Genomic DNA, 56,549 nt, shown 5'->3' on the forward strand with positions numbered 1-56,549 from the left:
TGGCAATGACGTCTTCGAGGCCCCAGAAGAAATGGTAGGTGTAGTCAAAGGATTCCCATGTGGACGGATCGCCCGGATTGGCCTGGCGCTCGATGAACCACGGCTGCCACGGCGCGGCGGTGGAAATGCAGGGGATGCCTTCGATTTCGCACTGGGCCGAAACCGGATTGGTGGTTTCGGGCGTGGAGGCCACCACGATCAGCTGCACTTCGTCGTCGACGATCAGCTGGCGGGCCACTTCGGCGGCGCGATTGGGATTGGACTGGCTGTCGCGAACGATGATCTCGACATTGACCGGGCCATTGGCGGTCTCGATGCTGCCACCAAGAATGTCATAGACCTGCTTGATGACGAAATCGTCGGCTTCGGCAAAGGCGGCGAGCGGGCCGGTCTGGGGCGTCACATAACCGATCTTGATGGTTTCGCCTTGCGCCATGACGGCCGGAGACATGGCGAGTACGGCCAGCGCCGAGGTCGCCCCCAAGAAGATGCGCCGGCTGACCGGCATAAACTTGGTGGATTTGGACATTACTTCTCCCTCCGATGAACCTTGCGATGGCCTGCCCCGTAAAGGGACAGGCCGGGTTATTTTTATTCGCGAAAGTCAGACTAGGGATGCGGAAGCGGTTATTCCTGCAAGCGGCAGCGCCGATCTTGCACGAAACGATCAGTTCCGCTTCGAGCGCCGGTAGGCTGCAGGCGTGGTTCCGCAGTGACGGCGGAACAGACGGGTCAGATGCTCCTGATGGGCGAAGCCGCATTCATAAGCGATCTCGGCAATCGACATGCTGGTCTTTTCCAGCAGGCGGCGGGCCTTGTCGACGCGCAGATTGATGAGATAGCGATGCGGCGGCATGCCCAGTTCGGTGCGGAAGATGCGCGCGATATGGCTGGGGCTGCGATTGGTCGCCTGGGCGATATCGGCAAGGTTGATGGCCTCGTCGATATTGGCGGTCATGTAGTCCACCGCGTCCGAGAGCGTCGGCGACAGGCTTGCGGCTCCCGACACCCGGCCGCCGCCCTTGAGCTTGGCCTTGGAATAGCCGCGGATCAGTTGGGCCGCGATGGTGCGCGATAGGTAGTCGGTGAACATGGAGGAGCCGATGCTCTCATCTTCCACCGCATAGGCGGAAGCATCGATCAGGGCATGCAGGGCCTTGTCGGTCTCCACGATGCTGCTGGGGATTTCGAGCTTGGCGGGGTCGCCATCGACCATTTCGAGGGCGACTTCCTCGATGATGGCGCGGCGCACATAGACATGCACCGTTTCGATGGAGCCGGTGAGGTTGATGCCGAAATCGACACCCGGCGAGATGATGTGGATGCCACCGGCAGGCACCACACGCTTGCCGATGCGGCGGTCGCATAGGCTTTCCACCTGCACGGGGCCGTCGCGATGCAGGACCAGAAGATGGTCCCGCGAGGATTGGAACACACCCTGGAAGGGGGTCTCCCGTTGCACGGACGCGAACATGGATGTCCAGTCGCGTCCGTCACTATTGGCTTTGATCCTGGCGCTTGGTTGCGCCAGCATGCCATGCGTTTCGTCTATGCCGAAGGGGCGTCGAGCATACATTTCTTCTCTCCCACTTGCGCTTTCCGGCTCTTTATCGGCCGCTTGAAAGCGCGTGCCTCGGTGATCGAGGACTTTGTTGTGGCGGTTATCCCCGCCGATGAACTCTCCTAAACTCGCTCCAGACCGACAGCGATGCCCTGGCCGACACCGATGCACATGGTGGCCAAGCCATAGCGCTCGCCCGTGATCGACAGTTCCAGCGCCGCTGTCCCGGTAATGCGCGCGCCGCTCATGCCAAGCGGATGGCCGAGGGCAATGGCGCCGCCATTGCGGTTGACCTGCGGCGCATCCTCGGCCAGCCCGAGATCGCGCAATACCGCAATGCCCTGGCTCGCAAAGGCCTCGTTGAGTTCGATGACACCGAACGCACTGGGGGTGAGGCCGAGACGGGCGCAGAGTTTCTTGGTGGCGGGGGCCGGCCCCATGCCCATGATGCGGGGCGGGACACCGGCGGTGGCGCCGCCGAGAATGCGGGCGATTGGGGTCAGCCCGTATTTTCTGGCAGCGGCTTCCGACGCGATGATCAGCGCGGCGGCGCCGTCATTGACGCCGGAAGCATTGCCGGCTGTGACCGTTCCATTGGGGAAGAGCGGGCGCAGCTTGGCAAGGGTTTCAACCGTGGTGCCGGCGCGCGGATGCTCGTCCTTGTCGACGATAACGGCATCGCCCTTTTTCTGGGGGATGGTGACCGGCACGATTTCGCGGGCCAGGCGACCGCTGGCCTGGGCGGCGACGGCCTTGTCCTGGCTGCGCACGGCGAATTCGTCCTGGGCCTGGCGCGAAACGCCGAACTCCTGGGCGACGTTCTCGCCGGTCTCGGGCATGGAATCGACGCCGTATTGCGCCTTCATCTGCGGATTGACGAAGCGCCAGCCAATGGTGGTGTCGTAAATCTCGGCATTGCGCGAAAAGGCGCTGTCGGCCTTGGGCAGGACGAAGGGCGCCCGCGACATGGATTCAGTGCCGCCGGCAATCATCAGCTCGGCCTCGCCGGCCTTGATGGCGCGCGCGGCAGCGATGACCGCATCCATGCCGGAGCCGCAGAGACGATTGATGGTGGTACCGGTGACGCCCACCGGCAGGCCGGCCAGCAACAGGCTCATGCGGGCGACATTGCGATTGTCCTCGCCGGCCTGATTGGCATTGCCGAAGATGACGTCGTCGACGGCATCCCAGTCCACACCGGCGGCTTCGGCCATCAGGGCCTTGAGCGGAATGGCGCCGAGATCGTCGGGGCGGACAGCCGAGAGGCTGCCGCCGAACCGGCCGATGGGTGTCCGCTTATAGGCGCAGATAAAGGCTTCAGCCATTTATGCGGCCCTCTTGGTGCCATTGTGGGCGGCAGTGGTGCGCGCCTGCAGATCGCGCAGCGTACCAAGCTCTTCGGCGGTCGGCACGGGGGTTTCTTCGAGATCGTCGGCGAAGCGCACTTTCCAGCCGCAGGTTTCCTGCACCATGTCGCGGGTGACGCCGCGATGCAGCGAGCGCACGACGAATTCCTTGGTCTCGTGGTCGGGGCGCCAGATGGCCAGATCGGTGATCAGCAGCGTCGGCCCCTTGGTCTTGAGACCCAGGCGCTGGCGGTGGTCACCGCCTTCGCCATGGCCGAACGAGGTATAGAAATCGATCTTGTCGACCATCGAGCGGGTCGCCTGCTTGAGGGTGATGTAGATCTCGCCGCAGGAGGTGGCGATCTCCGGCGCACCGCCGCCGCCAGGCAGACGCACCTTGGGCTGGTTGTAATCGCCGATGACGGTGGTGTTGATATTGCCGAAACGGTCGAGCTGCGCCGCGCCGAGGAAGCCGATGGAAATGCGGCCACCCATCAGCCAGTAGCGGAACATCTCGGGCACGGCGACGGTGCAGAGCGCGGTCTCGCACAATTCGCCATCGCCGATGGAGAGCGGCAGGACATCGGGCGCGGTGCCGATAGTGCCGCTTTCATAGATGAGGGTGATGTCGGGCGCGTGGGTGAGACGGGCGACATTGCAGGCAGCAGAGGGCGCACCGATGCCGACAAAGCAGACATCGTCATTGCTCAGCTGGCGCGCTGCCGCAATGGTCATCATCTCGTTGGGCGTGAAGTCGGTCATACGCGCAAATCCCTTACTCGGTCGGCAAATGCCTCGGGGGTGGCCTCGAGCACGTTCTGCTTGATCCAGCCGGCGAACAGCTCACGATCGGAGGAAATCTTGTCCCATTCGAGATAGGTGGCGTTGTCGCGCTGGTAATAGCCATGGGTATAGGAGGGATGCGCCCCACCCGGCACCACGGCGATGGCATCGACCGTCCAATGCGGCAGGATGCAGAGATTGGGATGCAGGCCCTTGAAGCTGGGCACCACTTCCTCGACCGTGACCACGACGCGCTTGGCGGCGAGGGCGGCTTCCTTCTGCACGCCGATAATGCCTTCGATCAGGATATCGCCCTTCTCGCTGGCCTTCTGGGCATGGATGAAGGTGACATCGGGATGATGGGCCGGCACCGCTGCCAGCTGCTCGCCGGTAAAGGGGCAGGTCATCATCTTGATGTTGGGATTGACCTTGGGCAGATCGGCACCCTTGTATCCACGGAACAGGGCCAGCGGCAGGCCGGAGGCGCCGGCCTCATAGGCCTGGGCCATGGCCGAATGGGAATGCTCCACCGTCTCGATGCCGCGCGGAAAGGCGTTCTCGATGGCATCGCGCATGCGACGCAACAGCCCCACACCGGGATTGCCGGCATAGGAGAAGATCACCTTCTTGGCCATACCCATGCCGATCATCTGGTCATAGATGATGTCGGGGGTCATGCGGATCAGGGTGAGATCCTTGAAGCCTTGGCGGATCGCCTCATGGGCCGCCGCATGGGGGATGAGATGGGTGAAGCCTTCAAAGGCCACCGCATCGCCATTGTTCAGATTTTCTCCCACCGCCTGGCTGAGCGGCACAAATTTGCTCATCGTCTTGTTTCTTTTGCCATAACTAATAGCTGTATATTGCCCATTGAAACTGGGCAGTAAAATGATAATTTTGCCCTGATATATAACTCTGGATGATATGATGGCGACCAGCCTCCTCGACCCGCGTATCAAGTTGCGGCACATCAGCTGCTTTTTGGAAGTCAACCGGCAGCGCGGCGTGGTGCCGGCGAGCCAGGCGCTGGGGCTCAGCCAGCCGGCGGTGTCCAAATCCATCGCCGAGCTCGAGGACCTGCTGCAGACCGCCCTGTTCGACCGCTCCGGGCGAAAGCTGGTGCTGACCCGGCAGGGCGAGATTTTCGCCCGCCATGCCATGGCGGCGGCTGCGGCGATCCGCGAGGGGATCGAGAGCATGGACCTCAACCGGTCCAGCCACACCGTGGTGCGTCTGGGCGCGTTGCCGACCGTGGAAGTGGAGGTGGTGCCGCGCGCCGTGGAGCGCTTCATGCACACCCCCTTTGCCTGCCGGGTGCATGTGGAAAGCGGCCCCAGCGGCCACATGCTGGCCATGCTGCGCGATGGCAATCTCGACTTCATCGTCGGGCGCCTGGCCAGTCCCGAGGTGATGAACGGATTGATCTTCGAGCATCTTTATTCCGAACAACTCACCTTTGCGGTGCGCCCGAGCCATCCTTTGGCAAGCAAGCCGACGCTGAGCTATCGCGAGCTTGAGCCTTATCCGATGCTGTTGCCACCGGCCAATGCCATCATCCGGCCGATCGTGGATTCGCTGTTCATCGCTGGAGGCGCCGGCCGGTTCCGCTATGAGATCGAGACGGTGTCAAACGGCTTTGCCCGCGCCTATGCGCTTGAGAACGACGCCATCTGGACGATTTCGCGCAGCGTCGTCGCCCATGACCTGGAGATCGGGCAATTGGTGGCGCTGGCGCTCGACACCAGCGCCAGTCATGGGCCGGTGGGCATCACCATGCGCAGCAATGAACAGTTGAGCGTGGTCACCAGCGCTTTGCTCGACGCCGTGCGCGAAGCGGCGGCGGAGGTGGCAGCGCGGGGCTGACGCGCAGGGGCACGGAAGAGCCCCCCTCTCCGGCCTTCGCTGCGCTGCGGCCATCTCTCCCCGAGAGGGAGAGGAAAGAGGGAAGAGAGCTAGACGCGTTTCCAGTCTTCAGGGGCGGTGTTGGCGGGTTCGCGGCCGAAGACGCGTTGGTAATATTCGCCGTAGAGCGGGCGCTCGGCCTCGTCGCAGCGGTTGAGGAAGGCGGTGTTGAAGGCGAAGTCGAGATCGCCGAAGACGCGATAATTCTGTGCCCAGGAAATGACGGTGCGCGGCGACATCACCACCGAAACATCGCCAGCGGCGAAGCCGGCGCGGGTCAGGTTGGCCATGCGCACCATCTGCAACAGCATCTCGCCGCGTTCAGCCTCGCCCATGAACGGCACCTTGCTCAGCACCACCTCGACCTCGGCGCCCTCATCGAGATAATCGAGGCGTGCGATGATGTTCCAGCGGTCGAGCTGGGCCTGATTGAGCTGCTGGGTGCCGTGATAGAGCCCGGTGACGTCGCCCAGGCCCACCGTATTGGCAGTGGCGAACAGGCGGAAGAACGGATTGGGCGGAATGACCTTGTTCTGATCGAGAATGGTCAGCTTGCCCTCGGCCTCGAGCACACGCTGGATGACGAACATCACATCGGGCCGGCCGGCATCATATTCATCGAGCACCAGCGCCACCGGGCGCTGATAGCACCAGGGCAAGAGGCCCTCGCGATATTCGGTGACCTGCTTGCCGTCGCGCAACACGATGGCGTCCTTGCCGATGAGATCGATGCGGCTGACATGGCTGTCGAGGTTGAGGCGCAGGCAGGGCCAGTTGAGGCGGGCGGCCACCTGCTCGATATGGCTGGACTTGCCGGTGCCGTGGCGGCCCTGCAGCAGCACGCGCAGATTGCCGTTGAAGCCGGCAAGGATGGCCATGGTGGTGGCCGGATCGAAGCGATAGCTGGGATCGAGCGCCGGAACATGTTCGTCGCGGGTGGAAAAGGCCGGGACCGTGCCCTCGACATCGAGGCCGAAGGTGTCGCGAATGGAGAGCTCGATATCCGGACGGGCGCCGGGCGACAATTCCTGGATCACGCTTGGTCTCCGGGGCGGGAAATCACGATATTGCCGTCCTCGACATGCACCGGAACGGGGTCGAGCCAGCAGTTCTGCGCCGCGCCGGCCACGCCAAAACCGTCTTCGATGCGGAATTCGGCGAAATGCATGGTGCAGCGGATGCGGCTGCCATCCTCGTTGAGGAAATGGCCGGCGCGATGGTTGAGGGGCGAGGAATAATGCGGGCAGATATTGAGATAGCCGAACACCTGCGCGCCACGGCGTACCACGAACATGGAAAACACCGTGGTGCCGCGGCCGAAGACAAATTCCTTCGCGGCGCCATCGGCCAGCTCTTCGAGCGGGGCCAGCACCGTGCCGGGCATGGGCGCGCGCGGGCGAGTACGCCAGAGGATGGGATCGGGCTGGGAAAGTGCGTCAGCCATGGGCGGGCTCCGGCTGGCCCAGGCCCCAGTTAAAGCCGGTGATGGTGACGGTCTCAAAGAGGTTTTCCAGCATATAGGGGTCTCCGGCCAGATAGGTCTCGACCGCCGCGCGGTTGTCGGCCTCGATGACCAGCATGGTGCCGATCATGGCGGCGGCACCGTCGAGCAGCGGGCCGCCTATGCGGACGCTGACCGGATGATCATGCTGCCGGAGGCGGGCCCGATGGCTTTCACGCAGGCGCTGGCGGTCTTCGAGCCGGCCGGGGCGATCCAGGGCATGGACACAGAAATATGCCATGCCGACCTCAGGGCGCCCTGCCCTCGAAGGCGGCCTGCAGCATGTGGCGCACGCCTTCGCGGGTAACCGGGCGCGGATTGTAATAGGGGTTCTGCAGGGCGATATCGGCGGCCGTGTCGAGATCGGCTTCGGTGAGGCCCATTTCGGCCAGCGAGCGCTTGCTGGCGGCGCGCTGGGTCAATTGGTAGATGCCGGTGGGTCCATCAACCGTGCCAAGGGCGCGGGCAATGCTGGCCATGGCCTCGGGCGCGGCGTCGCGGTTATAGGCGGAGGTGTAGGGGATCATCAGCGCGTGGATGTCGGCATGGTTCAGGTTGAACGTGCCGCCCAGCGTGTGACAGATCTTGTGATGGATGGCCATGCCGACGGCGCCGAGGCAGACCCCGGCCAGCCAGGCGCCGTAAAGCGCTTCGGAATGGGCGTGCAGATTGCTCGGATCGTCCATCAGCGTCGGCAGGGCGCCGCCCAGGGCGCGGATCGAGGCTTCGGCCATCATCGAGATGACGGGGTTGCGATCCTTGGCATAGAGCGCTTCCACCGAATGGGCGATGGCATTCATGCCCGAGGGCCCGGAGATGAAGCTGGGCATGGTGACCGTCAGCTCCGGATCGTAGATGACGGTCTCGGGCAGGATTTTGGGGTCGGAGACGGTGGTCTTGCGACCGGCCTCGGTCTGGCCGAGGATCGGGGTCATTTCCGAGCCAGCAAAGGTGGTGGGGATCACCAGCTGCGGCAGGTCGGTGCGGTAGGCGATGGCCTTGGAGAGGCCGGTGGTGGAGCCGCCGCCAATGGCGAGGCACCCGTCGGCGCGCACGGAACTGACGGCCATCAGTGCGGATTCGGTGACCTCGACCGGGGTGTGTTGTACCGCGCCGGGATACATGATGCCGGCGCGGCCGCCTATGGCCTTGGCGATTTCGGCGGCGAGCCCCGACTGATCCGGGGTCGAGATGACGATGGCCCGCTCGATGCCGAGACGATCGAGTTCCTCGGCAACCTTAGCGCGGCTGCCCGCACCGAAGATCACGCGGGAAGGATTGGCATTATAGACGAAGTCCATGGTCCACCACTGGTTCTATCTGGTGATTAGCGGTCGTAGTGCGGCGGCATCTTGGAGTCAAAGTTGATCCAGACAGATTTGGGCTGGGTATATTCGCGCATGACCTCGAAGCCCATTTCCCGGCCATAGCCGCTTTCGCCGACGCCGCCGAAGGGCGAGCCCGGATGGACCACCTTGTAGCAATTGACCCAGACCATGCCGGCGCGGATATCGCGGGCAAATTTGTGGGCGCGGGTGAGATTGGCGGTCCACAGGCCCGAACCCAGACCGTATTGCACGCCATTGGCGATGGCGAGGGCTTCCTCGTCATCCTCGAAGGTGGTGACGGTGACGAAGGGGCCGAACACCTCTTCCTGGCTGACGCGGTCGGTGGGCTTGGCGCGCACGATGGTGGGCTCGACGAAATAGCCCTTGGCGAGATCGTCGCGGTCGGGCTGCTTGCCGCCGGTGAGGATTTCCCCGCCCTGGTCCTTGGCGACCTGGGAGAAGTGCAAGACGCGCTCCTGATGCTGCTTGGAGGTCAGCGGACCCATCTCGGTCGTGGGATCGAGCGGGTCGCCCAGCTTGATCGAGCGGGCGAACTTGGTAAAGCCATCGAGGAATTCGTCGGCAATGGATTTGTGCAGGATGAGGCGCGAGCCGGCAATGCAGGCCTGGCCTTGATTGTGGAAGATGGCGAAGGCGGAGCCGCCGATGGCGGCGCGCACATTGGCATCGCCGAAGACGATATTGGGGCCCTTGCCGCCCAGCTCGAGCTGCACCTTCTTGAGATTGCCCGCCGAGGCCTGAACGATCCGGCGGCCGGTGGCGGTCGAGCCGGTAAAGGCCACCTTGGAAATTTCGGGATGCTCGGCGATGCGGGCGCCGGCAGTGTGGCCATAGCCGGGCACGACATTGACGACGCCGGCGGGGAAGCCGACATCGCGCATCAATTCGGCGATGCGCAGGGTGGAGAGCGGGGTCAGCTCGCTCGGCTTAATGACGATTGCATTGCCGGCCGCAAGGGCAGGGGCCATTTTCCAGCTGGTGAACATCAGCGGGAAATTCCACGGCACGATCTGGCCGACCACGCCGACCGGCTCGCGCTGCACATAATTGAGGAAGCCGGGATAGACCGGGGGCACAAAGCCCTCGAACTTGTCGGCCATGCCGCCGAAATAGCGGAAGCAGCGCGAGGTGCGCGGCACGTCGAGCTTGCGCGCATCGCGCACCGGATGGCCGGTATCGAGCGCTTCGAGTTCGATCAGTTCGTCGGCATGGGCATCGATGGCATCGGCGAGCTTGAGCAGCAGATTGCCCCGGTCAGCGGCATCGGCGCGACCCCAGGCGAACTGCGCGGCCTTAGCAGCGGTGACGGCGCGATCGACGTCTTCGGCCCGCGCCTCGGCGATTTCGCAGATGATCTCACCGGAATAGGGATTGAACACGGGGATGGTGCCCCCGGCGAGGCCATCGACGAACTCACCGCCAATAAAGAGCTTGGTCTGCACAGCTGATACCGATGCTTTTGTAAGGGATTGAAGTGCCTAAGCAGCCGGCCTCCACGCAAGGTGGAGACCGGCCGCAGGGCGGAAGTGGGAGCGACCGCCCGTTCCTAGAACTCGACCGCGACGTCGGGCGCGAGGCCCTGGCGGATCAGTTCGGGGATTTTCGGCGAGCCGTTTTCCCAGACCAGCAGCATGGAGCGCTTGGCCGAAAAACCCTGGTGCCGGATGTCGGCGGGCATGCAGCAGCAATCGCCAGCCTTCATGTTGATCACGGCACGCGGGCGGCCGGTGGCGCCGTCCTTGACGTTCCAGGTGATTTCGTCGGTCAGCTGGATGAACCACTCGCAGCGGTCATTGCCGTGCTCGACGGGGAGAATGTATTCCTCCGAAGTCGGGCAGAAGAGGCTATCCTTGACCACCGAACACACCGACGGGTTCCAGGTCACGTCGGAACGCGACAGGTAGCCGAAGAGGTTATAGGCGGAAACTTCATGCTCGAAGCCCGGCTCGGCATGCACTTCCGGCTGGTCCTGCGGCACGTCGTCGAACATGCGGTTGACCGGATAGCCATTGGCATCGGTGCGCACCGGGGTATCGCCCGGCAGGCCGACCATGCGGCGGGCGGTGACGCGTTCGCGGCTCACGGCCTCGTCATTGTCGCCATTCTTTATGCCCCACGGCACGCCGGTTTCCATCGGCGCGGCGAAGGGGTCGTAGCCCTCATTGGTCCAGTCCGAGACCATCTTCTTGAACACGTCCATGAGCTTGTCGGCCTTGAAGCGCTCGACGAAGTCACGGCCGGCAGAGGTATAGGCCTCGTTGGTGGCGCCCATGAACATGTCGACTTCACCATAGTAATTGGTGGTGCCGAAGACCTGGTCAAAGTTCACGGTGCCGTAGAAGAAGCCCCAGGCGACGTCGCGCATCAGGGCGCGCAGGAACGCGTCGGCCGGCATGGTATGCACGGCGGTCGGGGTGGTGACGTAGCAGAAATACTCGTCGCGGTGGAACTTGAACGAGCCGGCCTGGAACGACTTGTAGCCGGTGATGTTGTCGGCCGGATTGACGGCATAGGTGCTGTTGATCGGCAGGCCGCGGGGATTGCTGATCTCTTCTTCGGTGCCGGCGAAAGCGGATTCTTTCATAGCCATGGCGGTGTCTCCTTGCTCGGAATTACTTCTGGCAGAACTGCGCCCATTTGTGCTGGGTCACGGCGCCGTCGATGGACTGGATGAGGATGGTGCAGGTCTCGGCCGCGCTGAACTTGTAGGCGGAGCCGACCGGCAGCATGGCCATATGGCCGCGACCGAGCACGACATAGCCCATATTGGCGCCCTCGGGCTTGCCATCGATCTGGACGGCACCTTCGCTCTCGGGGTCGACCAGGGCATCGGGATCGGGGAGCTTGATGAAGTCGACGCGTACCTTGCCGTCCATGGAGATGACGAACTCGTCATGGGCGGCGGTGTACCAGGGGGAATCGCCCTCGGCCTTGGCGCTCTCGATCACATATTCGAAGTTCTTGGCGACGGCGACGCGCTCATAGGGCGCGGACTTGGCGGCGACTTCGAACATGTTAGAGAAGACATAGCGCTTCGGATCATCGTCGATGGCGGTGACGCCACCCTTCTTATAGGCATGAATGGAGCCGAAATCTGTGGTGTACTGACCCACGGCGAACCTCCTCTGGAACTGTGTCGGTGCTGGACCTTCGGCCGAAACACTAGGCAATCGAAGCGCTTGGGGGCCTGCACAAAGCGGGCATCCTTCTGCGCATTCCGCGCCCGTAAACTGCCCGCTGCAGTCTCTTTTGCGTTATTTTCGAAGCGCAGCAGGGAACGAGAAAATGGCAGACGAAGATATCCGGTCGACCATTCTGAAGCGGGACGAAAAGGGCCAGGTGCGCAACGGTGCCGAATGGCTGGCGCTGTGGTCGGACCCCGATTCCATGCGCTCGCGCGCCGAGATGCGCGAGAAGCAGAGTACGGAACGCCACCAGCTCGAACTGGCCGGCCAGCTGTCGGCGGCGGCGCGCTCGCTGTCCGGCCGGGAGGATATCGACGTGCAGATCGGGGAGGCCGATCCCTCCGGCGGATTGCGAGCAGCGCTCGACGAATTGCGGCCCGACAATATGCCGGCGCTGCGCGGCCGCATCGACTCCGCCGCGCTGTTCCTGCGCTATCACGACGCCGATATCCATGCCGGTGTGACGCCCGACCGCCTGGGAGATGCGAGGCTCTTCAACCTGCTCGAGCTCTTGCGCTGCGAGGCGGCGGGCGCCGCGCGGCTCAAGGGCATCGGCGACAACCTCGCCGCCGCGCATCTGGCGCGCCTGGCCAAATCCGATCTTTTGGGCGCGCATCTGGCCTCGCTGGTGCCGCTCGAAGAGGCCATTCGCATGGTGGTGGGCGATACGCTGGTCGGCCGCAGCGAGCCATCCATTCCGACCTCCGGCTTCTGGATGTGGAACCGCTGGATGCATGAGCGGCTGCAGCGGCAGCTCGATGCGCTCAAGGCCAATATTGAGGACCAGCGCGCCTATGGCGCAGCGGCCAGCGCCTTTATCGAGGCGCTCTACACGGCGCTGCATGGGCGCGGCGAGGGACCGGTGCGCCGCGAGATCAGCAATCGCGCCGGTGGCGGACCGGACGAGGGCGAGCTCGAACATGGCTCGAACCAGACCGAGGACGAGAGCTTCGAGCCGGGGCCGGATGCACTGACGGCAGACGAGGACGCGCCCTCGATCTGGCCGCCGCTGGAGGTGCTGCGGCAGGCGCGGCCCCTGCCCTATCGGGCCTATACGACGCGACACGACCAGGTGGCGCGCGCCGAAGACCTGGTGCCGCAGCAGACCATGCGGCAGGCGCAGGAAACACTGGACAAGCGGCGCAGCGCCAATCGGCGCAGCATGGCACGGCTGGTGACGCAATTGCAGCGGAGGCTGATGGCCAAGCAGACGCGCTCCTGGAGTTTCGATCTCGAGGAGGGGCTGGTGGATGCCTCTCGCCTCGACCGCGTGGTGGTCAATCCCGGCTTTGCCGACGCCTATAAGCAGGAAGAGGAATCGCGGTTTCGCGACACCTGTGTGACGCTGTTGATCGACAATTCCGGCTCGATGCGCGGCAAGACCATCGAGCTCGCCTGCATTGCTTCCGACCTCATCTGCGCGGCGCTGGAGAACTGCTCGGTCACCACCGAGGTGCTCGGTTTTACCACCATGGGCTGGAAGGGCGGGCAATCGGCACAGGACTGGTTGCGGGCCGGACGGCCGGCCAGTCCGGGGCGGCTCAACGATCTCCTCCACATCGTCTACAAGGGCGCCGACGAACCCTATCGGCGCGCCCGGCTCAATCTCTGCGCCATGATGTCGGCCGACCTGCTCAAGGAAAATATCGACGGCGAAGCTCTGGCCTGGGCGGCGCGGCGGCTGATGGGGCGCCCGGAACAGCGCCGCATACTTCTGGTGATTTCGGACGGCGCGCCGGTGGACCAGGCAACCATCGAGGCCAATGACGACAAGGACATTCTCGACCGGCACCTGCGCGAGGTGATCGGCGAGATCGAGCGCAGCGGGCAGATCGAGCTCACCGCCATCGGCGTGCGGCACGATGTCGACACATATTACCGCTCGGCCCGCCGCATCGACGCCATCGAAGAACTGGGCCCCGCCCTGATCGGGGCGCTCGACGCCCTCTTGATGCGTCAGTGAATGCCGATGAGGCCGGGTTCGAGCGTGTAGAAGCCGGCCAGGGTCAATTCGACCGTGACGTCCTCGAAGGTGGGATTGGCGAAATACCAGCCATGGATGCCGGTGAGCGGGGCGGTCAGGGCGCCATTGCCCTCCTGTGCCGTACCCTTGCCATAGTCCATCACCTCGGCGGGGCTGCCATCGGTGGGCGTGGTATGGCCGTGGAACTCGAAGAGAATGGGGACCGAGGCCTTCCAGGAATAGACCATGGTCTGGCCCTCGGCGAGCGTCACCTTGTATTCGGTGGCGCCCAGGGTGCGGCCGAAGGCGCCGATGGGCACGGTGATGACATCCTGCCGGAACGGCAGGGGCTCAGGACGGGCAATCTCGGGCGGGGCGGAGAAGCGGGTTTCCACCACGACTTCGGGCGGCGCGGAGAGGCTGTTGAGCCCGGTCAGCGCGCCAAAGCCGGTGGGGTCCATGCCGTATTCGGTGGGCAGGATGACGGTGAGGGTGAGGACGGTGCCGAGAAGGGCGGCGCCCGCCACTTGCAGCGCCAGCTGGCGGGTCGTCGGATGGGGCATGGGGGCGGGGCTGTCGGCGCTCATGGCGTGCTCCAAAATCCAACCAATTGCATTTGCACCAGGGCGAAACCGGCTGCCATGATCAAGACATTGATGGCCGCGGCCTGCCGGGTGAAACCGGGCGTGCTGCGCCAAAGCTGCAAGACGGTGAGAATGAAGGCCAGCGCCACCAATTGCCCGAGTTCGACCCCGATATTGAAGGCGATCATATTGGGCACGAGGCCATCGGCAGAGAGACTGAGATCCTGCAGCTTGGTGGCAAGGCCGAAGCCGTGGATCAATCCGAAGACCAGCACCACCAGTTTCTGATTGGGCGAATAGCCCAGTAGCTTCCGGAAGCCGCCCAGATTATCGAAGGCCTTGTAGATCACCGAAAAGCCGATGATGGCATCGATGATATGGGCGTCGAGCCGCAGCCCCGAAAGCACGCCGAACAGCAGGGTGATCGAATGGCCGATCGAGAACATGGTCACATAGATGGCGACGTCGCGCAGGCGATAGAGGAAGAAGATGACCCCCAGCAGGAACAGCAGGTGGTCGTAGCCGGTGAACATGTGCTTGGCGCCGAGATAAAGATAGGGCCAGAACTGCACGCCGCGCGCGGTTTCAAGGAACGCGGCGTCACCCCCGGCCACGCCATGGGCAATGGCCGGGACTGCCGAGAACACCAGAACAATGAGAGCCAATGTCGGGGCAGCCGGCGCCGGATGGCCCAGCCGCCCGAAGGGTGCGTACGGCCGAGCCTTCGCGGTCATTCCTTGAGGAAGTCCTCGATGCGGTCGAAGTCGAAATATTCGAACGGCGTGCGATAGGTTTCGTGGCAGCTGTCGCACATGACCTCGAGCTCCTCGACGCGTGCCAGCATCTGGTCGGGGGTAGCGTCGGCGGCTTCCTGGGCCTTGAAGAAAGCGGCGTAGGACAGGTCGCGGAAGGTGGTGAAATCTTCCCAGACCTTGGCATTGGCCAGCGACACATGCAGTGCGTCGGCCTTTTCGGCTTCCTCCGAATAGGGATTGGCCTCGGCCCGGTAGAGGCTGGGCATGGCATAAAGGGCCGCGCCGATCGACTGCAGCCGGCCGCGCAGCTCCAGATCGTCCATGGGCAGTGTACCGTCGAGAATATCGTGCACGATGTCATTGTTGGCGCCGATGCTGTGCATCAGGAGGCGCCGGGCCAGCGTGCTGTCCTGCTGGCTGGTGAGCGCAGTCTCGGCGGGGCCCGGGGCGTTCTGCGCCAGGGCCGGCGGCAGCGCCAGCGTGCCCAGCACCATCACTCCGGCCAGGCCGGCAAAAAGCATGTCGCGACGCATCGCATACCCTCCTCGGTTTTGTTCGAGAAGACCAAGAAGGCCGGTGGGGCGTCCTGCACAATCGGCGGAAAAGCCTGCACCAGACGCACCTGAGCACCGCCGAAACGTGCAGGGCTGGGATCGAAACATGCAGTCCGCGCCGCCAGGAAGCGCCTAACCTTGCCTGGCAATGGCGAGGAGGAAACGCTGATGGATCATGCGCTGCGGCTCTGGCAATCCATGCCCTGGTTCGACGCGGCCGGGCGCTTCTCGTTTCTCAAGCTGGCGGTCCTTGCCGGCTGCTGCCTGCCGGGCCTGTGGATGGCGGGCGAACTCGGCTCCGGCACTTGGGACTTTCCATCGCCCTATGTGAACCTCATCTACCATTCTGGCCTCTGGGCCACCTATCTGCTGCTCGCCTGCCTGGCCGTCACGCCCATGCGCCGCATCACCGGCATGGGCCGGCTGGCGCAGTTGCGGCGGCTTCTGGGCGTCGCGAGTTTTTGCTATTGCGTGCTGCATGTCATTGCCTGGTTCGGACTGCGCGTCTGGGACTGGGCGGCCTTAGGCAGCGAACTGGCCGGGCGGCTGAGCCTGTGGATCGCCACCCTTTCCCTGCTCGTCCTGCTGGCGCTTGCCCTCACCTCTTTTGACGGGGTGATCCGGAGCATGGGCCAGCGCTGGAAAAAACTGCACACTCTCGTCTATGCGGCGGCGTTTCTCGCGGTGCTGCATTTCCTCCTCTCGCCCGGATCTCTGCAGGGCGTGCCGTTCCTGATGGCCGGCGCCTATGTCTGGCTGATGGGCTGGCGGCTGCTGGAGCGGCGGCGCCTGGGCAATGACCCCAAGGCGCTGGCGGGCCTTGGCCTTGCGGCCGCTGTCTTTGCCCTTTTGCTGCAACCGCTCTGGCTGGTGAGCGTCCAGGCCGGTCGCACCGGGCAGGACTTTTGGGCGGCGCTGGCGGACAATATCAACCCCGACCTCTGGATCTATCTCGGCGTGCCGCCGGTGGCCATGCTGCTGGCCTGGATGGCGGCGACTGTAACGATTGCAGCGCTTGCCCGGCGAAAGACATTACCAAAGGCGATATCCCGGTCCTGACGTAAACATGATCGTTTCATGCAAATGATCAGCAAGCTCCGTGCAGGGATATGCCGGTAACCCCTGAAATTATGGGATTGCAGCAAAGCGAGGGCTGCCCCAGCACGAATGACACTCAGACGCACTATATAGCCGAACCAATAAAAATATGAGTTTTGGTTATATAATTCTGATGCTGTGACGCGCTGCGAGGATTGCGGGTGGGAGACCGCAATCAGGCGCCGCCCCATCGGCGCCAAACGGGGGGTGGATACGGCTGACCACTCTCCGCGCAGTCATGTGGCCGAGGAGAGGAAATATCATGAAGACGAAGAAAGTCTTGGTGGCGTTTGCGCTGGGGCTGATGGTCGCTGTGAGCGGCCCGATGCTGACCTATGCGCAGCATAACCCCGAAGTGGTTGCGCCGCCGCGCGCGTTCAAGACCGCTGAAGAACACTACAACTACCTTCTGGCCCAGGCTCGTGGTGGCACCAAGCACACCTATGAGTCCGTTCCCAAGTGGGAAGGCCTGTGGGAAGCCAGCTACAACAACATTGCCATTAGTGGCGGTGTCAACCTTGACCTTAGTGGCGGTGTTTCGCCCTTCTTCGTTGGCCCCATTCCGCCCGGCGTGTCCGCTGGCGGTGAAGTGGCTGAGGGCGTGCTGACCCCCGAATACGAAGCCGCTTTCAAGCAGCGTCGTGAGCACATGCTGGCGTACAACGAGCAGCCCTATGACCGCCTGACCACCTGTGAAGCGCCCGGTGTTCCGCGCTGGCTGCTCGAGCCCTATGTCCGCGAATTCGTCAATACGCCGGACCAGTCCTGGTGGCTGAACGACCTGGCCAACGAAACCCGCCGCGTCTACATCAACCAGGAACACAAGAACATCGACGGCTCCCATTCGCCGACCGGTGACAGCATCGGCTTCTGGAACGGTGACAAGCTCATCGTCTGGACCAATGACATGTGGCCTGCCGACTACTTCCGCGGCTACCCGCCCTTCTCCAACGAGATGGAAATCATCGAGGTCTATGAACTCAAGACCCTCGACAACGGTATGACCCGCCTGGAAGCCCAGGTCACCTTCTATGACCCGGTCAGCCTGGTGAAGCCGCTGAGCGGTGTCTACACCTGGACCCGCGCGACCCAGATCGAGGACGCCGGCTACCGCATCCGTCACTGGAACTGCGATGCCAACATCCAGCAGAAGACGGAAAACAACGAGACCACGATCCGCCTGCCGGGCGAGAGCGGCAAGACCTGGCACGAGATGCGCAACCCGGATCTGCCGGCCGACCTGTCGGGTCAGACCAAGACCCCTGGCGAAACCGACTTCGACGACTTCTTCGGCGCTGCCGAAGGAACCGCACAGTAAAAGGACCCCTGCAGATGAAAAAGCAATATCTCGCCCTGGCCCTGGCCGCCGCGATTGGCGCGGCGTCCGCCACGGCCGCCTTCGCCCACCACAGCTTCTCGATGTTCAACCCGGACGTCGAGATCGTGCTCAAGGGCAAGGTCGCCCGCTGGGCCTTCACCAGCCCGCACACCTTCATGATGCTGCAGACCGAAGACGGCAAGGTCTGGGCCTTCGAGGGCTCCGCCCCTCCGGGCCTTCTCACCCGCAATCCCTCCATGAAGGGCGACACCTTCAAGGAAGGCGATGAGATCACCGTGGTGATGTGCCCGCTGCGCGACGGCCGCAATGGCGGCGCCTCCGGTCTGTTCATCACTGCCGATGGCACCGTGTACAACCCGGCCGATGCCGGCTGTCGCGCCAACCAGCGCGCCGCCGAATGGCCGACCTGGATCGAGAAGGGCTACATGTCCCTCGAAGAAGCCAAGAAGGGCGAAGGCATCCAGTAATCGTCTTGCAATCAGGGGTCGGAGACCGATGTCTCCGACCCCGTTTTTTCTGTCCGGGCAGAGGAGGATGCCCTCTAAATGGTTGAACTTCTTATAGAGCTGAGCCAATCCCCTCTCAGCCTGGCTATGGCCACGTCCCCATGGGTCGTGCCCACGATGCAATCCATTCACATCATGGCCATTGCCGTGGTCTTCGTTTCGGTGCTGATCACCGCGCTGCGCGTGGTGGGGGTCAGCTGGGGCGGCGTTTCCATCCGCCAGACAGTGGATCGTTTCGCCCCCTGGGCCTGGACGGCGCTGGCGCTGCTGGCGCTGACCGGCGTCATCCTGATCATGGCCGAGCCCATTCGCGAGCTGATGGCCATCTCCTTCTGGGTGAAGATGGCGCTGCTGGTGGCCCTGATCGTCATCTCGGCCCGCTTCATGCGCACGGTGCGTGTCAATGCCGGCCTTGCCGACACCGAGGCCAAGGGCACCCCACAGATGCGCGTCACTGCCATCGTGACGGTGGCCATGGTGGTGATCATCATCTTCATGGGACGCTTCATCGCCTATGACCCGCTGATCTGGGGCTCTGCATCCCCGATCGCCTCCATCTACGCCGGCTCGTAGGAGTGCTTGACATGGACTTCACTGCACTGCTCGAAAGCCTGCAATATTCCGACCTCGCCCAATGGGTGAATACCGGCGGCGCCACCTATCCGGTGGTGGAGAGCCTGCATGTGCTGGCGGTGGCCATGGTGTTCGGCACCATTCTCATCGTCGATCTGCGCCTGCTCGGCGTCGCCTCCACCAACCGTCCCTTCACCCGCGTCGCCCACGACCTCTTGCATCTGACCTGGATCGGCTTCGCCCTGGCGGTCACTTCGGGCATCCTGCTGTTCCTGCCCAATGCCACCAGCATTGCCATCAATGTCAGCTTCCAGGTGAAGATGGCGCTCCTGGTGCTGGCCGGGCTCAACATGTTCGTGTTCGAATTCGTCACCGCCCGTGACGTCAAGAGCTGGGACACCACCCAGCCACCGCCGAATTCGGCACGCATTGCCGGGCTGCTCTCGATCCTGCTCTGGGCTGCCATCGTGGTCTTCGGCCGCATGATCGGCTTTACGCCGGCCGCCGGTGCCGATCCCTTCGCCGCCCTCTAGGCCCTGTTCCCCGCTTCCGGCACCACTGTCTTGCCGGAAGCGACCCGTTCTCCCTGACGCCGTCAACTGCAACGCCCGGTTCTTGCGAACCGGGCGGTTTTCATTTTCCAGCAGGTGCCGAGATGCGGGCGTCTCAATGCTCCTTGCGGCGCAGGCGCACCACGACCTCGACGCGGTTGACCTCGTAGCCTTCGGGAATACCGGGCAGATCGGTCACCGCCAGAGTGTGGGCGGGAATATCGATAATCCGCGACTCTTCGGTGAGATAGAAATGGTGATGCCGGGAGGTATCGGTATCGAAGACGCTGCGCATGCCCTCGAAGGCCAGCTCGCGCACCAGCCCCGAACTCTGGAACTGGCGCAGCGTATTATAGACCGTGGCAAGGGACAATTCGTGCCCGGCCGCGGCGGTTTCGACATAGAGCTCCTCGGCGGTGACATGGCGATCCCGCCCGATCAACCGGTCGGCCAGATCGAGCCGCTGCCGGGTCGGGCGCATGCCGGCCATCCGCAGAATAGCGGTAAGGCAGGCGCGGCGGCTGCACTCGGTTGGCTCGAGAGCGGGCGCGGACGATTGGGAAGACGAAGAAATATCAGAATGCATGGGCAATCCTCCTGCCCATGACGATAGGCGTCGGCGCAAAGGCGAGCCTGCCCAAAGCGATTGGTTTCTTGCACAGGCAGGTATGGCGCGGCGGGCGCCTGCCGCGGCAGGCCGTAGAGGCGCCCGGTGAGCGGAGCTGGCAATGCAGCACCCGTCTTGCACAATCCGTGATCTCAGCTACTCTTGATGGGTTGGCCCCAAACAACACAACGGAAAAATGGTCACCGAGTGGAGGATGTCGAAGCGCCCCTTTGGGGTGGCGGAGACGCATGGCATGCTGGCATTGCCCGGCGTGCAAAATCAAAAAAGCAGTGATGGCCTCAACTGGCGCTCACTTTACATGTCGTCGCAGACGGAGAACCCCTTTCGCGGCTCGTTCTCTGCCCGTGACCCGCTGGTGGTGTTCCACCAGAAACAGATCATCGGCTATATGGACCTCAAGCGGGACAAGCAGGTGCAGGCCCCTGCCGGCTCGATCCGCTTCGTCGCGCCCGACGAGCCGTTCGAGGCGGAATTATGCGAACCGGCTGATACCGTCCATCTCTATATCCGCCAGGAAATCTGGAACGAAGTGGCGATGGACATGACCGGCAAGGAACCCTCCAGGGTCCCCTTCGACTCGCGCCTGCTCGAGGCCGAGCCCATGCTGGCCATGCTGTGCATGGCCGGCGTGACGGCGATGAACGCTGCCGACCCCGACCCGTCCTTCACCGATCATCTGGCACGGTGCATGGCCTCGCATATCATGGCCGTGCATCAGGGCGTCAGGCCGGTCTGGCGCACATCGGATAGCGGGCGGGTGATTTCGCCGGAAGTGGTGCGCGCCATCGACTATATCGAAGCCAATGCCGACCGCTCGATCGGGCTGCAGGATATTGCCGACGCCGCCTATCGCAGCCCGAGCCACCTGGCGCGGGTCTTTGCATCCGAAGTCGGCATGCCGCCGCATCGCTACCTGATCAGCGTCCGCATCAAGCGTGCCCAGCAATTGCTGGCGCGAACGAGCAAGCCGATTGCCGAGATCGCGCTGGATTGCGGCTTTACCCATCAGGAGCACCTGACGCGCATGTTCCGCCGTCACTTCCAGACCACCCCCGCTGCCTATCGCCGGGCGCAGCGGGCGGGCTAGATCATTTCAAACTGAAGTGGACTCAGGGCTCTTTCGCCTCCCTCCCCTCAAAGGGAGGGGGCGATGGAACTGCATCAACCAGAATGTGAAACGGTCTAGGCGGTTGCAGAGGCTATGCCGCGAGGGGACGGAATGTGCCATTGGTGTAGCACAGCACCCGATCGGCGATGTCTTCGAGCATGGCCCGGTCGTGGCTGACCACGACAATGGCGGTGCCGGAGGCGGAAGCGGCGGTCAGCAGATCGAGCACCTGGTATTTCGAAACGGTGTCGAGCGCGCTGGTGGGCTCGTCGGCCAGGAGCAATGCCGGCCGTCCGATCAGTGCCCGCGACACGGCGATGCGCTGGCACTGGCCGGAGGAGAGTTCGCCCGGCCGGCTTTCAGGGTCCAGCGTGGCGAGGCCCACTTGAGCGAGAGCCGCTAGTGCGCGGGCACGGCGCTCGCGGCCCGAGAGGCGCGGCAGATGCGGCGCCGTCAGCGGCTCGGTCAAGCTCTTCCAAATCGGCCAGCGGGCATTGAGACCGGCCACCGGATCCTGGAAGATCGGCATAACCGTGCCGGGCGCGCGGATCGCCGCATGCCGGGTAACGGCGCCGCTATCGGGTCGATCGAGCCCCGAAGCGAGGCGCAGCAAGGTGGACTTGCCGCAGCCGGACGGGCCGGTAATGCCGATGATCTCACCCGGAGCAATGGCGAGGTCGAGATTGTCGAGCACGGTGCGATTGTGGCGGCCGGCACCGAACCGGCGGGAAACGCCGGCGAGCGTCAGCAGCGGCGGCGTGGCATTGGCGGCGCGCCGGGCGGCAGACGGACGGGATTGAGCGCGCGGGCCGGTCAGCTTTTCAAGATCGAATGCCGTGGCGGGGCCGGTCTCCACGATCCGCCCGGCATCGAGCAGGGCAATGCGATCGGCATGGCGCAGCACCAGCTCGAGATCGTGGCTGATCAGCAGGATGCCGCTGCCTGACTGCTTGAGCATATCGAGAATGGCGTCAGCACGGTCGGCGTCGAGGGCACTGGTGGGCTCATCGGCGATCAATAGGGACGGATTGTGCGCGGTGGCCGCAGCGATGGAGGCGCGCTGCAGCATGCCGCCGCTCCATTGATGCGGATATTGCCACATGCGCTGGGCGGTTTCGGTGATCCCCGCGGTCGCGAGGCCATTCGCCACCGCATGCTCTGGCAGGCCAAGACCATGGGCATGCCAGGCGTCGGCAACGTGATCATGCACGGGACGCAGGGGATCGCAGGCCTGATAGGGGTCCTGGGCGACATAGCCGATGCGCCGGCCGCGCAGGGACCGCAGGGCCGCTTCGTCCAGCTGCAAGAGCTCGCGGCCTTCGAACGCGACAGCACCGCGCGCCGCGATGCCCTTGGGCAGGAGGCCGAGAATGGCGCGAGCCATGGTGGATTTGCCGGAGCCGGAGGGGCCGACCAGAGCCACGCACTCCCCTGCCCCGACGGAGAGGTTGACGCGATTGAGGGCGAGGCGTGCATCGCCATAGTCGACACAGAGATCGGTGAGGGACAAAAGGGTCATGAGCGGCCCTTGGGTTCGAGCACGTCGCGCAGCCCATTGCCGATGAGGTTGGAGGCCATGACCGAGGCGAAGATGGTGACAGCCGGGGCCAGCAGAAGCCAGGGGGCGATGGGGAAATAGAAGCGGGATTCGGCCAGCATGGCGCCCCATTCGGCATAAGGCGGCTGCACGCCGAGGCCGAGAAAGGAAAAGCCGGAAATGGCCGCGATCATGCCGCCCATGCCCAGGGTGGCGACGACAGCCAATTGCAGGGCGACGCCGGGCAGGATGTGGCCGAAGAGAATGCGGGGCCAGCCGATGCCGGCCATGCGCGCTGCGACGACATCGGGCCGCTGCCGCGCCGACAGGGTGAGCGCACGGGAGAGCCGGGCATAATAGGCCCAGTCGGCAATGACCAAAGCCAGCAGCAGGTTGAGAAAGCCGGGGCCCAGAATGCCGATAATGGCAAAGGCCAGCACCAGGCCGGGCAAGGTCATCATCACATCGACCAGGCGCATGAGCACGGTATCGACGATCCCGCCGGCCAGACCCGCTATGGTGCCGATAACGAGACCGATCGCAAAGATGGTGCCCAGCACCAGCGCCGCTGCGCCGATGGAACGATGGGCGCCGTCGAGCAGGCGCGAGAGCACGTCGCGGCCGGTGGCGTCGGTGCCCAGCCAGTGCGCGGCGCCGGGTGGCTTGAGGGTCGCGGCATAATCGGGCCAGTTTGGCTCATAGGGAGCAATGAAGGGACCGAGCGCTGCCAGGATCAACAGCGCCAGCGCCAGCACCAGCCCGGTGCGGAAACCGCCATGGGCAAGCAGGCGCGGCCAGAGCCGGCGCGATGTTCCCGGCGTCATGGCGATGGGGGCGGGACGGGCGACGGCGGCAAAGCGGTCGAGCAGGGTCATGCCGGACTCCGCAGGCGGGGATCGAGCAGCATGGCGACGATATCGACGAGCAGGCTGGCGGCGACATAGCTCAAGCCGCTCAAGAGCACAAAGCCCTGGATGACCGGATAGTCGCGAGCGGAGAGCGCCTGCAGCACATAGCGGCCGACACCGGGCCAGGTGAAGATTTCCTCGATGATCGGGGCGCCGCCAATCAGCGCGCCGATACTGATGCCGATGGAGGTGAGGAAGGGCAGCATGCCATTGGGCAGAGCATGGCGCAGCAGCACGCGCCAGCGGGTGGCACCGCGGGCGCGGGCGACGAGGGCATGATTGGCATTGCCGGCCTCGATCAGGCTGGCGCGCAGCAATTGCGTCCAGCCGGCGGCGCGATCGATGCCGATGGTGAGGGCGGGAATGAGCACGAGAGCCAGTGTGCCCTGCGGCAGGACCTTTCCGATGCCGGCGCCGACGACCAGATATTGCAGCACCAGCAGCGCGAAGACGAAGGTGGGAAGCGCCGCGCCGATCTGGGTGTAGAAGAGAATGATCCGATCGGGCCAGCGGTCACGCCAGGCGGCGGCGATGATGGCGAGCATGATCGAGAGCAGCACCGAGGCGGCGAGCGCCGTGCCCAGCAAAAGCAAGGTCGCGGGCAGGCGCTCGGCGATTTCGGCCAGCACCGGACGGCCGGTGCGGTAGGAGGTGGAGAGGTCGCCCCCCGCCACCTTGCCCAACCATTGCAGATATTGCAGCGGCAGAGGCTGATCGAGCCCCATTTCCGCCCGCAGATTGGCGATCTGCAGATCGTTTGGTTCGGTGATGTGCCTGGCCTCGAGGATGCGCATCACCGGGTCACCGGGGGCCAGCGGCAGCAGGGCCCAGACCAGCGTGCTGGCGACCAGGGCCGTCAGCACTGCCTGGAGCAATCGGCGAAGAATTGCTGCCGCCAGCGTCATGGTTACTGCGCCGGGCTCGGCTTGGTCTCCCAGGAGACGTGGTAGAGCGCGAAGCTTGGCTGCTGGCCGGCATAGAGATCGTTGACGACGATACGGCCCTTATGGATGGTCATGGCGAAGACATAGGGGTCCTCGTCCACGAGAATGGTCTGGATGCGCTCAAGGATGGCATCGCGGCGCGCGGTATCCACCGTGACCTTGAGCTCGGCGACCAGTTCCTGGACTTCGGGATTGTCGTAGCCGACAAAATTGCGGCTGCTGGCAGTGGTCAGGTAGCGGTTGAGGAAAGGCGAGGTAACACCCCAGCTCACCGTGCCTTCGCTGGAAATACCCAGATCCCAGCCCGGCGCGCCGCCGACCAGGGCGGCATAGACGTCATCGACCGACTGGATATTGACCACGATGCCCAGCTTGCGCAATTGCGCCTGCAGCGCCCCGCTCAGCGGCACCAGATCGGGTTGCTGGGGATAGATGATGAGATTGATGGTGAGCGGCTCGCCATCCTTCTTGCGCAGATCGCCATCCAGCACCCAGCCGGCATCATCGAGCAGCGCTGCGGCTGCCGCCGGGTCGGTCTCGTAATTCTCTACGGCCCAGGGGAAGCTGGCATTGTAGAGGCTGCGCGCCTGCTCGAGCGCCCCGCCAAAGACGGTATTGGCAAGTTCGTCATAGTCCACCGCCTTGAGCAGCGCCTGACGCACGCGCACATCGTCGAACGGGGCTTCCTTGATGTTCATGAAGCCCAGGAACCCGCCGGTGGAGGGCGTGCCGGAATTGAAGTGGATGCCGGGCGTGGCATCGACCACGGCGCGCGCGGCGATAGGCGGATAAAGGGCGATATCGGCCTCGTTGTTCTGCACCGCCAGAATGCGGGCATTGGGATCGCTGACAAAGCTGACAGTGACCCCCGGCAAGGCAGGCTCGCCGCGCCAGTAGTCGTCGTAACGGGTGGTCTGCAACTGATCGCCATTGAGCGCGGCGACCTGATAGGGGCCGGTATAGATGCCGGCGCCGACCAGTGCCGCCCAATCCTCGCCCACCGCATCGACGGCCTCGGCATCATAGATCAGGAACACGCTTTCATTGGACAGAATGCCAGGCAGTTCCGGCCAGGGCGCGGCGGTGCGGATGGTGATCTCGTGATCGCCGGTTTTTTCGAACACCGCCCCTTCCGGAACACTGCCCTTGGCCGAGTCCGAGGTGGCGAGCGCGCGATTGATGGCCGCCAGCACCGTGTCGGCATTGACCGGCTTGCCGTTCTGGAACGTCACTTCGGGACGGATACGAGCCACCCAGGTGGTGTCGTCCACGGCATCGAGGCTTTCGAGCAACCAGGGTTGGTTGGTGCCATCGCGCTCGAACTTCATCAGCAGTTCGGCGACGCCGAATTCCTGCATCCAGAAGCCGTCTTCCGACGGGTTCATCGACTCGATGTCGAAGGAGGTGACGATGCGCAACGGCGCCGGGCCATCCTGGGCCAGGACGGCGGTCGAGGTGAGGGCGAGCGCCAACAGGGCGGCGAGAGACGATTTGATCATGCGGATTGATCCTCATGGGACGGGGAAGGATGACGCGCGGCCTTGGCCGTGTGGATGAGCAGGTCGGGAAGCGTGCGGCCCTCGGCCAGCACATCGCCGACGAAACGGCGGACGCTGTCGGCATCGGGCAGGCGATACCATTCGCCGCGCGGATAGAGCGCCACCATAGGCCCTTGATTGCAGGGATAGAGGCACCCGGTGCGCGCGGTCAGGCACTCATTGGCAATGCCCTGCCGGGCGGTCTCTTCCTTGAGCGCATGCAGCAGCGAGGCGGCATCGCGATAGTGGCAGCGCGGGCCGGTGCAGACGAGCAGATGATGGGTGAAATCGGGCGGATCCTGCCAGCCGGGCTTGCCGAGCGAGGGTTTCACCCCCACCACCGGCTTGGCCTTGTCGATATTGGCGAAGGCCTGCTGCACCGCCTCGGTCATCACCAGGGGCGCAAGGCTGCTGTCCTGGCCGATCAGCAGCGACACATCGTCGAGCCCGCGCTGTTCGACCCAGCTGGCGACTGCGCCCGGCAGCCAGGCCAAGAGGCTCTCGGTGAAGGGCATGCCCAGCGGCTGAATGAGAATGCGGAGGTGGCCATCGCCATAAAGCGTATCGAGCGCATCCGGCAGCGAGGCGCCGGTGCCCTCGAGCCGGATGAGCAAAGAGGGGCATGGCGCCTCGGCCTCGGTCGCCTGGCGCAGCTCGGTGAGGCGGCGCTGGCTGAGATTATAGGCCGAGATGACGAAGAGGCAGGCATCAGGCTGCATGGACGCGGCCCCCCGGCAAAGCCACGAAAAAGGCGACAAAGATCATCCCCCGGTCGCGAACCGGCACGGTCGTCGTGCTACCCTGCATTGAGGCATTCCTCCGCCCGCTGTTCTGAAGACGCGGGTCCATTATAGGAATGGTTCACCAGCTTGAACCAAAAAACCTGCACAAAACTGCAGAATTTTTGACGCCGACCGCAAAACCCCGGTTTTCCGGGATTTTGAGCGATTTTGAGGCCGATGCAGTGCCTGGTGCCTGCCCGTTCCGTGCAGAGCAAGCAGGGTGTGGCGGCCCGGTGCGGCGTCGAACGCGGGCACCGCGTCCTTTACACGCATGCCAGTGGAATGGCCGCTTTGTGATTGGGTGGCTATGCTTGGGAACTTGAGCAGTGCCGGGCTTTACGGTCAAATCCTATCGGCGCACCGCCTCGGGTGGCGCAGGATCGTAAGGGCCGACACGCAGAACCGGCATACTCGCCCATAGGGGCCAACCAGAACGCAAGGGCCGCATCGATGACCTTCGGACTGACTGCAGAGATCCTGGCGCGCATCCAGTTCGCCTTCACGGTCTCCTTCCACTTCATCTTCCCGGCCTTTTCCATCGGCACAGCCAGTTTCCTGGCCGTGCTCAATGCGCTGTGGCTGTGGAAGCGGGACCCGGCCTATCTCAAGCTCTTCGAATATTGGAAGACCATCTTTGCCGTGACCTTCGGCATGGGCGTGGTGTCCGGAATCGTGATGAGCTACCAGTTCGGCACCAACTGGTCGGTGTTTTCCGAAAAGGCCGGCGCCGTCATCGGGCCGCTGATGGGCTATGAAGTGCTCACCGCCTTCTTCCTCGAGGCCGGATTCCTCGGCATTGCCCTATTCGGCCGCAAGCGCGTCGGCGACGGACTGCACATGGTGGCTGTCGCCATGGTCGCCATTGGCACGCTGATTTCGGCCACCTGGATCACCTCGGCCAATTCCTGGATGCACACACCCGCCGGCTTCAGCCTAGACGCCAATGGCGCCTTCATTCCCGAGGACTGGTGGGCGATCATCTTCAACCCATCCTTCCCCTATCGGTTGACCCATACCGTGCTGGCCGCCTTCCTCACCACTGCCTTCGCCGTCGGCGCGGTCGGCGCCTGGCATCTGTTGAAGGATCGCGAAAACCGGCAGGCGCGCATCATGTTCTCCATGGCCATGTGGATGGCCGCGATCGTCACGCCGATCCAGATTTTCGTGGGCGACATGCACGGGCTCAATACGCTCGAGCACCAGCCCGCCAAGATCGCGGCGATGGAGGGCCATTACGAAACCCACACGGATGGCGCGCCGCTGATCCTGTTCGGCATTCCGGACGATGAGGCCGAAACCACCCATTACGCCGTGGAAATCCCCAAGCTCGGCTCGCTCATCCTCACCCATTCGCTGGATGGCGAGGTCAAGGGCCTCAAGGAATGGGACCGCGCCGACCGGCCCCCGGCGCTCATCCCCTTCTTCACCTTCCGCATCATGGTCGGCATTGGCTTTCTGATGCTCGGGCTCGGCATGTGGTCGCTGTGGTCGCGCTGGCGCAAGACGCTCTACACCAATCGCTGGCTGCACCGCTCGGCGGTGGTGATGGGCGGCTCGGGCTTCGTCGCGGTGCTGGCAGGCTGGTACACGACCGAAGTCGGACGCCAGCCCTATACGGTCTATGGCCTGATGCGGACCGCCGACAGCCTTTCGCCGGTGGACGCGCCGGCGGTGGGCGCATCGCTCGTCGCCTTCGTCATTGTCTATTTCCTCGTCTTCGGCGCCGGGGTCTTCTACCTCTTCCGCCTGTTCCGCCGCCCGCCCATTCTCGATGAGGACCACGAACTGGACAAGGCGCCGCATCGCGCCGCCGGCATCACCCCCGGCCCGGCCCAGGAAGACCCGATCAAGGAAGGACTACGCCATGCCGATTGATCTTCCCACCATCTGGGCCGGCATCATCGCCTTTGCCGTCCTGGCCTATGTCGTGCTCGATGGCTTTGATCTGGGGATCGGTATTCTGTTCCCGTTCTTTCCGGCGCGACAGGAGCGGGACCTGATGACCAATTCCATCGCGCCGGTCTGGGACGGCAACGAAACCTGGCTGGTGCTGGGCGGCGGCGGCCTCATGGCTGTGTTTCCGGTGGCCTATGCCACCGTGCTGCCGGCGCTCTATATGCCCATTATCATCATGCTGTTGGGGCTGATCTTCCGGGGCGTGGCCTTCGAGTTCCGCTGGCGCACGCAGCGCGCCTCGCATTATTGGGACTATGGCTTCTGGATCGGCTCGACTCTGGCCGGCTTCACACAGGGTATTGCGCTGGGCGCACTGGTGCAGGGCATTACCGTGGTGGATCGGGCCTATGCTGGGGGCTGGTGGGATTGGCTGTCGCCGTTCTCGATCCTCACCGGCTTTGCCGTAGTCGTGGGCTATGCGCTTCTGGGCGCCTGCTGGCTCAATCTCAAGACGCTGGGCGCGGTGCAGGACAAGGCGCGCAAGCTCGCCAAGGGCCTGGGCATCGCCATGCTGGTGCTGATCGCCGCCGTGTCCCTGTGGAGCCCCTTCATCAATCCGGTCTATTTCGAGCGCTGGTTCGGCTGGCCGACGGCGTTCTTTTCCGCGCTGGTCCCGCTCCTGCTTGCGGTCTGTGCGTTCCTGCTCTGGCACGGCCTGACCAATGACAAGCACCTGCAGCCGTTCCTCGCGGCGCTGGGGCTGTTCGTCTTGAGCTTTGTGGGTCTGGGGATCAGCTTTTATCCCTATATCGTGCCCGGCAGCCTCACCATTGCGGAGGCGGCAGCGCCGGATTCCTCGCTGATGTTCCTGCTGGTAGGCGCTGTGATCCTGGTGCCGACGATCCTGGCCTATACCGGCTACGCCTATTGGGTCTTCCGCGGCAAGCTCGACCCCGAAGAAGGCTATCACTGATGCCAGACGTCCCCCGGCACCGCTATCTCTGGTTCTTCGGGCTGTGGATCGCCGGCGTGCTCTGCGTCACCGCCATCGGCCTCGTGGTCAAGCTGTTCCTGGCGGGGTGAAGCGGGGCCGCAAAGACCGGCGGGGTCTTTGCGGCTTGAGCGACTAAAATGGATAGTGCTGGTCGGGGTCTTCGACGGTAATCCAGCGCAGGTCGGTGAATTCGGCAATGGCGGCGCGACCGCCGAAACGGCCGTAGCCTGAGGCTTTGACGCCACCAAAGGGCATTTGCGCCTCGTCATGCACGGTCGGGCCATTGATGTGGCAGATGCCACTTTCGATCCTACGGGCGACGGCCATGGCGCGGCGAATATCGCTGGAAAAGACCGCCGCGGAGAGACCATATTCGGTGTCATTGGCGACGCGAACAGCTTCGTCGTCGCCCTTCACTCGGATCACGCTCTTGGCCGGCCCGAAGGATTCTTCGGCATAGATGCGCATCTGCGGCGTCACATGGTCGAGCAGCGTGGCTTCCATGATGGCGCCGTCGCGCTTGCCGCCGGCGGCGAGCACCGCGCCCTTGGCCACGGCATCCGATATCATTTCCTCGACGCGCTCGGCGGCCTGGCGGGTGACCAGCGCGCCGAGCACCACCTGGCCGCGCGGATCGCCCGCTGGCAGCGCCTTGGCCTTGGCGGCGAGCTTTTCGACAAAGGCGTCGGCAACCTTTTCGTCGACGATGATGCGCTCGGTCGACATGCAGATCTGGCCCTGGTTCATATAGGAGCCGAAGGCGGCGGCGTTGACCGCTGCATCGAGATCGGCATCGTCGAGCACCAGCAGCGGCGCCTTGCCCCCCAGTTCGAGCAGCACCGGCTTGAGATGTTCTGCCGCCAGCTTGGCGATGATCTTGCCGACCTTGGTGGAACCGGTGAAGTTGACGCGCTTGACCGCAGGATGGGCGATCAGGGTCTCGACCACCTTGGCGGCATCCTCTGGCGCGTTGGAAATCACATTGACGACGCCCTTGGGGAAGCCGGCTTCGCGCATCACCTGACCGATCAGGCGATGGGTGGCCGGACACAGTTCGGAGGCCTTGAGCACCACGGTATTGCCGCAGGCCAGCGGCATGGCGATGGCGCGGGTGCCCAGAATGATGGGCGCATTCCAGGGGGCGATGCCCAGACAGACGCCAGCGGGCTGGCGGATGCCCATGGAGAGATTGCCCGGCTTGTCGGAGGGAATAACTTCACCCGCAATCTGGGTGGTCATGGCCGCGGCTTCGCGAAGGATATTGGCGGCGAACATGGTGTTGAACCCGCCCCAGGGGCCGGTAGCGCCGGTTTCCGCCGTCACCAGGGCCATGAACTCGCCGGCCTTGGAATCCATGATATCGGCGGCCTTGAGCAGCAGCTTGCGCCGTTCATTGGGACCGGTGGCGCTCCATTTCGGAAAGGCGGCGGCGGCGGCTTCGACCGCGGCAATGGCATCCTCGGTGCTGGCAGCGGGGGCGCGGGTCGCCACCGCGTCGGTCACCGGGTCGATGCGGTCATAGGTGGCGCCGGTCTTGGCGGGGCGATCCTCGTTGTCGATCAGCAAATGAATGTCGTTCATATCAACCTCCCTGAAATTGCTTGGTGTGCCTAATGTCCGAATGTGTCGGATGGTTTGTGCCCGGGTTTCGCGGCGATATCGCGACCAGTGGCGAAATCGTCAGCCCGGACTGGTGCTGCGCCGGATGACCAGGCGCGGCGGCACCACGAAATGCTCGGCCTGGCTGCGCCCCTGTATCCGCTCGATCAGCAACCGCGTCGCCTGCAGCCCCAGCAGTTCGCCGGACTGGTCGATGCTGGAAAGCCCGTTCTGGGCGAAGTCGCAATAAACGGTATTGTCATAGCCGGCGATGCCCACATCCTCGGGAATGCGCAATCCCAGTTCGGTGGCGACGCTGATCACTTCGAGAGCAATGAAATCGGTCCAGCAGAAAATCGCATCGGGCCGGTTGGGTGCCTGCAGCATGCGGCGGGCGGTGATCTGCACGTCCCGCAAGGTCTGGGATTCCTGGACAATATTGATGGCGCTCCCCAGCCCCGCCTCGATCATGCCGCGGCGATAGCCAATCTCGCGCTCGGCCAGAATGGTAGAGGTCGTGCTCTTGAGGCCGATCATGGCGATGCGCTTATAGCCTGCCGCCACCATCTGCCGGACCACCAGTTGCCCGCCCTGCTGGTCGTTGTTGTTCACCGTGTCGAAAGTGGTGATGTCGGGCTCGTGGTGACCCACCGCCACCAAGGGCTTGCGCGCGGCGATGGCGTCGAGATTGGCGCGATCCTCGGTGGCGCCGATCAGGATGATCCCATCCATCTGTCGGTCGATCATGGCCTCGACAATGGCCATTTCGCCGGTGGCCGAGGACTGGCTGATGCCGATCAAAGCGCGATATTGCGTACGCTCCAGCGCATTGTTCACCCCGGTCATAATGTCGGAGAAAAACGGATTGCGGATGTCGGGCAAGACGAGACCAATGGTGTAGGTCTGGCCGCGCATGCCCCGAGCCGCGGCCAGCGGCCGATAACCAAGCGCATCCATGGACTGGCGGACTTTGGCGCGCAGCGTGTCGGACACGCCATAGGCATCGCGCAGCACCTTGGACACCGCCGCGACGGAAACGCCTGCATCTTCAGCCACTTCGCGGATGGTCACCCGCCGGTTGCCCTTATCCTTTTCCGTGCTCGCCACCAAAATTCTCCCCCCGCAAGACCCTGATTGCAAAGCCGGTTTTGCTGTCCGGACCGGGTCAATTGCGCCGGCCGACACCCTATCGCAAGAATCGCTATTGCCAAAAGGCAGAAAACGTAGAACGATACACGTAGAACATTCTACAAGACCGCGCTGGCGGCGATATCCGGGAGGAACGGCGTGAACGACGCAACGATTTCGCACATCCAGAACAGCGGCCCCGCCGCCATTGCCTGGAGCGCGCAGATGATCCGCCCGCAGGCGGATCAGGGCGTGGGGACGCCGGCCAGTTTCGTGGCCAAGTCGTTCACCCTGGACAGCGTCCGTGGCACGGAAATCCTTCATATCAGCGCTCTGGGTCTCTACCGGGCCTTCATCAACGGCCAGCGCGTCGGCAACGATCTGCTGACGCCTGGCTGGACCGCCTACGATGCCCGGCTCAGCTACCAGTCCTATCCGGTCGGGCAGCTGCTCAAGGCGGGTGAAAACCGCATCGAAATCTGGCTCGCCGATGGCTGGCTGCGCTCGCAGATGATGTGGGGGCAGCAGCCGATCTTCAACACCTGGGGCGACCAGATCGCGGCCATTGCCGAGCTGCGTGGCGCCGTGGGCATGGACGATGCCGTGCTGGTCACCGATGCCAGCTGGGAGAGCGGCGAGTTGCCGGTGCGCAAGTCCGGCATCTATTTCGGCGAGATCTTTGACGCCCGCATTACCCCGCAGGTGAGCGCCGGCACCGAAGCGCTGGCCTTCGACAGCGCGAGGCTGGTGCCGCACGAGACCACCCCGCCGCGCGAGCTCGAGCCACTGCCGGTGGTGCGCAGCTGGACCGATGCCGAGGGCCGCACCGTCTATGATTTCGGCCAGAATGCCGGCGGCAATGTCGCCATCACGGTGCAAGGCCAGGCCGGCGCCAAGATCAGCGTCGAGCATGGCGAAGTGCTCGACCAGGATGGCCAGTTCTACAACGGCAATTACCGCACCGCGGCCGCTCGGCTGGACTATATCCTGGCCGGTGGCGGGCAGGAACATTATCGCCCCTATTTCACCTTCCAGGGCTATCGCTATGTCCGCGTCACCATCGAGGGTGAGGCGCAGCTGCTCGATATCGTTTCGGTGCCGATTTCCTCGGTGTCGGAGGTCAAGGCAGGCTTTACCTCAGCCAATCCGCTGGTGAACCGGCTGTTCCTCAACACGCTGTGGAGCCAGCGCTCGAACTTCATCGACGTGCCGACGGACTGCCCGCAGCGCGATGAGCGGCTGGGCTGGACGGGCGATGCGCAGGTCTTTGCCGGCACCGCCTGCTATCTGGCCGATGTGCAGGACTTTTTCCGCAAATGGCTGCGCGACCTGATGGTGGATCAGCGCGAAGACGGGGCCGTGCCCCATGTCTGTCCCGATCCGACCCGTCTCAAGCCGCAGGACTATCCTGGCTTTTATGGCTCCACCGGCTGGGGCGATGCCATCTGGGTGGTGCCATGGCAGGTCTATCTGCATTATGGCGACACCGCCCTGTTGCAGGAAACGCTGCCGGCGATGACCAAATGGGTCGATTTCGTCTGGTCGATCAGCAATGGCCCGGTGGTGAAACCGCCGCGCAGCTGGGGGGCCCGCGGGTTCTCCTTTGGCGATTGGCTGCAGCCGGGAGGGCCGAGCGCCAAGCCCCTGCCCACGATCGGCGACGACGCTTCGGCCACGATCTATCTCTATATGGCGGCCAGTCGGGTCGCCGAGATTGCCGGCATCATCGGCGACACGGCCACGCAAACACGGCTTGCCGCCATGGCTGCCGAGGTCAAGGCCGCCTTTGCGCGGGAATTCATCACCGCCTCCGGCCGCCTCGCCTATGACGACCAGACCTCCTACGCCCTGGCTTTCGTCAACGACCTCATTCCCGAGGACAAGCGCGACGCCGCCAAGGACTATTTCCGCAACGCCATCGCCCGCACCGACGGGCGGATCGGCACCGGCTTCATCGGCACGCCGGCCCTGTTGCCGGCGCTGGTCAAGATCGGCGATCCGAGCCTGGCCGCTGACGTGTTTCTGCAGGAAGAGGTGCCGGGCTGGCTCTACCAGGTCAAGATGGGCGCCACCACCATCTGGGAGCGCTGGGATGCCATCCAGCCCGATGGCACGATCTACAATCCGCAGATGAATTCCTACAACCACTATGCCTATGGCGCGGTGTGCCAGTGGCTGCTGGAAGCGATTGCCGGGTTCCGCCCCGATGCCAATGACCCGGGATTTGCCACGGTGGTGTTCGAGCCTGTCATCGTGCCCGAACTGTCGCCGGTGACGGCGCATCATGACAGCCCCAAGGGCCGGATCGAAGCGCAATGGAGCGTCGACGGAGACGCCGTCCACTACCAGTTCACCGTACCTCAGGGCAGCACCGGCCGCCTCGTCATTGCCGAGGCCTATCGCAATGCCAGCCTCGACGGCCAGGCCGCCAGCGGCACCGTCACCGGACTGGCGCCCGGCCGGCATAGTCTCGAATTCAGTTATTCGCCCCAGCGACGCACCAAGTCCGCGGGGCCGAACATCAACGCGCGCACGCCCTGATCAAACGGCGACGCGACAACCACGGTCCGGATGGCGGACCAATAAGGGAGGACTATCTATGACCAAGACCAATCGCAGAGCCCTGCTGGGTGGGCTTGCCGCGGGCCTCATGGCGCTGACCGCGCTGTCGGGCGCCGCCTATGCGCAGAGCGTGACCCTGAGCTATCTCATTCCCAGCGGCGCCGATGGCGTGGCCGTGGCCGAAGAACTGGTCAAGGCATTCGAAGCCAAGAACCCCGATATCAAGATCGAGATCGAAACCCGCCCCGGCGGCTCGGAAGGCGACAACCTGGTCAAGACGCGCCTGGCCACCGGCTCCATGGCCGACATCTTCCGCTACAATTCGGGCTCGCTGTTTCAGGCCATCAACCCGGCCCAGTTCCTCGTCGATCTCAGCAACGAGCCGTGGGAAGCCGATATCCAGCCGTCCTTCAAGCAGGTGGTGACGGCGCCCGATGGCACGATCCGCGGCGCACCGATGGGCGCGGCCATGGGTGGCGGCATCTACTACAACAAGAAGATTTATGAAGAGCTCGGCCTTTCCGTGCCCAAGACCTGGGACGAGTTCATGGCCAATAACGAAAAGATCAAGGCGGCCGGCAAGGTGCCGGTCATCCAGACCTATGGCGATACCTGGACCAGCCAGCTCTTCGTGCTCGCCGACTATTACAACGTCGCGGCCAAAGACCAGTCCTTCGCCAATCGCTATACGGCGGGTGAGGCCAAGTTCGCCACCGATCCCAATGCGCTGCGCGGCTTCGAAAAGCTGCAGGCCGCCCATGATGCGGGCTTCTTCAACGAAGATTTCGGCGCCGCCAAATATGACGACGGCATCCGCATGGTCGCCAATGGCGACGGCGCTCACTACCCGATGCTGACTTTCGCCACCACGGCGATCGCGCAGACCGTTCCCGACAAGCTGGCCGATGTCGGCTTCTTCGCCCAGCCCGGCGACGACGCCACCCTCAATGGTCTGACCGTGTGGATGCCCGATGGCATCTATATTCCCCAGACAACCGCCAACCTGGATGCGGCCAAGAAGTTCGTCGCCTTCGTGGCCAGCGTCGAGGGCTGCGAGGCCCAGACGCGCGCCGGTGGCGCCAGCGGTCCCTATCTCGTCAATGGCTGCACCCTGCCGGCTGACATTCCGCCTGCCGTCTCCGACATGCTGCCCTACTTCGCCGAAGGTGGACAGAACGGCCCGGCGCTGGAATTCCTGTCCCCGATCAAGGGTCCGGCGCTCGAGCAGATCACCGTCGAAGTGGGCTCGGGCATCCGCCCGGCCGCTGACGGCGCTGCGCTCTATGACGAAGATGTGCGCAAGCAGGCTCAGCAGCTCGGCCTTCCCGGCTGGTAAGCCGTTAGCCGGCCATTTGGCTCCCTCCCACCCTCCCCTTGCGGGGAGGGTATCGGAGCTTGACCCCCAAGGGTCCTGAGGCAAGGTATGGAGGGGGTGGTATCGCACTGCCCCCTCCACTCTCCCCCAATTCCTCCCCGCAAGGGGAAGCGTGGCTATCGACCTGAAATCCCGACAGTGGATATGGTTAGAGGAAGCACACCGATGACGACATTGTCCCAGGCCAGTGGCCCACCCCTGCCCAAGCGCAGCTCGACCTATCCGATGTGGTTCATCACCCCGGCGGCGGTGATCTATTCGGTCCTGTTTCTCTTTCCCACATTCAGTTCCGCCTGGTTCAGCCTCACCCGCTGGAACCTCTTCAGCTCGACCTTTATCGGGCTCGACAATTTTGCCCAGTTCTTCCGCGAACCGTTCCTGATCAAGGGCCTCGTAAACACTGTCATCTTTGCGGTGACCACGTCGGGCCTCAAGGTGGTGCTGGGGCTGGCGCTGGCCATCCTGCTGACCTCGCCGCGCGTCTGGCGCGATTGGCTGCGCTCGGTGGTGTTCTTTCCCGTACTGGTCTCGACGGTCGGGGTCGGCATCACCTTCACCGTGCTCATGCATCCGACCCAGGGCATGATCAACGAGGGCCTGGCCCTTATCGGCATCAAGGGGCCGGGCTGGCTCACCGACCCGAACCTGGCACTCTTCTCGGTGGCATTGGTGGATGTGTGGAAGGGCGTGGGCCTGGCGACCGTCATCTACATCGCCGGCATCGTCTCCATCCCCAAGGACTACTACGAGGCGGCGCGTATCGATGGCTCGACCCCCTGGCAGAGCTTCCGCTACGTCACCCTGCCGCTCTGCCGCCCGGCCACGGCGACGGTGGTCACGCTGTCCTTCATCGGCGGGCTGCGCACCTTCGATCTGATCTGGGCCATGACGCGCGGCGGGCCCGGCTTTGCTTCCGATACCATCGCCTCGGTCATCTACAAGCAGTACCAGGCCGGCTTCTACGGCCTGTCGACTGCCGGCAATGTGGTGCTGTTCATCCTCATCGCCCTATTGGTCATTCCGCTGACCATGTTCCTCAACCGCCGGGAGGGCCACCAGTGAATTTCCTGCGCAAATACTGGCTCAACGCCGTCGCTGTCGTGGTGTCGGCAGTGGTCTTTCTCGTGCCCTTCGTCTTCATCATCCTCACCGCCGTCAAGGACAAGCAGGAGGCGGCGCTGCTGGACTTCGCCTGGCCGACGGGCTTTCACCTCTGGGACAATATCGTCGAGGTGATCACCACGCGAAACTGGATGCTGGTGACGGCCTTCGTCAATTCCACCATCCTCACCGTGGTGAGCGTAACGCTGCTGGTGATCTTTGCGGCCATGGTCGGCTTCGTGCTGCAACGCCGCAAGACCAAGTGGAACGGGCTGATCAACTTCCTGATCCTGGCTGGCCTGATGATGCCGCCGGCGGTGGTCCCTACCATCTGGCTGCTGCAGGGCATTGGCCTTTTCGGCAAGCTGCACGGGCTGATCCTGATCGAAGTGGCCTATGGCCTGTCCTTTTCGATCATTCTCTACCGCGCCTTCATCTCCACCATTCCGCGCGAACTGGACGAGGCGGCGATCATCGATGGTGCGCGCCCGCTCGACGTGTTCTTCCGCGTCATCCTGCCTTTGCTCTGGCCGGTGACCGTCACCAATATCGTGGTGCAGTCGGTCGCCATCTTCAACGACTTCACCAACCCGCTCTATTATCTGCCGGGCAATGCCAATGCCACGGTGCAGCTGACGCTCTACAATTTCCAGAGCCAGTACAACACCGCCTATAATCTGCTGTTCACCAACATCCTGCTGATCACCATTCCGCCGCTGCTCGTCTTCCTGTTCTTCAACCGGCAGATCGTGGCCGGCATGACTGCAGGCGCCGTCAAAGGCTGATCGCACGCGCTATCCAAGGAGGCTCCCATGGCCGGGCTCGAACTCAAGAACCTTCAGAAATCCTATGGCGCGGTCGATGTGATCAAGGGCATCGACCTCGAGATCGAACATGGCGAATTCGTCGTTTTCGTCGGCCCCTCGGGCTGCGGGAAATCCACCCTGCTGCGCATGATTGCGGGGCTGGAGGACATTACCGGGGGCGAACTCTCCATTGGCGGGCGGGTGGTCAATGCCATGGAGCCGCGCGATCGCGGCATCGCCATGGTGTTCCAGTCCTACGCGCTCTATCCGCATATGAGCGTCTACGACAATGTCGGCTTCGGGCTGATGCTGGCCAAGACACCCAAGGATGTGCGCGACGCCAAGATTCGCGAGGCAGCCCGCATCCTGCAGATGGAACATCTGCTCGATCGCAAGCCGAGCCAGCTCTCCGGTGGTCAGCGCCAGCGGGTCGCCATCGGCCGCGCCATCGTGCGCCAGCCCGAAGTCTTCCTTTTCGACGAACCGCTGAGCAATCTGGATGCGGCGCTGCGCGTGGACATGCGCATGGAGATCGCCAAGCTGCATGCCGAGCTCGGCGCCACCATGATCTATGTGACGCACGACCAGGTCGAGGCCATGACGCTGGCAGACAAGATCGTGGTGCTCGATGGCGGCGTGGTGCAGCAGGTGGGCGCGCCCATTGAACTCTACCAGCGCCCCGCCAATCTGTTCGTGGCCGGGTTCATCGGCTCGCCGCGGATGAATTTCGTGCCGGTCGCAGTCGACAAGATCGAAGGCGAGACGATCACGGTCAGCGGCAAGGACGTGGTGAGCGTACCGGTCAAGATCGGGGCGGCCAATGCGCGGCCGGGCGAGGCCCTGACCCTGGGCGTGCGTCCGCATGATCTGGTGGTCGCGCCGTCCGGCGCCATTGTCGGGCGCGTCATCATGGTCGAGCGGCTGGGCAATGAAACCATCGTCAACCTGGAACTGCCCTCGGGCGCGACCTGGCTGGCGGTTCTCGATGGCGACCAGGTGCTGACGCGCGGGGAAAGCCTGGCGCTCGATGTCGATCCCACTCGCGCCCTGCTGTTCGACCAGCCCGGAAACGCGCTGGCTGCACGCGGCTGATCCACAGAGCTCAGAACACCGGCCCGATGGTGGTGAGCAGATTGTCATAGGCGACGCGGATGGCCGGCCGCGCCTCCACTTCCGCGCGCGACACCGGGATGGAGCGCGCCAGATAGCTATCCTGCCGCGCCCGCACCTGGGCTGCCATGTCGGGCGCATAGAACAGGATATTGTTCTCGAAATTGAGATAGAGGCTGCGGAAATCCATATTGGCCGAGCCGACCAGCGCCAGGCTCTTGTCGACCACGAGGGTCTTGGCATGCAGCAGGCCGCCCTGGAACAGGTGCAGTTCGACCCCGGCGGCCAGCAATTGCTCGAAATAGGCGCTGCTGATCGAGGAGATGGCGCGTGAATCGTTGCGCGCCGGTAGGATCAACGTGGTTTTGACGCCCCGCCTGGCGCAGGACAGGATGGAGGCCAGCAGCGAGGGATCGGGCACGAAATAGGGGGTGGAGATCACCGCCTCGCGCAGCGCGCTGCCCAGCACGGCGACGAACACATCCGACATGGCCCCGCGCGGCGACAGCGGCCCGGTGCCGAAGGCGATGGCGGGAAAGCCTGGGGCGTCAGCCGCTTCCGGCGCGTCGTCGAGCAGTTCGGAAAGATCCTCGCCATATTCGATCAGCCAGGTGCTGGCGAAGACGCGCTGGTTCTGGCGCACCACCGGCCCCTCATAGCGAATGAGGATATCGACCCAGGGCGCGAATTTGGGCTTGATGCGGAATTCGGGATCGGCGCAATTCTGGCTGCCGCAATAGGTGATGGCATTGTCGACCACCACGATCTTGCGGTGATTGCGCAGGTCCGGGCGATTGGCCGAACCGACCAGTAGGGGCAGCGACGGCTTGAGCGAGATGCAGAGGCGGATACCGGCATCCTTCATGGCCCGCCAGTAGTCCGATGCGATCAGGGCGCGCGATCCCAGCGCGTCGACACCGACCCGGCAGATGACGCCACGCGCCGCCGCGCGCTTGAGCGCTTCCACCACCTTGAGCCCATTGGTGTCGGTCAGCCAGATATAGAAGCTGATATGGATGGTGTCCCGGGCGGCATCGAAATCGGCCACCATATCGTCGATCGCCGCATTGGAATCCATGGTCAGCCGGGCGCTGTTGCCGCTGGCAGTGGGGCAGCCGCTGAGATGCTCGCAGGCGGCGAAGGCGGGGCGAAACCGTTCGGGCACCGATTTCCGGCCCGCCGTTTCGTCCTCGGTCAGGGCCACATTGGCGAGCTGGCGCTCGATGAGGTCGGCAGCCCGGCGGAAGCGCCGCGCCATCCACGGCTCGCCGAACATGAAATAGGCCGCCACCCCGACAAAGGGGGCAATGATGATCAGCATCAGCCAGGCGATGCGGCCGCTGGGCGTGATATCGCCATTGAGCAGCACCCGGATGACCGCGATGCCATGCAGCGCGGCCCAGAGGGCGACGGCGATCAGGTGAAGCGGCATGGACATCTCCGGAATGGCCGGCTTGGACGCTGGCCCTGTCGCGCAAGCAGATCGCGCGGCGCGGCGCACGTCAATCGGCTGGCGCCGGGAAAAATCGCCGTTCCGGCATAAGGTTGCATCGGGCAGAGCACCAACCAGACCGCCCCCTCAGCGCCTCACGCCCAGCCGGGTCATTTTCTCGCTAAGCGTGCGTCTTGGCACCTGCAGGGCCTCGGCGGTGGCGGCGATGGAATCGCCGTGTCGGACCAGTTCGGTTTCGATCAGGTGTCGTTCATAGGCGGCGACGCGTTCGGCGAGGCCCCCCGTCGCTTCAGGCATTGAGGCGTCGGCCGGGCCGATCATGGCGGCCAGCGAGCGGCCCGAAGCGTCGAGCCCGATGGCAAAGCGCTCCGCGGCAGCCTTGAGTTCGCGCACATTGCCGGGCCAGCCGTGGCGTCTTATGGCGTCGAGATCGGCCGGGTGCAGGCTCGGCGCCGGACGATTGAAGCGCTTGGCCGCCGCGCCGAGGAAATGGTGGAACAGCAGCACGCAGTCGTCGCCCCGCGCTCGCAGCGGCGGCAGGGTCAGGGTGGCGAGGTTGAGGCGATAGTAGAGATCGGCGCGGAAGCGGCCAGCCATGCTTTCGGCCGCCAGATCGACCTTGGAGGCTGCGATGATCCGCACATCGAGCGGGATCTGCTTGTTGGAGCCGACGCGCTCCACCACCCGCTCCTGAATGACGCGCAAGACCTTGGCCTGCGCCAGAAGCGGCATGGATTCGATTTCGTCGAGCAGCAGCGTGCCGCCATTGGCATATTCGAATTTGCCCACCCGCTGTGCCCCCGCGCCGGTAAAAGCGCCGGCCTCGTGACCGAAGAGTTCGCTTTCGATCAGCTCGGCGGGAATGGCGGCGCAATTGACGGCGACGAAGGGCGCCTTGGCGCGCGGGGAGAAATCGTGCAGGCACCGCGCCACCACTTCCTTGCCGGTGCCGGTTTCCCCCAGAATGATGACGTCGGCGGGGATATGAGCCAGCTCGCGCACCATGTGGCGCAGCCGTTCCACCGCCTCGGAACTGCCGACGAGGCGCAGGGCGAGTTCGGCATCGCCGCCATCGAGTTGCCGGCGCAGATCGGCGATTTCGCGCTTGAGGCCGGCTTGTTCGGCTGCCCGCTTGATGCTGGCCACCAACTCGTCGGGCACATAGGGCTTTTGCAGGAAGTCGAAGGCGCCCTGGCGCATGGCTTCCACCGCCATGGGCACGTCGCCATGGCCGGTGATGAGAATGACTTCGGCCGGCACCATGAGCTCGCGCACCCGGCGCAGGAGGTCGAGCCCGGATAGGCCGGGCATGCGCACATCGCTCAGGATGACATGGGGGCGGATGGCGTCGAGCCGCGCCAGCGCCGAGGCGGCATCGGGCGCGACATGGGTCGCATAGCCGGACAGCCGCAGCCACTGCTCGAGCGCGGTGCGGATCATTTCCTCGTCGTCGACGATGAGCACGCTGGGTTCAGTCAATTTGTTCTCTTTCGGCGGCGTGGGCGAGGGGCAGCGTCAGGGTGAAGCTGGCGCCATGGCCGGGTGGGCTGGTGACGGTGATGGTCCCGCCCATGTCCCGCACCAGCCCATAAGAAATGGAAAGGCCCAGCCCCAGCCCCTCCCCGGCGGACTTGGTGGAATAGAAGGGATCGAAAATGCTGGTCAGGGCGTCGGGGGCAATGCCGGTGCCGGTGTCGCTGACCGAAAAGCGCGCCGCACCGTCAGCATCGGTCACGGCGATGGACAGCACCCGCACGCTCTGGCCCGCCATGGCGTCGGCGGCATTGGTGAAGAGGTTGATGAGCACCTGTTCGATATGGACGGGATTGCCGGCTACCTCGACGGGAGGGAGCGGGCGGCGATACTCCACCTCGATCCCCAGCGCCCGCAGCTTGTGATCGACCAGGTCGAGCGCATTGGCAATGACTGCGCCCGCATCGGCCTGCATGGGCGCCGCGGTCTGCTTGCGCGCAAAGGTCTTGAGGTGCCCGGTGAGCCCGGCCAGCCGGTCGACGATGCGGTCGATATGGCCCAGAACCTGGGTGATATCGGCATCCTGCCGGCGGGCGGCCAGCAGTTTGGCGCTGGCCAGATGGGTGGTGAGCGCGGCCACCGGCTGGCTGACTTCGTGCGCCACCCCGGCCAGCGCCTGGCCGAGGCTGGCCAGCTTGGCCGCCTGCACCAGATGCCCCTGCACCGCCCTTTCGGCCGCCTCGGCACGGATGCGTTCGGCGATTTCTGTGCGCAGCGCCTCATTGGTCACATGCAGGTCTTCGGTGCGCTCGGCCACGCGCTGCTCGAGCTTTTCATGGTCGGCGAGGCGCTGGGCCAGCATGCGGCGGCGTTGCAGCAGGAGCGCGACGATGAGGAACAGGGCGGCAATGGCGAGAGCGGCGGCGAGGGCGGCAATCCAGGCGTCGCGAAACAGCGGCCAGGCCGGGGTGAAGGAGATGATGCGCCATTGATGCATGGGCAGGCGCATTTCGTCGACGACGAATATGCCGCTGGTATCGGTGCTCTGGTCGGCGATGTAGGCGAAATCCACCCCGCGCGAGGGCCAGATGTCGACGGCCACCGGGGTTTCGCGTGCGCCCTTGGGCCCATAGCGCAATTGCGGTGCGATCATCGCGAAAGTGCCCGCCGGCAGCGGGGCGATCGGCCGATAGCGCCAGTCGGGGCGGGTGGAGAGAATGGTGATATTGTTGAGATCGACAATGCCGATCAATTCGCCCGAGCGCCACCAATTGGCTTCGATCTCGCCGAGATTGATCTTGGCCACGGCGACGCCGAGCGGCCCATTCTCGCCATCGATGCGCCGTGCCAGAAAATAGCCCGCCACGCCGGTGACCGTGCCCACGGCATAGAATTTGGCATCCCCGTCATACATGGCCTCTTCGAAATAGGGGCGGTAGGCCAGGTTCTCGCCGACAAAACTGTCATAGGCCCACCAGTTCGAGGCCGCGACCACCTGGCCGTCGGTGGCCATGACGAAGATTTCCCCTGCCCCGGCCGTGTCGTTGAGGCGGGAGAGAAAGGCATTGGCGGCCTCCCGGGTCTCTGCATTGCCCGGATCGAGCAGCACGGCGCGGGTGTCGCTGGCCAGCGCAATGCTGGAGGGCAGATAGTGAAAGCGCTCGATGATGGCTTCGAGGGTGCGGTCGAACAGCGCCAGGCGCCGGTCGGCCTGCTGCCCCGCGGTGCGCAGGCCCGCCGACAGCGTCAACTCGAACACGGCCCAGCCGGTACCGAGCACCGCCACCAGCGCCAGGGCGAACAGGATCACGCTGCGCTGCTTCAGCCTTTCGCGAATGCCCAAGGCGCCTCCGGCAAGATATTGCCAAGCCATCGCGCATATCCTGGCAATTTTCCGCCAAACTTGCCAGAGTGATTTGCAAAAAACGCAGGCCAGCCTTGCAAATCGCACTTGGCACGGGCTTTGCAAGATGGACAGCGAGCCGGCGGAGGAGCCGGAGCGAATGTTTTCGGGAGGAACGCAATGAAGTCGATTTTTGCCGCCGGCATGCTGGTGACCATGGCCCTGTCGGGCACCGCCCTGGCGCAGGATTATCCCACCAAGCCGATCACCGTGGTCGTGCCCTTCTCGGCCGGCGGCCCCACCGACACGGTGGCGCGTCTCGTCGCCGAGGCGATGAGCCAGGATCTGGGCCAGCAGGTGGTGGTGCAGAATGTCGGTGGTGCCGGCGGCACGCTCGGTGCCGGCCAGGTCGCCACCGCGCCCAATGACGGCTACACGCTTTTGCTGCATCACATCGGCATGTCGACCGCGCCGACCCTCTATCGCAGCCTGCCCTATGATCCGCTGACCGATTTCTCCACCATCGGGCTGATCACCTCGGTGCCGATGACGCTGGTGGCGCGCAAGGATTTCGAGCCCAATACCATGGCCGAGCTGCTCGACTATGTGAAAGCCAATGGCGAGAACATCACCTATGCCCATGCCGGTATCGGCTCGGCCAGCCAGCTATGCGGCATGCTGTTCATGGAAGCGGTCGACACCCCGATGACCACCGTGCCCTATCAGGGCTCCGGCCCGGCCATGACCGATATCATCGGCGGGCAGGTGGACCTGATCTGCGACCAGACCACCAATACGACCAGCCAGATCCTGGCCGGCGAGGTCAAGGCCTATGGCGTCACCTCTTCGACCCGCCTGCCGACCCTGCCGGAGCTGCCCACCACCAGGGAAGGCGGGCTGAGCCTCGAAATCGGTGTCTGGCATGGCCTTTACGCCCCCGCGGGCACAGACCCGGCCATCATCGCGCGGCTGGAGGCATCGCTGCAAAAGGCGCTCACCAATGAATCGGTGACCACCCGCTTTGCCGAATTGGGCACCTATCCGGTCACCGCTGCCGAAGCCACGCCCGAGGCCCTGACGCAGACCCTCACCAGCCAGATCGAACTCTGGCGCGCGGTGATCGAAGCCGCCGGCGTCTATGCCGACTAAGTCCTGACAGCGGCCGCCTGCCCCATTGGCGGGCGGCCGCATGATCCGGCACAAGCCAAACATCATGGGGAGGACGGCGCATGGCCGTTAATGCTTCGACCAAGGAATTGGTCTCGGGCGGATTGTTCGTGGCCTTTGGTGCCTATTTCACGCTGGAATCGCTGAGCTACGAGATCGGCACCGCGTTCCGCATGGGCCCCGGCTTCATGCCATTGCTGCTTGGCGGCGTCCTGTGTGCCCTCGGGGTGGCCGTTGCCATCAGCGGCCTGGGCAAGCCCGATACCGAGGAGCGCGATCCGCCCTCCTGGCGCGCCATCGTGTTGATCCTGGGCACCATCATCTTCTTCGCCCTTACCATTCGCGGGCTTGGCTTCATTCCCGTGGTCTTCGTCTCGGCCTTCGGCACCGCCATGGCCAGCCGGCAGAATTCGCCTCTGTTCGCCGCCATTCTGGCGGTGGGCCTCACCGTCATGTGCACCCTCATCTTCGTGGTCGGCCTCGGTTTTCCGGTGGCTTTGTTCGGCCCCTGGCTCGGTCAATAGGAGCGGCCCATGGATATCATCGCCTCGCTTGGCCTGGGCTTTTCCGTCGCCCTGGACCCCATCAACATCTTCTACTGCTTTGTCGGCGTGCTTCTGGGCACCCTGGTGGGCGTGCTGCCCGGGATCGGGCCCACCGCCACCATCGCCATGCTCCTGCCGATCACCTTCTCGCTATCGCCCGCCACGGCGCTGATCATGCTCGCCGGCATCTACTACGGCGCCCAATATGGCGGCTCGACCACAGCAATCCTCATCAACCTGCCGGGCGAAAGCTCTTCGGCGGTGACCGCCATCGACGGCTATCAGATGGCCAAGAAGGGCCGGGCCGGACCGGCTTTGGCCACCGCCGCACTCGGCTCCTTCTTCGCCGGCACCGTCGGCACGCTGCTCCTGGCCTTCTTCGCTCCGCCCCTGGCCCGCGCCGCGCTCAATTTCGGCGCCCCGGAATATTTCGCTTTGATCGTTCTGGGCCTGCTCGTCTCCATCGCCCTGGCCCATGGCTCGATCCTCAAGGCCCTGGCCATGATCGTTCTGGGCCTCCTGCTCGGCATGGTGGGGCAGGACATCTATACCGGCCAGCCACGCTTCACCTTCGGCCAGCGCGAGCTCTATTCGGGCCTCAACTTCGTCTCGGTGGCCGTCGGCATTTTCGGCGTCGCCGAAATCCTGCGCAATCTCGAGCTCGAAAAGGGGCGCGAGGTCATGGTCAAGGCGGTCAAGAATCTGTGGCTGACCAAGGAGGATTTCCGCCGCTCCACCGGCCCGGTGGTGCGCGGCACTGCGCTCGGCTCCATTCTCGGCATCCTGCCGGGTGGCGGGCATATCCTGGCCTCCTTTGCCTCATACTCGGCTGAAAAGCGCCTGTCCAAGCATCCCGAGGAATTCGGCCATGGCGCCATCGAAGGGGTGGCGGGACCGGAATCGGCCAATAATGCCGCCGCGCAAACCAGCTTCATCCCGCTGATGACCCTGGGCATTCCCGCCCATCCGGTGATGGCGCTGATGGTGGGCGCGTTCATTCTCCAGGGCATTACCCCCGGCCCCAATGTCATCAACGACCAGCCGGCGCTGTTCTGGGGCATCATCGCCTCGATGTGGATCGGCAATATGCTGCTGGTCCTGCTCAACCTGCCGCTGATCGGGCTGTGGGTGAAGCTGCTTTCCATCCCCTATCGCGCGCTGTTCCCGGCCATCGTGCTGTTCGCCTGCATAGGCTGCTACTCGATCAACCAGAACATCTTCGATATCTACGCCATCGGCTTTTTCGGCATCCTGGGCTATGTGCTGATCCGCTTCGGCTGCGAGCCGGCACCGCTGCTGCTCGGCTTCGTGCTTGGGCCGCTGCTGGAAGAGCATCTGCGCCGCGCCATGATCATCTCGCGCGGCGACCCGATGGTGTTCCTCGAGCGCCCGATCTCGGCCACGCTGCTGGGCCTGGCCCTGCTTGCCGTCATCATCGCGGTCCTGCCCTCCATCCGCAGGAAGCGCAAGGAAGTGTTCGTCGAAGAGGATTGATCCTCCCCGCCTGCGCCCTGCCCGGCTTTGTCCGTCGGGCGCAGGCATGACCCAGCCAATGACCGGTCCATAGGCGGCTTGCGGACCCTGCCGCCCGCTTCTACGATCCGCCGAGCAAGAGGCGGACCAAAGCGATGAATTCCTACGACCTGCACAATCAGACGGCCATCATTACCGGCGGCGCGCAGGGCATCGGCCTGGCCATCGCTGCCCGGCTTGTCGCCTCGGGCGCGCGGGTCAGCCTCTGGGATATCGACCCGCCAGCGCTTGCCGCGGCCACGGCGCGCCTCGGCGATGCCGCCTCGTCCCTCGTGGTCGACATCGTCGATGGCGATGCGGTGGCCAGGGCCGCCGCCGAAGTCGCGCAAAGCCATGGAGGCATCGACATCCTCGTGCATTCGGCCGGTATTGCCGGCAAGAACGCGCCGCTCGACGAATATGACCCCGCCGAGTGGCGACGGGTGATCGACATCGATCTCAACGGCACCTTCTATGTCAACCGCGCCGTCGTGCCCTTCATGAAAGCGGCCAATTACGGGCGCATCGTCAACATCGCCTCGATTGCCGGCAAGGAGGGCAATCCCAATGCCGCCGCCTATGCCGCGGCCAAGGGTGGCGTCATCGCCATGACCAAGGCACTGGGCAAGGAACTGGCCAAATACGACATCGCCGTCAACGCCATCACGCCGGCCACGGCCAAGACGCGCATTCTCGACGAGCTCAAGCCCGAATTCATCGACTATATGCTCAGCCGCATCCCCCGCGGCCGGTTCCTCGAGGTCGAGGAGGCCGCCAGCATGGTCGCCTGGCTGGTCAGCCGCGAAAACAGCTTCACCACCGCCTCCGTCTTCGACCTCTCAGGCGGCCGCGCGACCTATTAGGGCATTTCAAACTGAGCCGGACCCTCAGTTCTGTCGTCTCCTCCCCGTTGCGAGCAGTGCCATCGCATATTGTCCTGGGCTCTGGTCCTCCACGAGCGAAAGCGCGACTTGGCGCCTCGTATTGTCCCGGCGTTTCCCCTCCACCGTTCCGCCCTTGGGCTCGATCCGAGGGCCAATCTCCGCCTGCACCGGTACTGTCTGGCGGCCCGCCGACAGGCCCTCGGGTCAGGCCCGAGGGCGGCGTGGTGCGCGTTTCATCTGTCGCGCCAGAACCCGACTACTGCCTTCCGAGGGCATGATGGTCCTATGCGATAGCCCTCCCCGCAAGGGGGAGGGAGTTCGGGCTGCGTGTTTGGCAATATGTCACCTGGCACTCGATGCGGCTCCTCCCCCTTGACGGGGGAGGCCGGGAGGGGGTGTGGAGCACGCTCAAACCCATATGCGATAGCCCTGCCCTCAAGGCTGAGCGAGGCGAAATGGGCCGAAGGCCAACTCAGCTTGAAATGATCTAGAGCGTTTCACGTTCTGGTTGATGCGGCGCTATCGCCCCCTCCCCTCAAGGGGGAGGTGTTCACTTTGAGCGCGTTGGGAGGCGCTTCTTAGCCCTCGGCTCCGGCTCTCCCTCCCCCCTTCTACAGGGGGAGGTTAGGTGGGGGTGCTGCAGGTTCAGCAAACTCCCATCAACGAACGGAGTCCTGGAGGGTTCAGCACCCCAATCCTCAATCCCAGTCCATTCGAGCACCACGCAAATCCGTGTTGCCAATTTGTTCTGGTTTGCTATCATGCGGATCGGCCTCGTGCTGCTCGTCTTTGCTGTGGAAGCGGTGATGGCGCGCCCGTGAACCGGGCAGGGCGGTGGTATAGCGGGGTGGTCGGTCCAATTCGGAAAGCTCGGACATGCTCAACGCGCTGTCGGTCCGTAATATCGTTCTTATCGATCAACTCGATCTGGCGCTCGATGCCGGGATGACGGTGCTCACCGGCGAGACCGGAGCCGGAAAATCCATCCTGCTCGATGCGCTGACGCTGGCCTTGGGCGGTCGCGGCGACGCTTCGCTGGTGCGCCAGGGGCAGGACAGCGGGCAGGTGGTGGCCGTGCTGGAGCTGGCGGCCGATCATCCGGCGCGGGCGCTGCTGCGCGACAATGCCATTGCCGACGACGAGGACGTCATCCTGCGCCGCGTGCAATTCGCCGATGGCCGGACCCGCGCCTTCATCAACGATCAACCGGTATCAGCCTCGCTGCTGCAAAAGGTGGGTGGGCAGATCGTCGAAATTCACGGCCAGCACGACGACCGGGCGCTGGTCGATGTGGCGACACACCGCGCGGCGCTCGACGCTTTCGGCGAGCTGGCCCCGCACGCCAATGCGGTGCGGGAATGCTGGGCGGCCTTGGCCGAAATCCAGCAGTCCGTCTCCGAACAGCGGACCCTGGTGGCCGAGGCCATCGCCGCCGAAGAATATGCCCGCCACACCGTGGACGAGTTGGGCAAGCTCAAGCCGGTGCTGGGCGAAGAGGACGAACTGGCCGAGCGCCGCCAGCAATTGCAGCAGGCCGAAAAGGCCTCCTCCGACGTGGTCGAGATCGACGATATCCTCAATGGCGCCAACGCCCCCGGTCCGGCACTGGCGGGGCTGATGCGCCGGCTGATCCGCAAGGTGGATGGCGGCGCCTCCCTGTTCCAGCCGCTGGTCGAGGCGCTCGATGCCAGCCTGATCACATTGGATCGCACCACTGATGCGCTCGAAGAGCTCAAGCGCGAAATGGCCTTCGATCCGGCGGAATTGGAGGCGGTCGAGGAGCGACTCTTCGCCCTGCGCGCTGCGGCGCGCAAACACCAGACCAGCTGTGATGGCCTGGTCGAGGTCTTGGCCAAATATGAGGGCGATCTCGATACGCTGCAAAGCGGGGAAAGCCGGTTGCGGGCGCTCGAAGCCGAGGAAGCGACGGCGCGCGCCCGCTATCGCGAGGCGGCCGATATTCTCAGCACTGGTCGCAAGAAGGCAGCCAAGGCGCTGAGCAAGGCCGTAGAAGCCGAATTGCCCGATCTCAAACTGGGCGCGGCCAAATTTATCGTCGATCACCAGATCGACGGGGAGCGGGTGGCCGCCACCGGTTTCGACCAGATCGCCTTCCACGTGCAGACCAATCCGGGCACCGCGCCCGGGCCGCTGCTCAAGGTGGCCTCGGGCGGCGAATTGAGCCGCTTCCTCCTGGCGCTCAAAGTGGTGCTGGCCGATCGCGGCTCGGCGCCGGTGCTCATTTTCGACGAAATCGACACCGGCGTTGGTGGTGCCGTCGCCGACGCCATTGGCCGCCGCCTGGCGCGGCTGGCCGGCACCGTGCAGGTGCTGACGGTCACTCATGCGCCACAGGTGGCGGCGCGGGCCAATCGGCACCTCTTGATCGAAAAGCAGATGGTCAATGAGGGCGCCTTCATGCGCACCCATGTCCGCCCGCTCGACAAGCCGGCACGCCAGGAAGAGGTAGCCCGCATGCTCGCCGGCGCCGAGATCACCGACGAAGCCCGCGCTGCTGCCAAGAAATTGCTTGGGGCTGTGGGATGACCTTTCTTCGCTCTCCCCTTGCGGGAGAGGGTGCCCGAAGGGTGGGTGAGGGGTTGCTTTGATTGCCCTAGAGGACCAAGCATCGTAGACCCCTCATCCGGCGCTGTGCGCCACCTTCTCCCGCAAGGGGAGAAGGCAAGGCTGTTCAATGAGTGATCCCATGTCCGACCTTTCCTCAAAAGACGTTGCCGACCTTTCCGAGGACGAGGCGCGTGCCGAGCTGGAGCGGTTGGCCGCTGCCATAGCAGCGGCAGACATTGCCTATCACCAGAATGATGCGCCCGAGATCACCGATGCCGAATATGACGCGCTCAAGCGCCGTAACGACGCCATCGAAGAGGCTTTCCCGGAACTGGTGCGGACCGACACGCCCACCGGCAAGGTTGGCGCCGCCCCGGCCGAGGGCTTTGCCAAGGTACGCCACGGCGTGCCCATGCTCAGCCTCGCCAAGGCCTATACCGACGAGGATGTGACCGACTTCATCGAGCGCGGCCATCGCTTCTTCCAGCGCGACGAGGGGCTGGCCCTAGCCTTCACGGCCGAGCCGAAGATCGACGGGCTGTCGGCTTCGCTGCGCTACGAAAATGGCGTCTTCGTCCAGGGCGCGACTCGCGGTGACGGCACGGTGGGCGAGGACATCACCGCCAATCTCAGAACCATCAAGGATATTCCCGAACGCCTCGCCGGCTCTGGCTGGCCAGAGGTGATCGAGATCAGGGGCGAGGTCTATATGACCTATGCCGAGTTTCAGGCGCTCAAGGAGCGCTCGGCCGCCATTGGCGGGCAGGACTATGTCAATCCGCGCAACACCGCCGCCGGTTCGCTGCGCCAGAAAGATCCTTCGATCACCGCCAGCCGCAACCTCAAATTCTTTGCCTATGCCTGGGGTTTTACCAGTGCCGATCCGGCACCGACCCAGTTCGAGGCCGTGCAGAAATTTGCCGAATGGGGGTTCAAGATCAGCCCGCTGATGGTGCGCGCCACTTCGGCCGAGGAACTGATCGCCCATTACAAGACCATCGAGGCCCAGCGCTCCTCGCTCGGCTACGATATCGACGGCGTGGTCTATAAGGTCGATCAGCTGGAGCTGCAGCGGCGCTGGGGGTTTGTGACCGGCGAGCCGCGCTGGGCCATCGCCCACAAATTCCCCGCCGAACGGGCCACGACCGTGGTGCGCGGCATCGATATCCAGGTGGGCCGCACCGGCACCCTGGCGCCGGTGGCCCGGCTCGATCCGGTCAGCGTCGGCGGCGTTACTGTGGTCAATGTCACCCTGCACAATGAGGACTATATCAAGGGGTTCGACAGCAAGGGCGACCCCATCCGCGACGGCAAGGATATCCGCATCGGCGACACCGTCGTCATCCAGCGCGCCGGCGACGTCATTCCGCAGATCGTCGATGTGCTGATCGAAAAGCGCCCTCCTGAGGCGCTGCCCTATGAAATGCGCGACACCTGCCCGGTGTGCGGCTCGCCCGCTGTGCGCGAGGTCAACGAAAAGACCGGCAAGGCCGATTCGCGTCGTCGCTGCACCGGCGAACTCAGCTGCCCCGCCCAGGCGGTCGAGAGTCTCAAGCATTTCGTCTCCCGCGGGGCGCTCGATATCGAGGGGCTCGGCGCGGAAAATATCGAATTGTTCTTCTCCAAGGGCCTGCTTGGTACGGCTGCCGATATCTTCACCCTGCGGGACCGCCGCCCGGCCGTGCAGCAGGCTCTTGCCGAGCGGCGCGAGGAGCAGGCGCGGGCACGTGAGGCAGCCTCGGGCAAGACGCGCAAGAATGTGCGCAGCGTCGAGGACCGCAATTACGAGGGCCTCGACAAGCTCTTTGCCGCCATCGACGCCCGCCGCGAGCCCGAACTCGATCGCTTCATCTTCGCGCTGGGCATCCGTCACATCGGCGAAACCACTGCCGCGGCCTTGGCGCGCAATTTCGGCACCATCGAGGAGGTCATCCGCGTCGGCAAGGAAACCGCCGCCGCGGCGGACCCGATGGCCGCCTTCCCCTCGATCGACGGCATTGGCGGCACCGTGGTCGAGGCACTGGTCGACTTTTTCGGCAATGAGCGCAATGACGCGGTGCTCGATGCACTGCTGCTGCAGGTCAAGCCGCAGCCCTATGTGGTGACCATTTCAGCCGACAGCCAGATTGCCGGCAAGACGGTGGTGTTCACCGGCTCCCTCGAAAAAATGACACGATCTGAAGCCAAGGCTATGGCCGAACGGCTCGGCGCCAAGGTCGCTGGCTCGGTGTCGGCCAAGACCGATATTCTGGTGGCCGGGCCCGGTGCTGGCTCCAAGCTCAAGTCGGCCGCGGCGCTGGGCGTCGAGGTGATCAGCGAAGACGAGTGGTTCGAACGCGTCGGCAAATAGTTTTGGGAGGGTGAAGATGCGCCTGGTTATGGGAATGGCGCTGGCGGCAGTGATGGCCCCCGGCGCAGCGATCGCCAGCCCCCTGGGCGAGAAATTGCCCGACCTGCTCTATGCCGGGACTGCCACCGCCGAGCGCGACGCCTATGCCACCGCCTGCGACGAGGGCGACGCGGAAGCCTGTTTCGGCGTCGGCCTCATCGATCTCATCCTCACCGCCGAGGGCTTTTCCCAGGCCCTCTATCGCCACGGTGCCACCGCGCCCGACATGCCGGCGGCGGCCATGCTGCTGGGCATTGGCGAGGCGCAGGTCGCAGCCTCGGGCAATCCCGACCCCGAGCCGCTGACCTATGATGGGCTGCGCCAGGTGCTCGACGATTTCGTCGGCGGGCTCGATCAGGCGCAGCAAGGTTTTGTGCTGGCGGCGGAATTCGACGACGACTTTGTCCTGCTCATCGATCCGCTGCGTGTGCGGCTCGACCTCAATGGTGACGGCACCTCTTCGGAGGGCGAAACGCTGGCGCTGCTGCTCAGAGATGCCATAGAGCTGCCGCAGGGCAAGACCAAGGACGGGCGGACAGCGCCTGTCGATACCACGATCGGGTTCGACCGCGCCGATGCCCTTTGGTTCGCTGGCTATACGCAGATCACCGCGGCGCCCGTCGATCTGCTCCTGGCCCATGATTTTTCCCAGTTCTTCGACGCGGCGCTGCACCGGGTGTTTCCCCGCGCCGGCCTGCCGATGCAGGATTTTTCCAAGCCGCGCGGCACGCTGATGATGGACGCCGAAAGCGACGGGTTCATAGCCGATATGATTGCGGCCATCCACACGGCGTCCTTCCCAGTGGAGGATAGTGCCCGTCTCGCCGGCGTGCTCGAGCGCATGCGCAGCGTCACGGCGCTGTCGCGGCGCAATTGGGAAGCGATCCTCGCCGAAACCGATGACAATCGCGAGCTGGTGCCCTCGCCGGCCCAGACCTCGCTGGTTCCCGGCATGGCCGTGACCCAGGAGATTGTCGATGCGTGGATGGAAACGCTCGACACCGTGGACCAGATCCTGGCCGGTGATCTGCTGATCCCGCATTGGCGCTTCCGCCAGGGGTTCAGCCTGCCGGCCTATTTCGAAACGGCGACCGAAACTGACCTCATCATGCTGCTGACCGGGCAGGGGGCCTTGCCCTTCCTGCGCGACGGGCCGGTGGCCGATGAACAGAGTTTTGTGGCCGGCAATCGCGTCTTCGGCGACAACTGGCCGAATTTTATCGTGTGGTTCAATTGATGCGCCGGCTGCTGGCCCTCGCCATGGCGCTGGTGCTGGCCGTACCGCTAGCGCTTGCCGGCGACCGGAGCGATCCCGCTGCTGTCGTCGAGCAATTCTATGCCGGCTATGCCCAGATCAACTACGATGGCAGTGACCACGCCTTGCGCTCGGCCGCGCTCAATGCGCTGGTCGAAGAGAGTAACCGCCTGCAACTCCAGGGCCTGCCCGGCGCGCTCGATTTCGATCCCTTTCTCGGTGCCTATCCCGGCGCGGTGGTCACCCATGAAATCGGCGATATCAGCATGGATGGTGAGACCGCCGCTGTCGATGTCGCCTTTCACAATGATGGCGTGCCGGGCACGGTCACCGTCGAACTGGTGCGTGAAGATGGCACCTGGCGCATCGATGATGTCGTCTCGACCATGGCCGGCAAATCCTATCGCATGACCGATCTTTACGCGGCCGGCTTCGCCCGCGCCGCGCAGGCCGCAGCAGCGGCCCCAACAGTCCCTTAACCCCCTGGAGTCTCCAATGCGTCTTGTTTCCCTCGTGACCGGATTGTTCCTGGCCTTTGGCAGTCTTGCCAGTGCCCAGGCTTATGACACGCCCCAGGCCCTGCTCGAGGCCTTTTACGAGCCCTATTTCAGCGACAATTTCTACGACGACGAGTCGGTGTTCCGCTCGGCTGCGCTCAACGCCCTTTACGATGCCGATGCCAACAGCACGCCGGAAGGCGAAATGGGCGCGCTGGACTTCGATCCCTATGTCGATGGCCAGGACTATATGCTGTCCGATCTGGTGATCGGCACACCGGAAATTTCTGGTGACACGGCAGTGGTCGAGGTGGACTTCAAGAATTTCGATCAGCCGATGACCATCTACTACGATCTGGTCAAGGAAGATGGCGGTTGGAAGATCGACGACGTCTACCGCACCGATGGCGAATATCCCTACCGCCTGAGCGAAATCTTCCTCTCGGCGCAGCCGGCGCAGTAGCGGCGCTTGGCCTTCGGGCCGAGCCGGGACAACCCGCCCCCATGGTGTCAAGCCGGCGAAGGCCGGGATCCATATCGAGTTCTGGGTGAGATGTTGCCAAAAGCGCCGCCCGAACTCCCTCCCCTCTTGAGGGGAGGCCTGGGGTGGGGGGATGAGAGCCCGGTGCCAATTCGCCATATACGATAGCCCTGCCCTGAAAGGGGCAGGCGGCGATGGAGCCGCCCGCAAAAGGTTTCACGTGAATCCGCGCCGGGGTGGGACCGGCGCGGGGTTTGCCTCAGTGGAACTGGGCGGTTTCGGTGGATTCGGCCATGGCGGTGGTGGCGCTCTGGCCCTCGCTCACCGTCATCGAGACGGCGTCGAAATAGCTGGTGCCCACTTCGCGCTGATGGCGGACGGCGGAGAAGCCGTGTTTTTCCGCCGCGAATTCGGCCTGTTGCAGCTCAGAATAGCCGGCCATCCCCCGCGCCTTGTAGTTCCGGGCCAATTCGAACGTGGTGAGGCTGAGATTGTGGAAGCCCGCCAGGGTGATGAACTGGTATTTATAGCCCATGGCGCCCAATTCGCGCTGGAACTTTTCCATATCGGCCTCGCCCATATGCTTGGCCCAGTTGAAGCTGGGCGAGCAATTATAGGCCAGCATCTGCTCGGGATGCTCCCGGCGGATGGCCTCGGCGAATTTGCGCGCTTCGCCGAGATCAGGCGTCGAGGTTTCGCACCAGATGAGATCGGCATAGGGCGCATAGGCCAGGCCCCGGGCAATTGCGCAGTCGATGCCGCCCTTGAGCCGATAGAAACCTTCGGCGGTGCGCTCGCCGGTGACGAAAGGCTTGTCGTAATCGTCGATATCGGAGGTGATCAGCCGCGCTGCCTCGGCATCGGTGCGCGCCATGATCATGGTGGGCACGCCCATGACATCGGCAGCGAGCCGGGC

The 56,549-nt window shown here is 64.2% G+C and carries 52 protein-coding genes (2 of these 52 running past the window's edge); 24 read left to right on the forward strand and 28 right to left on the reverse strand.

What is annotated here, in order from left to right; translation table 11 throughout:
* From DEVEQU_RS04670 to DEVEQU_RS04690, 5 genes are all read right to left on the reverse strand, one after another.
* A protein-coding gene (locus DEVEQU_RS04670; protein WP_223214107.1) for an ABC transporter substrate-binding protein crosses the window boundary here: on the reverse strand, nt 1–451 show its start. It extends 782 nt beyond the left edge of the window; only the first 451 of its 1,233 coding nucleotides appear in the window; it begins with the start codon at nt 449–451; the stop codon falls past the left edge of the window.
* A 216-nt stretch (nt 452–667) separates the two neighbouring features.
* Complete coding sequence (locus tag DEVEQU_RS04675; RefSeq protein WP_126149415.1) at nt 668–1,576, reverse strand: helix-turn-helix domain-containing protein; 909 nt, start codon at nt 1,574–1,576, stop codon at nt 668–670.
* A 107-nt stretch (nt 1,577–1,683) separates the two neighbouring features.
* On the reverse strand, nt 1,684–2,886 hold the full coding sequence (gene pcaF / locus DEVEQU_RS04680; protein ID WP_126149416.1) for a 3-oxoadipyl-CoA thiolase: 1,203 nt from the start codon (nt 2,884–2,886) through the stop codon (nt 1,684–1,686).
* Nucleotides 2,887–3,669, reverse strand: a complete 783-nt coding sequence (locus tag DEVEQU_RS04685; RefSeq protein ID WP_126149417.1) for a CoA-transferase subunit beta — start codon at nt 3,667–3,669, stop codon at nt 2,887–2,889.
* On the reverse strand, nt 3,666–4,517 hold the full coding sequence (locus DEVEQU_RS04690) for a CoA transferase subunit A (RefSeq protein WP_126149418.1): 852 nt from the start codon (nt 4,515–4,517) through the stop codon (nt 3,666–3,668). The genes DEVEQU_RS04685 and DEVEQU_RS04690 overlap by 4 nt, the downstream gene beginning before the upstream one ends.
* A 100-nt stretch (nt 4,518–4,617) precedes the next feature.
* On the opposite strand from DEVEQU_RS04690, the gene pcaQ reads away from it, so the two are divergent.
* Nucleotides 4,618–5,553 carry a pca operon transcription factor PcaQ gene (gene pcaQ, locus DEVEQU_RS04695; RefSeq protein WP_164550246.1) on the forward strand — a complete coding sequence of 312 codons (936 nt, stop codon included), beginning with the start codon at nt 4,618–4,620 and terminating at the stop codon, nt 5,551–5,553.
* 89 nt (nt 5,554–5,642) lie between these two features.
* Here pcaQ and DEVEQU_RS04700 read toward each other — a convergent pair whose 3' ends face one another.
* From DEVEQU_RS04700 to DEVEQU_RS04730, 7 genes are all read right to left on the reverse strand, one after another.
* Nucleotides 5,643–6,629, reverse strand: coding sequence for an AAA family ATPase (locus DEVEQU_RS04700; RefSeq protein WP_126149420.1), 987 nt, complete (start codon nt 6,627–6,629; stop codon nt 5,643–5,645).
* The gene (locus tag DEVEQU_RS04705; protein WP_126149421.1) at nt 6,626–7,036 is read right to left on the reverse strand and encodes a Rieske (2Fe-2S) protein; all 411 of its coding nucleotides are present in this window, start codon (nt 7,034–7,036) and stop codon (nt 6,626–6,628) included. Before DEVEQU_RS04705 ends, DEVEQU_RS04700 begins: the two co-directional genes overlap by 4 nt.
* Nucleotides 7,029–7,334, reverse strand: coding sequence for a YciI family protein (locus DEVEQU_RS04710; protein WP_126149422.1), 306 nt, complete (start codon nt 7,332–7,334; stop codon nt 7,029–7,031). The genes DEVEQU_RS04705 and DEVEQU_RS04710 overlap by 8 nt, the downstream gene beginning before the upstream one ends.
* A gap of 7 nt (nt 7,335–7,341) precedes the next feature.
* Nucleotides 7,342–8,394, reverse strand: a complete 1,053-nt coding sequence (locus tag DEVEQU_RS04715; protein ID WP_126149423.1) for a maleylacetate reductase — start codon at nt 8,392–8,394, stop codon at nt 7,342–7,344.
* A gap of 26 nt (nt 8,395–8,420) precedes the next feature.
* Entirely contained in the window at nt 8,421–9,884 is a 1,464-nt protein-coding gene (locus DEVEQU_RS04720; protein ID WP_126149424.1) for an aldehyde dehydrogenase family protein, read from the reverse strand.
* Nucleotides 9,885–9,988: 104 nt separating this feature from the next.
* On the reverse strand, nt 9,989–11,032 hold the full coding sequence (locus tag DEVEQU_RS04725) for a hydroxyquinol 1,2-dioxygenase (RefSeq protein WP_164550247.1): 1,044 nt from the start codon (nt 11,030–11,032) through the stop codon (nt 9,989–9,991).
* 22 nt (nt 11,033–11,054) lie between these two features.
* Nucleotides 11,055–11,555 carry a cupin domain-containing protein gene (locus DEVEQU_RS04730; RefSeq protein ID WP_126149425.1) on the reverse strand — a complete coding sequence of 167 codons (501 nt, stop codon included), beginning with the start codon at nt 11,553–11,555 and terminating at the stop codon, nt 11,055–11,057.
* A 172-nt stretch (nt 11,556–11,727) separates the two neighbouring features.
* Between DEVEQU_RS04730 and DEVEQU_RS04735 the strand changes: the two genes are divergently transcribed.
* On the forward strand, nt 11,728–13,590 hold the full coding sequence (locus tag DEVEQU_RS04735) for a cobaltochelatase CobT-related protein (protein ID WP_126149426.1): 1,863 nt from the start codon (nt 11,728–11,730) through the stop codon (nt 13,588–13,590).
* On the opposite strand, the gene DEVEQU_RS04740 is transcribed toward DEVEQU_RS04735, so the two are convergent.
* The 3 genes from DEVEQU_RS04740 to DEVEQU_RS04750 are packed head-to-tail and all read right to left on the reverse strand — an operon-like array spanning nt 13,584 to nt 15,462.
* The gene (locus tag DEVEQU_RS04740) at nt 13,584–14,177 is read right to left on the reverse strand and encodes a hypothetical protein (RefSeq protein ID WP_126149427.1); all 594 of its coding nucleotides are present in this window, start codon (nt 14,175–14,177) and stop codon (nt 13,584–13,586) included. The genes DEVEQU_RS04735 and DEVEQU_RS04740 overlap by 7 nt on opposite strands.
* On the reverse strand, nt 14,174–14,908 hold the full coding sequence (locus tag DEVEQU_RS04745; protein WP_126149428.1) for a HupE/UreJ family protein: 735 nt from the start codon (nt 14,906–14,908) through the stop codon (nt 14,174–14,176). The genes DEVEQU_RS04740 and DEVEQU_RS04745 overlap by 4 nt, the downstream gene beginning before the upstream one ends.
* On the reverse strand, nt 14,905–15,462 hold the full coding sequence (locus DEVEQU_RS04750; RefSeq protein WP_164550248.1) for a cytochrome c: 558 nt from the start codon (nt 15,460–15,462) through the stop codon (nt 14,905–14,907). The genes DEVEQU_RS04745 and DEVEQU_RS04750 overlap by 4 nt, the downstream gene beginning before the upstream one ends.
* A gap of 189 nt (nt 15,463–15,651) precedes the next feature.
* Between DEVEQU_RS04750 and DEVEQU_RS04755 the strand changes: the two genes are divergently transcribed.
* The 5 genes from DEVEQU_RS04755 (at nt 15,652) to DEVEQU_RS04775 (ending at nt 19,532) form a co-directional block, all read left to right on the forward strand.
* The gene (locus DEVEQU_RS04755) at nt 15,652–16,542 is read left to right on the forward strand and encodes a protein-methionine-sulfoxide reductase heme-binding subunit MsrQ (RefSeq protein WP_126149430.1); all 891 of its coding nucleotides are present in this window, start codon (nt 15,652–15,654) and stop codon (nt 16,540–16,542) included.
* A 301-nt stretch (nt 16,543–16,843) separates the two neighbouring features.
* The gene (locus tag DEVEQU_RS04760; RefSeq protein WP_126149431.1) at nt 16,844–17,899 is read left to right on the forward strand and encodes a hypothetical protein; all 1,056 of its coding nucleotides are present in this window, start codon (nt 16,844–16,846) and stop codon (nt 17,897–17,899) included.
* 14 nt (nt 17,900–17,913) lie between these two features.
* Nucleotides 17,914–18,387: a DUF6152 family protein gene (locus tag DEVEQU_RS04765; protein WP_126149432.1), complete on the forward strand. Its 474-nt coding sequence runs from the start codon at nt 17,914–17,916 to the stop codon at nt 18,385–18,387.
* A gap of 78 nt (nt 18,388–18,465) precedes the next feature.
* Nucleotides 18,466–18,999 (forward strand): DUF6644 family protein, encoded by a 534-nt coding sequence (locus DEVEQU_RS04770; RefSeq protein ID WP_126149433.1) that lies wholly within the window; start codon nt 18,466–18,468, stop codon nt 18,997–18,999.
* Nucleotides 19,000–19,010: 11 nt separating this feature from the next.
* Nucleotides 19,011–19,532: a DUF6644 family protein gene (locus DEVEQU_RS04775; RefSeq protein WP_126149434.1), complete on the forward strand. Its 522-nt coding sequence runs from the start codon at nt 19,011–19,013 to the stop codon at nt 19,530–19,532.
* A 133-nt stretch (nt 19,533–19,665) separates the two neighbouring features.
* Here the strand turns inward: DEVEQU_RS04775 and irrA are convergent, their stop codons facing one another.
* Nucleotides 19,666–20,136 (reverse strand): iron response transcriptional regulator IrrA, encoded by a 471-nt coding sequence (irrA, locus tag DEVEQU_RS04780; RefSeq protein ID WP_126149435.1) that lies wholly within the window; start codon nt 20,134–20,136, stop codon nt 19,666–19,668.
* A 340-nt stretch (nt 20,137–20,476) separates the two neighbouring features.
* Between irrA and DEVEQU_RS04785 the strand changes: the two genes are divergently transcribed.
* A complete protein-coding gene (locus DEVEQU_RS04785) occupies nt 20,477–21,265 on the forward strand; it encodes a helix-turn-helix domain-containing protein (protein ID WP_164550249.1) in 789 nt (262 codons plus the stop codon).
* 112 nt (nt 21,266–21,377) lie between these two features.
* Here DEVEQU_RS04785 and DEVEQU_RS04790 read toward each other — a convergent pair whose 3' ends face one another.
* From DEVEQU_RS04790 to DEVEQU_RS04810, 5 genes are read right to left on the reverse strand one after another with little or no spacing between them, the layout of a single operon-like run.
* Entirely contained in the window at nt 21,378–22,805 is a 1,428-nt protein-coding gene (locus DEVEQU_RS04790) for an ABC transporter ATP-binding protein (RefSeq protein ID WP_126149437.1), read from the reverse strand.
* A complete protein-coding gene (locus tag DEVEQU_RS04795; protein WP_126149438.1) occupies nt 22,802–23,698 on the reverse strand; it encodes an ABC transporter permease in 897 nt (298 codons plus the stop codon). Before DEVEQU_RS04795 ends, DEVEQU_RS04790 begins: the two co-directional genes overlap by 4 nt.
* The gene (locus DEVEQU_RS04800; protein ID WP_206437786.1) at nt 23,695–24,636 is read right to left on the reverse strand and encodes an ABC transporter permease; all 942 of its coding nucleotides are present in this window, start codon (nt 24,634–24,636) and stop codon (nt 23,695–23,697) included. Before DEVEQU_RS04800 ends, DEVEQU_RS04795 begins: the two co-directional genes overlap by 4 nt.
* Nucleotides 24,637–24,638: 2 nt before the next feature.
* The gene (locus DEVEQU_RS04805; protein WP_126149439.1) at nt 24,639–26,174 is read right to left on the reverse strand and encodes an ABC transporter substrate-binding protein; all 1,536 of its coding nucleotides are present in this window, start codon (nt 26,172–26,174) and stop codon (nt 24,639–24,641) included.
* Complete coding sequence (locus tag DEVEQU_RS04810; RefSeq protein ID WP_126149440.1) at nt 26,171–26,932, reverse strand: (2Fe-2S) ferredoxin domain-containing protein; 762 nt, start codon at nt 26,930–26,932, stop codon at nt 26,171–26,173. The genes DEVEQU_RS04805 and DEVEQU_RS04810 overlap by 4 nt, the downstream gene beginning before the upstream one ends.
* A 513-nt stretch (nt 26,933–27,445) precedes the next feature.
* Between DEVEQU_RS04810 and DEVEQU_RS04815 the strand changes: the two genes are divergently transcribed.
* Together DEVEQU_RS04815 and cydB are read left to right on the forward strand one after the other, a co-directional pair.
* Nucleotides 27,446–28,870, forward strand: coding sequence for a cytochrome ubiquinol oxidase subunit I (locus tag DEVEQU_RS04815; RefSeq protein ID WP_126149441.1), 1,425 nt, complete (start codon nt 27,446–27,448; stop codon nt 28,868–28,870).
* Nucleotides 28,860–29,864 carry a cytochrome d ubiquinol oxidase subunit II gene (gene cydB / locus DEVEQU_RS04820; RefSeq protein ID WP_126149442.1) on the forward strand — a complete coding sequence of 335 codons (1,005 nt, stop codon included), beginning with the start codon at nt 28,860–28,862 and terminating at the stop codon, nt 29,862–29,864. Before DEVEQU_RS04815 ends, cydB begins: the two co-directional genes overlap by 11 nt.
* Before the next feature lie 153 nt (nt 29,865–30,017).
* Here cydB and DEVEQU_RS04825 read toward each other — a convergent pair whose 3' ends face one another.
* Together DEVEQU_RS04825 and DEVEQU_RS04830 are read right to left on the reverse strand one after the other, a co-directional pair.
* Nucleotides 30,018–31,466 (reverse strand): aldehyde dehydrogenase, encoded by a 1,449-nt coding sequence (locus DEVEQU_RS04825; protein WP_126149443.1) that lies wholly within the window; start codon nt 31,464–31,466, stop codon nt 30,018–30,020.
* 99 nt (nt 31,467–31,565) lie between these two features.
* Nucleotides 31,566–32,591, reverse strand: coding sequence for a LacI family DNA-binding transcriptional regulator (locus DEVEQU_RS04830; protein ID WP_126149444.1), 1,026 nt, complete (start codon nt 32,589–32,591; stop codon nt 31,566–31,568).
* Nucleotides 32,592–32,837: 246 nt separating this feature from the next.
* On the opposite strand from DEVEQU_RS04830, the gene DEVEQU_RS04835 reads away from it, so the two are divergent.
* The 5 genes from DEVEQU_RS04835 to DEVEQU_RS04855 all read left to right on the forward strand — a co-directional run bounded on the left by DEVEQU_RS04835 (nt 32,838) and on the right by DEVEQU_RS04855 (nt 39,548).
* Nucleotides 32,838–35,153 carry an alpha-L-rhamnosidase gene (locus DEVEQU_RS04835; RefSeq protein WP_126149471.1) on the forward strand — a complete coding sequence of 772 codons (2,316 nt, stop codon included), beginning with the start codon at nt 32,838–32,840 and terminating at the stop codon, nt 35,151–35,153.
* 58 nt (nt 35,154–35,211) lie between these two features.
* A complete protein-coding gene (locus tag DEVEQU_RS04840; RefSeq protein WP_126149445.1) occupies nt 35,212–36,510 on the forward strand; it encodes an ABC transporter substrate-binding protein in 1,299 nt (432 codons plus the stop codon).
* Between the two features lie 204 nt (nt 36,511–36,714).
* Nucleotides 36,715–37,611, forward strand: coding sequence for a carbohydrate ABC transporter permease (locus DEVEQU_RS04845; RefSeq protein WP_126149446.1), 897 nt, complete (start codon nt 36,715–36,717; stop codon nt 37,609–37,611).
* The gene (locus DEVEQU_RS04850; RefSeq protein ID WP_126149447.1) at nt 37,608–38,435 is read left to right on the forward strand and encodes a carbohydrate ABC transporter permease; all 828 of its coding nucleotides are present in this window, start codon (nt 37,608–37,610) and stop codon (nt 38,433–38,435) included. The genes DEVEQU_RS04845 and DEVEQU_RS04850 overlap by 4 nt, the downstream gene beginning before the upstream one ends.
* A 27-nt stretch (nt 38,436–38,462) precedes the next feature.
* Nucleotides 38,463–39,548 (forward strand): ABC transporter ATP-binding protein, encoded by a 1,086-nt coding sequence (locus DEVEQU_RS04855; protein WP_126149448.1) that lies wholly within the window; start codon nt 38,463–38,465, stop codon nt 39,546–39,548.
* 10 nt (nt 39,549–39,558) lie between these two features.
* Here the strand turns inward: DEVEQU_RS04855 and cls are convergent, their stop codons facing one another.
* From cls to DEVEQU_RS04870, 3 genes are all read right to left on the reverse strand, one after another.
* Nucleotides 39,559–40,998, reverse strand: a complete 1,440-nt coding sequence (cls, locus tag DEVEQU_RS04860; protein WP_164550250.1) for a cardiolipin synthase — start codon at nt 40,996–40,998, stop codon at nt 39,559–39,561.
* Nucleotides 40,999–41,145: 147 nt separating this feature from the next.
* Nucleotides 41,146–42,498, reverse strand: coding sequence for a sigma-54-dependent transcriptional regulator (locus DEVEQU_RS04865; RefSeq protein WP_206437787.1), 1,353 nt, complete (start codon nt 42,496–42,498; stop codon nt 41,146–41,148).
* Nucleotides 42,491–44,365 (reverse strand): sensor histidine kinase, encoded by a 1,875-nt coding sequence (locus DEVEQU_RS04870; protein WP_126149450.1) that lies wholly within the window; start codon nt 44,363–44,365, stop codon nt 42,491–42,493. The genes DEVEQU_RS04865 and DEVEQU_RS04870 overlap by 8 nt, the downstream gene beginning before the upstream one ends.
* Before the next feature lie 150 nt (nt 44,366–44,515).
* Between DEVEQU_RS04870 and DEVEQU_RS04875 the strand changes: the two genes are divergently transcribed.
* The 4 genes from DEVEQU_RS04875 to DEVEQU_RS04890 all read left to right on the forward strand — a co-directional run bounded on the left by DEVEQU_RS04875 (nt 44,516) and on the right by DEVEQU_RS04890 (nt 48,422).
* Nucleotides 44,516–45,484 (forward strand): tripartite tricarboxylate transporter substrate-binding protein, encoded by a 969-nt coding sequence (locus DEVEQU_RS04875; protein ID WP_126149451.1) that lies wholly within the window; start codon nt 44,516–44,518, stop codon nt 45,482–45,484.
* A gap of 80 nt (nt 45,485–45,564) precedes the next feature.
* Nucleotides 45,565–46,026, forward strand: a complete 462-nt coding sequence (locus DEVEQU_RS04880) for a tripartite tricarboxylate transporter TctB family protein (protein ID WP_126149452.1) — start codon at nt 45,565–45,567, stop codon at nt 46,024–46,026.
* A gap of 9 nt (nt 46,027–46,035) precedes the next feature.
* Nucleotides 46,036–47,541: a tripartite tricarboxylate transporter permease gene (locus DEVEQU_RS04885; RefSeq protein WP_126149453.1), complete on the forward strand. Its 1,506-nt coding sequence runs from the start codon at nt 46,036–46,038 to the stop codon at nt 47,539–47,541.
* Between the two features lie 134 nt (nt 47,542–47,675).
* On the forward strand, nt 47,676–48,422 hold the full coding sequence (locus DEVEQU_RS04890) for an SDR family NAD(P)-dependent oxidoreductase (protein WP_126149454.1): 747 nt from the start codon (nt 47,676–47,678) through the stop codon (nt 48,420–48,422).
* A gap of 719 nt (nt 48,423–49,141) precedes the next feature.
* Here the strand turns inward: DEVEQU_RS04890 and DEVEQU_RS04895 are convergent.
* Nucleotides 49,142–49,321, reverse strand: a complete 180-nt coding sequence (locus DEVEQU_RS04895) for a hypothetical protein (RefSeq protein ID WP_126149455.1) — start codon at nt 49,319–49,321, stop codon at nt 49,142–49,144.
* Here DEVEQU_RS04895 and recN point away from each other — a divergent pair.
* The 5 genes from recN to DEVEQU_RS04920 all read left to right on the forward strand — a co-directional run bounded on the left by recN (nt 49,320) and on the right by DEVEQU_RS04920 (nt 55,615).
* Entirely contained in the window at nt 49,320–50,990 is a 1,671-nt protein-coding gene (gene recN, locus DEVEQU_RS04900) for a DNA repair protein RecN (RefSeq protein ID WP_126149456.1), read from the forward strand. The two genes, DEVEQU_RS04895 and recN, sit on opposite strands and share 2 nt — an antisense overlap.
* Before the next feature lie 160 nt (nt 50,991–51,150).
* Nucleotides 51,151–53,361 (forward strand): NAD-dependent DNA ligase LigA, encoded by a 2,211-nt coding sequence (gene ligA, locus DEVEQU_RS04905; protein WP_126149457.1) that lies wholly within the window; start codon nt 51,151–51,153, stop codon nt 53,359–53,361.
* A 16-nt stretch (nt 53,362–53,377) separates the two neighbouring features.
* Nucleotides 53,378–54,637 (forward strand): hypothetical protein, encoded by a 1,260-nt coding sequence (locus DEVEQU_RS04910; RefSeq protein WP_126149458.1) that lies wholly within the window; start codon nt 53,378–53,380, stop codon nt 54,635–54,637.
* On the forward strand, nt 54,637–55,134 hold the full coding sequence (locus DEVEQU_RS04915) for a DUF3828 domain-containing protein (RefSeq protein ID WP_126149459.1): 498 nt from the start codon (nt 54,637–54,639) through the stop codon (nt 55,132–55,134). Before DEVEQU_RS04910 ends, DEVEQU_RS04915 begins: the two co-directional genes overlap by 1 nt.
* A gap of 16 nt (nt 55,135–55,150) precedes the next feature.
* On the forward strand, nt 55,151–55,615 hold the full coding sequence (locus tag DEVEQU_RS04920) for a DUF3828 domain-containing protein (RefSeq protein WP_126149460.1): 465 nt from the start codon (nt 55,151–55,153) through the stop codon (nt 55,613–55,615).
* 277 nt (nt 55,616–55,892) lie between these two features.
* Here the strand turns inward: DEVEQU_RS04920 and aceA are convergent, their stop codons facing one another.
* Nucleotides 55,893–56,549: the 3' portion of an isocitrate lyase gene (aceA, locus tag DEVEQU_RS04925; protein ID WP_126149461.1), read on the reverse strand. It continues 639 nt past the right edge of the window; the window shows 657 of its 1,296 coding nt (coding positions 640–1,296); its start codon lies beyond the right edge, outside the window; it ends in the stop codon at nt 55,893–55,895.

The sequence above is a fragment of the Devosia equisanguinis genome (genome assembly GCF_900631955.1).
Lineage (GTDB): Bacteria > Pseudomonadota > Alphaproteobacteria > Rhizobiales > Devosiaceae > Devosia > Devosia equisanguinis.

Coding starts and splice junctions, on each gene's coding strand:
- DEVEQU_RS04895 (WP_126149455.1), bottom strand. CDS start 49,321: ATGTCCGAGCTTTCCGAATTGGACCGACCACCCCGCTATACCACCGCC.
- DEVEQU_RS04890 (WP_126149454.1), top strand. CDS start 47,676: ATGAATTCCTACGACCTGCACAATCAGACGGCCATCATTACCGGCGGC.
- DEVEQU_RS04790 (WP_126149437.1), bottom strand. CDS start 22,805: ATGACCCTTTTGTCCCTCACCGATCTCTGTGTCGACTATGGCGATGCA.
- DEVEQU_RS04710 (WP_126149422.1), bottom strand. CDS start 7,334: ATGGCATATTTCTGTGTCCATGCCCTGGATCGCCCCGGCCGGCTCGAA.
- DEVEQU_RS04915 (WP_126149459.1), top strand. CDS start 54,637: ATGCGCCGGCTGCTGGCCCTCGCCATGGCGCTGGTGCTGGCCGTACCG.
- DEVEQU_RS04755 (WP_126149430.1), top strand. CDS start 15,652: ATGGATCATGCGCTGCGGCTCTGGCAATCCATGCCCTGGTTCGACGCG.
- recN (WP_126149456.1), top strand. CDS start 49,320: ATGCTCAACGCGCTGTCGGTCCGTAATATCGTTCTTATCGATCAACTC.
- DEVEQU_RS04760 (WP_126149431.1), top strand. CDS start 16,844: ATGAAGACGAAGAAAGTCTTGGTGGCGTTTGCGCTGGGGCTGATGGTC.
- DEVEQU_RS04785 (WP_164550249.1), top strand. CDS start 20,477: ATGTCGTCGCAGACGGAGAACCCCTTTCGCGGCTCGTTCTCTGCCCGT.
- DEVEQU_RS04810 (WP_126149440.1), bottom strand. CDS start 26,932: ATGCAGCCTGATGCCTGCCTCTTCGTCATCTCGGCCTATAATCTCAGC.
- DEVEQU_RS04770 (WP_126149433.1), top strand. CDS start 18,466: ATGGTTGAACTTCTTATAGAGCTGAGCCAATCCCCTCTCAGCCTGGCT.
- DEVEQU_RS04815 (WP_126149441.1), top strand. CDS start 27,446: ATGACCTTCGGACTGACTGCAGAGATCCTGGCGCGCATCCAGTTCGCC.
- cydB (WP_126149442.1), top strand. CDS start 28,860: ATGCCGATTGATCTTCCCACCATCTGGGCCGGCATCATCGCCTTTGCC.
- DEVEQU_RS04715 (WP_126149423.1), bottom strand. CDS start 8,394: ATGGACTTCGTCTATAATGCCAATCCTTCCCGCGTGATCTTCGGTGCG.
- ligA (WP_126149457.1), top strand. CDS start 51,151: ATGTCCGACCTTTCCTCAAAAGACGTTGCCGACCTTTCCGAGGACGAG.
- DEVEQU_RS04775 (WP_126149434.1), top strand. CDS start 19,011: ATGGACTTCACTGCACTGCTCGAAAGCCTGCAATATTCCGACCTCGCC.
- DEVEQU_RS04825 (WP_126149443.1), bottom strand. CDS start 31,466: ATGAACGACATTCATTTGCTGATCGACAACGAGGATCGCCCCGCCAAG.
- DEVEQU_RS04880 (WP_126149452.1), top strand. CDS start 45,565: ATGGCCGTTAATGCTTCGACCAAGGAATTGGTCTCGGGCGGATTGTTC.
- pcaQ (WP_164550246.1), top strand. CDS start 4,618: ATGGCGACCAGCCTCCTCGACCCGCGTATCAAGTTGCGGCACATCAGC.
- DEVEQU_RS04705 (WP_126149421.1), bottom strand. CDS start 7,036: ATGGCTGACGCACTTTCCCAGCCCGATCCCATCCTCTGGCGTACTCGC.
- DEVEQU_RS04875 (WP_126149451.1), top strand. CDS start 44,516: ATGAAGTCGATTTTTGCCGCCGGCATGCTGGTGACCATGGCCCTGTCG.
- pcaF (WP_126149416.1), bottom strand. CDS start 2,886: ATGGCTGAAGCCTTTATCTGCGCCTATAAGCGGACACCCATCGGCCGG.
- DEVEQU_RS04765 (WP_126149432.1), top strand. CDS start 17,914: ATGAAAAAGCAATATCTCGCCCTGGCCCTGGCCGCCGCGATTGGCGCG.
- irrA (WP_126149435.1), bottom strand. CDS start 20,136: ATGCATTCTGATATTTCTTCGTCTTCCCAATCGTCCGCGCCCGCTCTC.
- DEVEQU_RS04885 (WP_126149453.1), top strand. CDS start 46,036: ATGGATATCATCGCCTCGCTTGGCCTGGGCTTTTCCGTCGCCCTGGAC.
- DEVEQU_RS04740 (WP_126149427.1), bottom strand. CDS start 14,177: ATGAGCGCCGACAGCCCCGCCCCCATGCCCCATCCGACGACCCGCCAG.
- DEVEQU_RS04910 (WP_126149458.1), top strand. CDS start 53,378: ATGCGCCTGGTTATGGGAATGGCGCTGGCGGCAGTGATGGCCCCCGGC.
- DEVEQU_RS04735 (WP_126149426.1), top strand. CDS start 11,728: ATGGCAGACGAAGATATCCGGTCGACCATTCTGAAGCGGGACGAAAAG.
- DEVEQU_RS04840 (WP_126149445.1), top strand. CDS start 35,212: ATGACCAAGACCAATCGCAGAGCCCTGCTGGGTGGGCTTGCCGCGGGC.
- DEVEQU_RS04855 (WP_126149448.1), top strand. CDS start 38,463: ATGGCCGGGCTCGAACTCAAGAACCTTCAGAAATCCTATGGCGCGGTC.
- DEVEQU_RS04845 (WP_126149446.1), top strand. CDS start 36,715: ATGACGACATTGTCCCAGGCCAGTGGCCCACCCCTGCCCAAGCGCAGC.
- DEVEQU_RS04690 (WP_126149418.1), bottom strand. CDS start 4,517: ATGAGCAAATTTGTGCCGCTCAGCCAGGCGGTGGGAGAAAATCTGAAC.
- DEVEQU_RS04745 (WP_126149428.1), bottom strand. CDS start 14,908: ATGACCGCGAAGGCTCGGCCGTACGCACCCTTCGGGCGGCTGGGCCAT.
- DEVEQU_RS04805 (WP_126149439.1), bottom strand. CDS start 26,174: ATGATCAAATCGTCTCTCGCCGCCCTGTTGGCGCTCGCCCTCACCTCG.
- DEVEQU_RS04920 (WP_126149460.1), top strand. CDS start 55,151: ATGCGTCTTGTTTCCCTCGTGACCGGATTGTTCCTGGCCTTTGGCAGT.
- DEVEQU_RS04870 (WP_126149450.1), bottom strand. CDS start 44,365: ATGGCTTGGCAATATCTTGCCGGAGGCGCCTTGGGCATTCGCGAAAGG.
- cls (WP_164550250.1), bottom strand. CDS start 40,998: ATGCCGCTTCACCTGATCGCCGTCGCCCTCTGGGCCGCGCTGCATGGC.
- DEVEQU_RS04750 (WP_164550248.1), bottom strand. CDS start 15,462: ATGCGTCGCGACATGCTTTTTGCCGGCCTGGCCGGAGTGATGGTGCTG.
- DEVEQU_RS04725 (WP_164550247.1), bottom strand. CDS start 11,032: ATGGCTATGAAAGAATCCGCTTTCGCCGGCACCGAAGAAGAGATCAGC.
- DEVEQU_RS04795 (WP_126149438.1), bottom strand. CDS start 23,698: ATGACCCTGCTCGACCGCTTTGCCGCCGTCGCCCGTCCCGCCCCCATC.
- DEVEQU_RS04800 (WP_206437786.1), bottom strand. CDS start 24,636: ATGACGCTGGCGGCAGCAATTCTTCGCCGATTGCTCCAGGCAGTGCTG.
- DEVEQU_RS04685 (WP_126149417.1), bottom strand. CDS start 3,669: ATGACCGACTTCACGCCCAACGAGATGATGACCATTGCGGCAGCGCGC.
- DEVEQU_RS04835 (WP_126149471.1), top strand. CDS start 32,838: ATGATCCGCCCGCAGGCGGATCAGGGCGTGGGGACGCCGGCCAGTTTC.
- DEVEQU_RS04675 (WP_126149415.1), bottom strand. CDS start 1,576: ATGTATGCTCGACGCCCCTTCGGCATAGACGAAACGCATGGCATGCTG.